Consider the following 55480-nt stretch of genomic DNA (forward strand, 5'->3'; position numbering starts at 1 on the left):
CCCGCCGGTGACATCCAACAAGGCCAGGCGCAGCCGCCACCGCTCGCCGGCATCCTTCACCACACCGACGCGGCGTTCGATCAGCGCGAGCTCGTCCAACGAGAACCCGCGGGCCTTCTGTACTGCCAGGGACTGCTTGCGGGTGAATTTCGTCGGCCCGTAGTACACCTTCTGCATCGCATCCCACGCGCGTGCCCGATCCGGCGCCATCCCGGCACCCAGGGCAACAGGCAGGTCGAAGTGCCGCAGCGTCTCCATGGATGCTGCGGCCATCGCCTGAATAAACGCGTCGAACGGGTTCATGCCACGAACACTAAAACAAGCGCAACCCCACCCCGCCCGGCTCTGTGGAATTTGCAACATCACCCCTGTGGATAACTGCCAAAACCGCAGGTAAATTCGCGCGAGAGTTGGGGTGGCGGAGCGATCGTCGATAGGCAAGTGCATAATTGTGCGCATGACTCGATTGTTCGGAACTGACGGTGTCCGCGGCCTGGCTAATGAGGCCCTCACCGCATCGCTTGCCCTCAAGCTCGGCGCCGCAGCTGCGACCGTGCTGACCAAGAACCGCGGCTCGGAGAAGCGCCGCCCGACAGCGCTGATCGGCCGGGACCCGCGCGTCTCCGGCGAGATGCTGGCTGCCGCGATGGCAGCCGGTATGGCGTCGAAAGGCGTGGACGTGCTGCGCGTCGGCGTCATCCCCACCCCGGGCCTGGCGTTTCTCACCGACGACTACGGCGCCGACATCGGTGTGATGATCTCCGCGTCCCACAACCCGATGCCGGACAACGGCATCAAGTTCTTCGCCGCCGGCGGCAAGAAGCTGCCGGACGACATCGAGGACGAGATCGAGCGCGCCATGGCCGTGCTGGAGGAAACGGGCCCGACCGGCACCGCCATCGGCCGCGTGATCGAGGAGGCGCCGGACGCGCAGGAGCGCTACCTCGCCCACCTCAAGGAGGCCGTCACCGAGCCGCTGAGCGGCATCAAGGTCGTGGTGGACTGCGCCAACGGCGCCGCCTCCGAGGTCGCCCCGAAGGCCTACGCCGCCGCCGGCGCCGAGGTCACCGCCATCCACAACACCCCGAACGCCTACAACATCAACGACGGCTCCGGCTCCACCCACATGGACCAGATTCAGGCGGCTGTGGTCGAGCACGGCGCGGACCTGGGCCTGGCGCACGACGGCGACGCCGACCGTTGCCTGGCCGTGGACGCGCAGGGCAACGTCGTCGACGGCGACCAGATCATGGCCATCCTCGCCACCGGAATGAAGGAGTCCAACAGCCTGAAGGACAACACGCTTGTGGCCACGGTGATGAGCAACCTGGGCCTGAAGCTGGCCATGGAGCGCGAGGGCATCTCGGTGCGCGCGACGAAGGTGGGCGACCGCTACGTGCTCGAGGAGCTGGGCCGCGGCGACTTCTCGCTCGGCGGCGAGCAGTCCGGCCACATCGTGGTCCCGGCGCACGCCACGACTGGCGACGGCGTCCTGTCCGGCCTCATGCTTATGGAGCGCATGGCGGAGACCGGCAAGACGCTCGCCGAGCTGGCGGAGGTCATGACGGTCCTGCCGCAGACCCTGATCAACGTGCCGGTGTCCAACAAGGCCCTGATCTTGGAGGACCAGTCCGTCAAGGACGCCATCGCCGAGGCGGAGGCTGAGCTGGGCGAAGCCGGCCGCGTGCTGCTGCGCCCGTCGGGCACGGAGGAGCTGTTCCGTGTCATGGTGGAGGCCGCTGAGGAGGAGCAGGCGCGTAAGGTTGCCGGTCGCCTCGCGGCGGTTGTCGCCGCGGTGTAGGTTTATCCGCGGTAAAAGTTTTTTGCCCCGGCAGGGAACCGCCGGGGCTTCGGGGGAGTCTAACTAAAGGTAAGACAGTTCAACTGCGAGCCTTTCGGGGGTGGGCATATGACACATGTTGGGGCGCTCGACATCGATATCGATGCGGTGCGCACGAAGTACACAGAGGCTATCGACGCGTACCGCGACGCCGCGCGCGAGCTCGACGCCGGGCGGCCGGTGGTTGCCGCGTCAGCGTTCGGCGCGGGTTTTGCGCGGGAGGGCCAGCGCATTGTGGATGCGTTGGAGGCGTTGCATGCCACGTCGCAACACTTCCTTGCGGCGCGCGGTGAGAATTGGGGGCAGGTGCTTTTGCTTAGCGACGCCACCGTTGCCGCCGACCAACTCTCTTCCGAGTATTTGGGGTCGATCGCGGGCGGGGTGGATAACGCATGATGGCTGCGGTGAAAGACGACGTCCAGGGGCTTGTGCGCGCGGTTGATGTCGCGCCAGAGGTGGGGCCGTCGCAGCGCGCGGCGGTCCACGGGCTGGCCGGCGAGTTGCTGGAGCAGGTGGCGCAGACCGAGGGGCTCGACCTCAGCGCGTTTCTTGCCGCGGGTCTGCGGTTGTCTACGGGTGGTCAGCGGCCGGACACGCCGGCGCGGACGTGTTCGTGCGATGAGAGCGCCTGGTTCGACGAGGTGGGCATTCGCGAGCGTGAGCTTTGCGACGAGGCACGCGAGACCGAGCATTTCGACCGCGCGAAAGCCGCAGGGGAGTCCATCGGGCAGTGCGGGGAGGCGATCAAAACGATCGTGGACACTGCGGAGTCGGCGGTGCGTGCCCTGCTGGAGCCGGCGCGGCGCATGCTGGACATCGTGCTGAACTGCGGGATTGTGCAGCTGATCCAGCCGGCGGTGGAGATGGTCATCGAGGCGCTGCGCACCGCGCGCGAGACGGCCAGCGACCGCAACGGTGTGATCAAGGAGTGCCTGGGCGAGGTTGCCACGCGCGTTGACACCGCGGCGGCCGAGCAGCCCGCCGCGCCGGTGGAGTTCGGGGAGAAGAGGCCTGCGCCTTGCGACGTCGCCACGCGCCCCGCCGCCAGCACCTCCGAGGCTTCGGCCGGCGCTTCGTCTAGCGCGGGTCTTGGGCTGGATCTGGATCTGAAGCTGGGGTTGACGTTGGACGCGAAACTAGAGGCGGCGCTCGGCGTCGACGAGACGGCGCCCGAGGACTGCCCGACGCAGCCCGCGGCGACGCCGGAATGCGAGCCCGAGCCCGAACCTGAGTGCGAGCCGGAGCCAGAACCGGAGCCTCCGCCTCCGCCCGCGCCAGCACCGGCGGATGACGGGGTTATCGCCCCGCCGCCGGAGCTGTCGCAGGTGGAGGAACCGGCGCCGCCGCCGAAGAAGCTGGAGAATCTGGAAACGCAGCCGGCGCAGGTGGGCGACACCAGCGGCGGCGGCAATGACGCTGACACCGGCGGGGTGGACGCTGATCCGTGGGCAATGAAGAAGTCAGGGGAGTGGTAGCGATGGATTTCGAGCAGTTTGTGGCCCAGTACCAAAAGCGCACCGCGAAGCGCATGGCGGACTTCGAGGCGTTGATGAAAGAAACGCAGCAGAAGATGGAGATGACCGCCAAGCACCACGCGCGGGCCCGGGAGACGATGCCTCGGCAGCCGGTGACGGTGCCGCGGGGGGATTACAGCATGCCGCGGAGTCGTCGTAACGCTTCGCAAAAGCAGCAGATCCAGGCGGTGCTGCGCGCGATTGGCCCGAACGGCGAAAACCCCGTCGTGTAAGCATGACGGGGAAGGGGGCTAGAACAGGGAGAATCCGGCGTTGTCGCGCGCCAGGCCGGCGGCCTTGGACAGCTTCTCGCCGGTCAGAGACTCCGCACCGGAGCCCTCGGCGTCCGGCTCGGAGTAGGAGGCGTAGCTCTTGTCCTCGTCGAGCTGGTGCAGAAGGTAGCCCACGAGCAGGCCGCGGATGGTTTCCTGCAGGCCGCGGTCGGACTTGCCCAGGCCGAGGATGCGCTTGACCAGGTTGTCCTCGGAGAAGGACTGCTGGTCGCCCTTCTTCGGCGCGCGGTAGACCACTTCGCCGGCCCAGTTGTAGGCCAGCTTGGCGGGGTTGCCGGGGTCGAACAGCGAGTCGCCGTCTTCGCCGGGGCCGACGACCATGCCGGGGACGAACAGGTTGCGCGCAGCTTCGACTGCGGACGGTGCCACGTTGGCCGGGTACACCGCCGCCACGGCCTTCGCCTTGGGGTTGTCCACCGCTGCGAGCACGGCTGCGCCGCCGCCCATGCCGTGGCCGACGATGCCGAGCTTGCCGGGGGAGATGGAGATGTTGCCGTTGCCCAGGCGCACGCCGCCGAGGATCTGCATGGCGGTTTCCAGGTCGGCGGCCAGGCCGACGTGGTCGGGTTTGAAGCCGGTTTCGGTGTCCGGCGCGGCCACGGCGATGCCCCAGCTGGCCAGGTGGCGCAGGGTGTCCTCGTAGGCGGCGACGTCCTTGAGCCAGTCGTGGCCGAACGCGACGCCGGGCAGGTTTTTGCCTTCGGCGGGGGTGTAGACCTTGCCGGGCAGGCCGGTGTAGCCCAGGTCGCCTTCCAGGACGCGGTGGGGGCCGCGCTTGGACAGGTCGGAGAGTTTCTTCAGCTTCGCAGACACGCGGGCAATCCTACTGCAAACCTGTCTCCGCTAGGGTGAGTCCGACAAACCCCACACACAGGAGGTCGGATGCTCGGTGCTTTGCAGCTGGCGTTCATTGATTCGGTGAATCTGCTCCTCATCGGCGTCATCGTCGCGGTCGGTATCGCCGCAAGGAAGAACTACGCCAAGACCACCGCGTTGCTGATCGCGGGCGATTGGTGCGGTGTGGCAGGCCTGGCGCTGATCATGCTGGTGATTTTCGACGGGCTGGGGCCGGTGGTGCAGCGTTTCGTCGAAGGCCCGGTGTTCGGCATTTTGCTTGTCGCCACCGGCATCCTCACGGCGATCTTGGCGCTGCGCGGCGGCGACAACCAGGCGCTGGTGCAGAAGATCATGCGCCCGCTGCACACCCCTGGTCCCGCCACGGTGGGAACCGGCGTGGTGCTCGGCCTGATCCAGTCGGCGACCTCGTTCCCGTTCTACGGCGGGCTGGCGCTGTTGTCGGCTGCGGGCATCGACGCGCAGGTGCGCTACGCCGCCATCCCGTTGTATGCCACGGTGGCGCTGTCGCTGCCCACGTTGGCGGCGTTGGCTGTCGGCTGGGTGCGCGCGAAGCCGGAAAGCGCCGCCGCGAAGGGCTTCGACTGGGCGCGCGCCCACCCCGACCAGGTCACGGCCGCCGCGACGTGGTCGGTGGCGGTGCTGCTCATCGTTTTGGGCGTGACCCACGTGGTGTAATAGGCCCGTGCTGAGAACAACGATCGATCTGGACGCTATCGCGCACAACACCCGCCGCCTGAAGGAGCAGACGTCGGCGGAGCTGATGTGCGTGGTCAAGGCGGACGCCTACAACCATGGCATCGAGCGCTGCGTGCCTGTGATGGAGGCGGGCGGCGCGGACGCGTTCGGCGTGGCCACGTTCGCGGAGGCGCGCCGGGTGCGTGAGCTGACGGCCAAGCCGGTGCTGGCGTGGCTGTGGGACCCAGAGGAGGAGTTGCCGGCTGGGGTTGATGTGGGGGTTCCGTCGTTTGCGCATTTGCATTCGCTTATCGACGCACCAACGGCGCCCACCGTCTACCTCAAGGTGGACACGGGGATGCACCGCTCCGGCATCGATGAGGTCCGCTGGCAGGAGGCCTTCGAGCTCGCCCTGGACGCGCAGCGAACAGGCAAGCTTGAGGTGGCGGGGTTGATGACGCATTTGAGCTGCGCCGACGACCCGGCGGACCCGTACACCGATGTGCAGGCAGCCGCGTTTCGCCGCGCGATCGCACAGGCCCGCCAGGTGGGCCTTCAGGTGCCGCGTAACCACGCGGCGAACTCGCCGGCGACGTGGACCCGCCCGGACCTGCACTTCGACATGGTGCGCCCGGGTGTGAGCTTGTACGGCCTGGAGCCGGTCGACGGACTCGACCACGGGCTCAAACCCGCGATGACCTGGTCGGCGCCGGTGATCGCGGTCAAGCCGATGCGCAAAGGCGAGGCCACCAGCTACGCGCGCACCTGGGAGGCGCCGGCGGACGGGTTCACGGCCGTCATCCCGGCGGGTTACGCGGACGGGGTGCAGCGCTTATGGCAGGGCGCGGTGGAGGTCGACATCGCGGGCCGGGCCTATCAACAGGTGGGCCGGGTGTCCATGGACCAGATCGTGGTCTGGCTCGGCGACAACGACGCTGGTGTCGCCGCGGGCGATGAGGCCGTAATCTTCGGCGACGCCACCGCGTTGGCCAAGCGCGCCGGCACCATCAACTACGAGGTGGTCTGCGCCCCGCGTGGTCGCACCACCCGCACGTACATCGGGGAAGGCAAGTAGATGAAGTCGAATTTTCCGGCGCAGGGCGAGCGGCTGTGCGAAGGTACTGCGGATACGCAAAAGCTCGGCGAGGAGCTGGGCGCGGCGCTCGAGGCGGGCGACCTCGTTGTGCTCGACGGCCCGCTCGGCGCGGGCAAGACCACCTTCACGCAGGGCATCGCGAGGGGGATGGGGGTCAAAGGCAGGGTGACAAGCCCGACGTTCGTGATTGCGCGAGAGCACTCGTCGATAGGCAATGGCCCCTCGTTGGTGCATGTCGACGCCTACCGGCTCGGCGACGACCCGCTGGGCGAGCTCGACGCTCTCGACCTGGACAGCGCCCTCGAGGAGGCCGTGGTGGTGGCCGAGTGGGGCGGCGGGCTGGTGGAGCAACTCGCGCAGCGCTACGTGCACGTCACGCTCGATCGGCGCACGCACGCTGAGACGGAAGCCCGCATCATCTCCTGGCGCGTCGAGGACGGGATGTAGGCTTACACGCATGCTCAACCTCACTAGCCAGTCCCGCCGCTGGGTCGTGCTCGCAGCCGTGCTGTGGCTCGTGCTCCTCGCCGGGATCATCTTCATCCCGCAGTCCCGGTCCAACGATCTCGCTCAGGTCGAGCCGACGAACTCGCTGTCGCGCTCGCTGCAGCAGACCCGCCCGGGCGGCGACGCCGTGGCCGCGCAGCTGGTGGACCCGGCGCGCATCTACGACCCGGAGCGCTACCTCGGCTACACCACCCTGTGCCCGGGCGAGCCGCAGGAGCTGGTGGACGCCAAGGTTGAGGCCTTCGGCATCAACGTCGACGACCTGGACCTCGGCGGCGACCTGGGCTACGTGCTGCTCATCCCTGGTGGCGAGGGTGAGGCCCCCATGGCGGACCCGGTGGAGCTGAACAAGGTGGACATCTGTACCGTCCCGCAGTCCGAGTCCTTCCCGCTGAACACGGCGATGCCGTTCCACATGAACCAGGGCCGCTGGACCCTCGGGTTGGGCCAGTAATGCTCGTTCTCGCCCTGGACACCGCCACGACTGACCTGGTCGCAGGCATCGTGGACGGGGAGCGTGTGCTCGCGGAGACGGCGGTTGCCACCCGCGCGCACAACGAGACGCTCATGCCGGAGATCACCCGGCTGCTGGGTGAGGCGGGCGTCGAGTTCGCGGATCTGGGCGCGGTCGTGGTCGGCTGCGGCCCGGGGCCGTTTACGGGCCTGCGCGTGGGCATGTCCACGGCGTCGGCGCTGGGGCAGGCGCTTTCCATTCCGGTGCATGGGGTGTGCACGCACGACGCGGTCGCCGCGTCGCTTGGCGGGGAGGCGCTGGTGGTCACCGACGCGCGCCGCCGCGAGGCGTACTGGGCACGCTACTCCGGCGGCAAGCGGGTGGCGGGCCCGGACGTGTGCAAGCCGGCGGACCTTACCTCGCCCGCGGTGGACGTGGTGAGCGTGCCGCCGTCGCTCGCGGAGCTTTTGCCTGTCGACGCCCAAAGGGTGACCTACCAACCCCCAACACCTGCCGGCCTCGTCGCAGCCGCCGACCTGGGCGCGCAGCCGGAGCCGCTGGTGCCGCTGTATCTGCGCCGTCCCGACGCGGTGCCGCCGAAGCAGGCCCCGAAGTCGCCGGCGCTGCCATGAGCGTGGTCTTCCGCGAGCTGACCGTCGCGGACGCTCCGGCGGCCGCCGCCATCGAGGCGGTGCTCTTCGCCGGCGACAGCCCGTGGTCCGAGGCGGCGTACCGCTCCGAGATCGCCGCGCGCCACACCTTCTACCTGGGCGCATTCGACGGCGAGACGATGGTCGGCTTTGCGGGCCTGGCCATGCTCGGGCCGAAGGACGACCCGGAGTTTGAGGTCCACACCATCGGCGTCGATCCCTCCCGGCAGGGCGAAGGCCTCGGCCGGGCGCTGATGGACCAGATGATGCACACCGTGGACCTTCTGGACGGGCCGTGCTTTTTGGAGGTGCGGGTGGACAACACCCCTGCGATCCGTCTGTACGAGAGCTTCGGGTTTTTCACCGCCGGTGTGCGCAAGAACTATTATCAGGCCTCCGGCATGGACGCGTACACCATGACGCGGCCGAAGAAGAGCGAAAGGCGGCACCAATGATTGTGTTGGGCATCGAGTCCTCGTGCGACGAAACCGGCGTGGGCATTGTCGAGCTGCACGAAGACGGCACGATGGACATCCTCGCCGATGTGGTCGCCTCCTCGATGGAGCAGCACGCCCGCTTCGGCGGGGTCGTGCCCGAGATCGCCTCGCGCGCCCACCTGGAGGCCATGCCCCAGGTGATGGAGAAGGCGCTGGCGGACGCCGGCATTGCCAAGCCGGACGCGGTGGCCGCCACCGTCGGGCCGGGCTTGGCCGGTGCGTTGCTGGTCGGCGCGTCGGCGGCCAAGGCGTACGCCGCGGCGTGGGGCGTGCCGTTTTACGGCGTGAACCACTTGGGCGGGCACGTCGCGGTGGCGAACTTGGACGGTGAGCCGCTGCCGCACGCGGTCGCGCTTTTGGTCTCCGGCGGGCACACGCAGCTGCTCGAGGTGGAGGCCGTGGGCAAGCCGATGCGGGAGTTGGGCACCACGCTTGACGACGCCGCCGGCGAGGCCTACGACAAAGTCGCCCGTCTGCTCGGCTTGGGCTACCCCGGCGGTCCGGTGGTGGACAAGCTGGCTGCCCAGGGCGACCCGGAGGCGGTGAAGTTCCCGCGGGCACTGTCGCGCGCCGAGGACCTGCGCGGCGAGCACCGATACAACTTCTCCTTCTCGGGGTTGAAAACGGCGGTGGCCCGCCACGTTGAGGCCGCCGAGCGCGACGGGCGAGTGATCTCGCTGGAGGACGTCTGCGCGTCGTTCCAGGAGGCGGTGTGCGACGTGCTCACCGCGAAAGCCGTGATGGCCTGCGAGGACACCGGCGCGAACACGCTGCTGCTCGGCGGCGGCGTGGCCGCTAACCGCAGGCTGCGGGAACTGGCGCAGCAGCGCTGTGAGGTGGCTGGTATCGAGCTACGGGTGCCGCGGTTCAACCTGTGCACGGACAACGGGGTGATGATCGCGGCGCTGGCCGCGCAGCTCATTCACGAGGGTGCAGCCCCGTCCGGTTTGGGCGTGGGTACGGACACGTCGCTGGAGGTCGAGGTCCCGCTGGTGTCGTCGTAAAGCGCGAAGCTCTGGTTGCGGATACGCTTGGGGCCTGCACGTCTTGTTCGACGAAAGGATTTCCCGTGTCCGCTGAATCTACCGAGCAGTTCGACCAGAGCCAGGCCGACCGTGAGCGGTTCGGGTTTCTGGTCAACCCGGATCTGACCTACCGCCGCATCGTGTTCGACGAGGACACTGTGCGCGCAACCCTCGGCGGCGTCACCGATGAGGTCGCAGACGTCGCCTTCGACCAGGACGGCAACCGCTTCCACGCGATCTTCCGCCCGGACGCGGCACAGCTGGGCCAGGAGCCGAACCCGGTGGCGTCGCTGGCGCGCAACACTGCGGAGACGGACAACCCGGAGTTCCTCACCGACCCGACCCGCGCGGTGTGCGGCCCCGTGATCTTTACCGCCAGCGACGGCGACAGCGTGAACGAGGACACCATCGCCGAAGTGCTGCAGGCCATCCGCGCGGTGGAGAATTACCGCGCCGACAACGCCGAAGAGTTCGAGCTTTGGCGAAACGCGGTGCTCAACCGCTAAATCACGCCACCGCACGGCCTGTGGTTGTTGGCTGGCACTCTCGGGGGTAGAGTGCCAAAGCAGGTTGTGTGAAGCACAGTTGTTCACCCGCGACGACGGCTGCGCCTCTTCAGACCTGAACTGTTGAATCATTCACCAATGAAAGGTTGCTGATCATGGCAAACGTCAACATCAAGCCGCTGGAGGACAAGGTCCTCGTCCAGATCGCTGAGGCTGAGACCACCACCGCGTCCGGCCTGGTTATTCCGGATTCCGCTGCGGAGAAGCCGCAGGAAGCCGTCGTCATCGCTGTCGGCCCGGGCCGTCTGGACGACAACGGCAACCGCGTTGCCGTTGACGTCAAGGAGGGTGACACCGTCATCTTCTCCAAGTACGGCGGCACCGAGCTGAAGTACGGCGGCGAGGAGTTCCTGCTGCTGTCCGCTCGTGACCTGCTGGCCGTCGTCGAGAAGTAAACGCCATGGCAAAACTCATCGCATTTGATCAGGAGGCCCGCGAGGGCATCCAGCGCGGCGTGGACACCCTCGCCGACGCGGTGAAGGTCACGCTCGGCCCGCGCGGCCGCAACGTCGTGCTGTCCAAGTCCTGGGGTGGGCCGACCGTCACCAACGACGGCGTGACTATCGCCCGCGACATCGACCTCGAGGACCCGTTTGAGAACCTCGGTGCCCAGCTGGTGAAGTCCGTCGCAGTGAAGACGAACGACATCGCCGGAGACGGCACCACCACCGCGACGCTTCTGGCCCAGGCGCTCGTCGCCGAGGGCCTGCGCAACGTCGCCGCTGGCGCGAACCCGATCGAGCTGAACAAGGGCATCAAGGCCGCTTCCGAGAAGGTCGTCGAGGAGCTCAAGGCCCGCGCGACCGAGGTGCAGTCTTCCGCCGAGATCGCGAACGTGGCTACCGTGTCCTCGCGCGACCCGGAGGTCGGCGAGATGGTCGCCGGCGCCATGGACAAGGTGGGCAAGGACGGTGTGCTCACCGTCGAGGAGTCCCAGTCCATCGACTCGTACGTGGACCTGACCGAGGGTATCTCCTTTGACAAGGGCTTCCTCTCGCCGTACTTCATGACGGATCCGGACGCCGGCCAGGCCGTGCTGGAAAATGCCCGCGTGCTGCTGGTGCGCGGCAAGATTTCCTCCCTGCCGGACTTCCTGCCGCTGCTTGAGCAGGCCGCCTCGGAGTCCGTGCCGCTGTTCGTGGTGGCAGAGGACATCGAGGGCGAGGCGCTGCAGGCGCTGGTGGTCAACTCCATCCGCAAGATCCTCAAGGTCGTCGCCGTGAAATCGCCGTACTTCGGCGAGCGCCGCAAGGCGTTTATGGACGACCTCGCGGTGGTCACCGCCGCGACCGTGATCGACCCGGAGGTCGGCGTCAACCTCAAGGACGCCACCCTGGAGCACCTCGGCTCCGCCCGCCGCGTGACGGTGACCAAGGACGACACCGTCATCGTCGACGGCGCCGGCACGGCCGAGGCCGTGGAGGACCGCCGCAACCAGATCCGCCGCGAGATCGAAACCACCGACTCGACCTGGGACAAGGAGAAGGCGGAAGAGCGCCTAGCCAAGTTGTCCGGCGGTGTGGCCGTGCTGCGCGTCGGCGCCGCCACCGAGACCGAGCAAAACGAGCGCAAGCTGCGCGTCGAGGACGCCATCAACGCCGCCCGCGCGGCGGCGGAAGAGGGCATCATCGCCGGCGGCGGCTCCGCGCTGGTGCAGATTGCCAAGCAGCTCGAGGCCTTCGCCGAGGGCTTCGAGGGCGAGCAGAAGACCGGCGTGCTGGCCGTGGCCCGCGCGCTGTCCAAGCCGGCGTTCTGGATCGCCGACAACGCGGGCCTCGACGGCGCCGTTGTAGTGTCCAAGGTCGCCGAAATGCCGAACGGCGAGGGCTTCAACGCCGCGACGCTCGAGTACGGCAACCTCATCGAGCAGGGCATCATCGACCCGGTGAAGGTCACCCACAACGCGGTGGTCAACGCCGCGTCTGTGGCCCGGATGGTGCTCACCACGGAAGCGTCTGTGGTGACCAAGCCCGCTGAGGAAGACGAGCACGAAGGCCACGTGCACTAGTCGCGCATCGGCCGAAGGTTCGTCGATAAGCAAAAACGCCCCGAAACCGGGGCGTTTTTCGTGTGCCGTGCTACTTGGCGGACGCGGCGGCGACCTTCATGCCGCCGGCGGTGCCGCGCAGGATGGCGGAGCGCTCGGATTCGCTCAGGCCGCCCCAGATGCCGTACGGCTCAGCGACGCGCAGCGCGTGCTCGCGGCACTGGGTAAGTACCGGGCACTCGAAGCAGATGGCCTTGGCGCGGTTTTCGCGCTGCGTGCGCGCCCGGCCGCGCTCCCCGTCGGGGTGGTAGAAGATTTCGGAGGCTTCCCCCCGGCACTTGCTGTGTAGCTGCCAATCCCAGAAGTCTGCGTTGGGTCCGGGAAGCTGGTGCGGCAAAGACATAATCGGGAGTGCTCCTTTGTGGAAGTACCTCAAACGTGTAACCGGCAACGAGTGTGGACTGCTCTGGTTAACGTTTGGTGTCGCCCCGGTTACGGACTGCTGTCGCGCAGTGGAACCGCGCGAAAATACCCCTGTCTTACTGCATCAACGCTGCTGGTTACGGGCAGGTGAATTCCTGGCAAAAGGTCGGTAGCGCAAAGGGAATGGCAAGTGCGCTTATTATGTACGGGTTACGCGAAACCGGAGCAGGCTGACAGACGTTGGGAGGAGATGCGCGTGGCTGCAGACGACGTAGATGCAGAACTCGCTGCCTTGGTCCCCGCTGCTGTGCAGGGAGACAGGCGGGCGCTGCAGCGCATCATCTCCATCATCCATCCGCGCGTGCTGCGCTACGCCAGGGCGCGCATCGGGGGAGGGCGGATGCCTACCCCCGAAGATGTGGCCCAGGAGATCTGCTTGGCGGTGGCGACGAGCATCGACCGCTACAACGACACGGGGCGGCCGTTCATGGCGTTCGTGTACGGCATTGCGTTTAACAAGGTCGCAGACGCGCACCGGGCCATGGCGCGCGACAAGCTCAGCCCGGTGGAGGAGGTTCCGGACACCGAAGTGGCGACAATCACCCCCGAGGATGCGGCGATGGTGAATGTGGGGAGTAACGCTGCGAGGGCGTTGCTCGATTCATTAAATGAGAAGGCCCGCGACATCGTTATCCTGCGAGTGTTTGTGGGCTTGTCCGCGGAGGAGACGGCTGAAGTCATGGGCAGCACACCAGGTGCAGTGCGTGTTGCCCAGCACCGTGCGCTGTCCAAACTGCGGAAGCAACTGGACGGAGGGCAAGCGGAGTTATGACACGTCAGGACGATCATTTTGAGGAGTTCGCGCACAGCGATGCGTTCATTGAGGCGCTCATGCTTGGCGACGATCCTTCGGACGGCACCGACCCCCTCGCCGCCGCCCTGTTGGAGTTGAAGGCCGATGTCGACCGCCCGATGCCGCCGGCGCCGCAGCTGGACGCGGACGGTGCCCAGCCGGCTGGGAATGTTGCTTCCTTGGACGACAAGCGCGCCGCGAAGGCGAAGCGCCACGTCAGCCCCTGGCTGTCCGGCTTGATCGGTGCCGCTGCGGCGACCGTGGTGTGCGTCGGCACCGGCGCCGCCCTGTTCGAGGACAGCGCTGCCGACGAGGACACCACTGTAGTTGAGCTGGCGACCACCCTCGACGAGCTTGAGGTGGCCAACGAAAGCGGCGATGCCGCTGCCGCCCGCGACCTGCTGGAGCAGGCGCGCGGCTTGGTGGCCACGATGAAGGAGCGCGAGCAGCGCGCAGCCAGGGAAGGGGCGGCCGCCACGGTGACCGAGACGGTCACGGAGGCGACAACGGTGTCGGCGGAGGAGGTCTCCACTGAGCGGCCGGAGCCGGAGCAGGCCCCGGCAGTGCCGGCACCGCCCGCGCAGCAGCCGACGCACACCCCGCAAGACCCGGCACAGCGCGGACCGGGCACCGGCACCGGCACCGGCTCCGGGCAGCCGACGCAGTCCACCCTGGGCACGCAGCCGACCCAGCTGGCACCGTCGAGCCCGCAGCCGAGCACGACCGCGGGCAGCGCGTCGCCGTCGCAGGGGCAGGGCACAACCGGTGAATCGTCGGCAGACGACTCTGCTGCGGAGCAGAGCCCGTCGCTGCGGGTCAACGACCCGGCGACGATGGTGAATCAGCCCGCCGAAAGCGGTCCGATCGCCCATCCGAGGATGGGTAGCAGCTCCTAGCGGCCCTCGAGGCCGTCCAGGTAGCCCATGGCGTAGTCCCAGGGCACGTACGCCTCAATGTTGGGGTTTGCGCTGGGCTCGTGCACCGGCGGCAGCTGGTTGTTCAGGGAAGCGATCATGTTTTGCTCCATGATCTCCCAGTCGTAGTAGTGGACCTGGTCGCAGTCCTCGCAGAGGAACGACACCCCGAGAATGCCGCGGGGCTTGAGCATGCGCCGCGCGTCGCGCACGTGCGAGAGATCCTGGATCACTGCGACGCGCTCTGCGGGCGACAGCGGCACGGCGTGCTCATCGTCCTCGATGAAGGATGCCGGGTCGTTGGGGTCGTCCGCGAACGGGTCCAGTGGCATCATGTCGTCGTAGTTCACCCGTCTCACCCTATACGGTGTGGCAAACCGGCTCGATCTCCTGCTCACTAAAGCGCTGAACTGGGTGGCACGGTCGGCATTTGCGCCGCGTTATATCATGGCGAAAAACATCTGCGCGGGAGAGGAGACTAAGCGATGGCGAACGAGCGTGTGTGGACTGGTGGGGACGACCCGGAAAAGGTGGCCCTGCGAGGGCTGACCTTCGACGATGTGCTGCTGCTGCCGGCGGAATCCCACATCGTTCCTTCTGAGGTGAGCACCGCCTCCCAGTTCACCAAGAGCATTCGGTTGGGCATGCCGATTGCTTCCGCCGCGATGGACACGGTCACCGAGTCCCGCATGGCGATCGCGATGGCGCGCCAGGGCGGCATCGGCGTGGTGCACCGCAACCTGAGCGCCCAGGACCAGGCGGAGCACGTCGACATCGTGAAGCGCTCCGAGTCCGGCATGGTGTCCAACCCGGTCACCGCTACCCCGGACATGACGCTTGAGGACGTGGACGCGCTCTGCGCCCGCTTCCGCATCTCCGGCCTGCCGGTGGTGGACGAGGGCGGCCGCCTGGTCGGCATCATCACCAACCGCGACATGCGCTTCGAGGCGGACTTCCAGCGCAAGGTCGCCGAGGTCATGACCCCGATGCCGCTCGTGGTGGCACCGGAGGGCGTCGATAAGCAAGAGGCTCTCGCGCTGCTGTCCTCGAACAAGGTGGAGAAGCTGCCGATCGTGGCTAAGGACGGCTCCCTTGCCGGCCTGATCACCGTGAAGGACTTTGTCAAGAGCGAGCAGTACCCGAACGCCTCCAAGGACGCGGACGGCCGCCTGCTCGTCGCCGCGGGTGTGGGCACGGGCGAGGACTCCTTCGACCGCGCGGGCCTGCTGGTGGAGGCTGGCGTGGACGCGCTCGTGGTGGACTCGGCGCACGCGCACAACAACCGTGTGCTCGAGATGGTCTCGCGCGTGAAGAAGGAATTCGGCGACCGCGTCGACGTCGTCGGCGGCAACCTGGCCACCCGCAGCGCGGCGAAGGCCATGATCGACGCTGGCGCCGACGCGATCAAGGTCGGCATCGGCCCGGGCTCCATCTGCACCACCCGCGTGGTGGCGGGCGTGGGTGCGCCGCAGATCACCTCGATCCTCGAGGCCTCGGTTCCGGCCAAGGCCGCGGGCGTGCCGATCATCGCCGACGGCGGCATGCAGTTCTCCGGCGACGTGGCCAAGGCGCTGGCCGCTGGTGCGTCGACAGTCATGCTTGGCTCCATGCTCGCCGGCACCGCAGAGGCCCCGGGCGAGATCGTGGTCGTGGGCGGCAAGCAGTACAAGCGCTACCGCGGCATGGGCTCCATGGGCGCGATGCAGGGTCGCGGCTTGACCGGCGAGAAGCGCTCCTTCTCCAAGGACCGCTACTTCCAGGCCGACGTGACCAGCGAGGACAAGCTGGTGCCGGAGGGCATCGAGGGCCGCGTGCCGTTCCGCGGCGAGCTGGACTCCATCACCCACCAGATCGTCGGCGGCCTGCGCGCCGCGATGGGCTACACGGGTGCGGCCTCCATTGAGGAGCTGCAGACGAAGCAGTTCGTCCAGATCACCGCCGCCGGCCTGCGCGAGTCGCACCCGCACGACATCACGCAGACCGTCGAAGCGCCGAACTACCGCCAGTAAGGGACACACATGCGCGACTACGTGGAAATCGGCCTCGGCCGCGAGGCCCGCAGGGCCTACGACCTGGGCGACCTTTCGATTGTGCCGAAGCGCCGCACCCGTTCTTCAAAGGACGTGGACACGAGCTGGCATATCGACGCCTACACGTTCGACATCCCGCTCGTCTCTCACCCCACCGACGCGCTGGCCAGCCCCGAGTTTGTCATCGAGATGGGCAAGCAGGGCGGCCTCGGCGTGATCGACGCTGAGGGGCTGTGGGGCCGGCACGCCGACTTCGATGCCGCGGTGAAGAAGGTCGTGGACTCGTGCGAGGACGCCTGGGGCATCGACTCGGAAGAGAAGTACCAGGAATACATCGACTCGGGCGAGCGCTCCGTGCGCACGCTGCAGGAGCTGCACGCAGCTGAACTCGACCGCGACCTGCTCACTGAACGCATCGCCCAGGTGCGCGACTCCGGCGTGACCGTGGCCGTGCGCGTGAGCCCGCAGAACGCGCGCGAGCTCGCACCGGTGGTCATCGCCGCGGGTGCGGAGATCCTGTTCATCCAGGGTTCTATTGTCTCCGCCGAGCACGTGCAGCAAGGCGGCGAGCCGCTGAACCTGAAGGAGTTCGTCGGCTCGCTCGACGTGCCGGTGATCGCGGGCGGCGTGTTCGATTACTCGACGGCGACGCACCTGATGCGCTCCGGCGTGGCCGGTGTGATTGTGGGCTCCGGGTCCTCCAGCACTGTGGTGAACGTCCCGGCGGCGACAGCGATCGCAGATGTGGCGGCAGCCCGCCGCGACTACCTGGACGAGACCGGTGGGCGCTACGTGCACGTGCTTGCGGATGTGCCCATGTGGGACGCTGACAGCATCGCCCTCGCTATCGCGTGCGGGGCGGACGCTGTCATGCTCGGCCGGAGTCTGGAACAGGCATCAGAGGCTGCGGCGAACGGGGTGTACTGGGAAGCGCAGGCCGCCCATCCCCGCTTCCCTCGCGGCGACGTGAGCAAGGATCCGATGGCCAGCACCTCCACCGCGTTAGAGACGGTGCTCTTCGGACCGTCGAGTGACCCGTATGGCGGGCTCAACATCGTCGGAGGTCTGAAGAGAATCATGGCCAAGTGTGGTTATACTGATGTGAAAGCTTTTCAGAAAGCCGATCTGGCAATCCGCAGTTAAGAAATTGGACGAGTACGCCTATGTCTAGCCGTGTAACCATTCTTCGCGACGCACCGGAGGGTGCCTCCCACGAAGTCGACGTCAACGACATCTTCTTCTCGGTCACCGACGCGAAGGGTGTGATGACGCATGTCAACGACGTGTTCATCAAGTACGCCCAGTACAACGCGGACGAGATGATCGGCAAGCCGCACAACCTCATCCGCAACGACGAGATGCCGGGCGGCGCCTTCAAGCTCATGTGGGACACCATTGAGGATGGTCGGCCCTTCGCGGCGTATGTGCGCAACCTTGCCAAGAGCGGCTCGGCGTACGACGTGCTCGCCACCGTGACCCCGCTGCCGAACGGCGGCTACCTGTCCGTGCGCACCCGCCCGATGACGGAGCACTTCGAGGCCGCGGGCCAGCTCTACCAAGAAGCGAACCTGGTCGAGCACGAGGCGAAAGCCAACGGCGTGGGCCGCCGCGAGCGCGCTGTCAAGGGCGCGGAGAAGATCGGCGAGCTGCTGCCGGACTACGACGCGTTCATCCGGGCCGCCCTGCCGGCCGAGGTGCAGGCGCTCGAGGACGCCGGATTCACGCTGCCGGAAGGCTCGGGCGAGATTTACGACGCGGCCCGCGCGCTGTACGGCGAGCTGGACCAGTTCATGTCCGTCCAGACCGCCATCCAGGACGCGGCCGATGAGCTGCGCAAGGCTTCCGCCACCCTGGTGGAGGAAAACGCCGTCACCAACAACGTGAAGGCGGAGATGGAAAACGTGGTCACCGAGGGCGCTTCGCGCACCCTGCTGCTCGCGCCGCTGCAGGTGTGGGCGACCATGCGCGGCATCATCGATGAAAACGCCGCCACCCTGGAAGAGGTGGCCGAGGAGCTCTACGCCAAGACCGCAAACGCGCGCATGGCGATTGCCCTGGCGCGTCTGCACACCGCGCAGACCGCGCAGTTCTCCACCGAGTCCGGGGTAGATGAATCCATGCGCCTGCTTGTGGACGCGCTCGAGGTCGACGTGCGCGAGATGGACGACGCGGTTTTCCTGCACTCGTCCTTCCGCCGCCGCGTGGAGCTGAAGGTCAACTCCATTTCCGAGCTGACCAAGATCCCGCTGGAAATGATCCGCCGCTGGTCCCAGAACACCAACGAGTCCACCATGGGCGCTGAAGTGATGCCGCTGGTGGAGCAGGTCAACAAGGCGATGGCCGCCGCTGACAACTCCATTGCCCAGCTGCAGCAGGCTTCCGAGAAGCTGGCGCAGGCGCCGTCCACCGACGAGGTCCGCGCCGCCCTGGAGCGCCTCAGCTCGGCTGTTCAGTAACGCTTTCTCCGCCCGCCGCGCGGGTGGTGCCCTTCCGGCGCCACCTGCGCGGCTTTCCTTCTTCCTCGACCACGCCGGCGCGGCTTGCCCTGCGCGCGGAGCGCCGCCCGCCGACGGTCTGATTCACCGACGCGAAGATCACCAACGCCACCGCGCCGAGCTTCAACGCGCTCGCGTCCTGGTGCAGCACCAGCCACCCGATCAGCACGGCGAAGGCCGGCTCAAATGAAATGAGGATGGAAAAGACGTGGGGCCGGAGACGTCGTAAGGCAATCAGCTCCAGCACCGCCGGGATGAGCGAGGCCATCACAGCGGTGCCCACCGCAATCAGCACAAGGCGCGGGGTGGAGACCACGGTGCCCACACCCTGCCAGCCAAACGGGAGGGTGATCAGGCCGCCGACCGTCAGGGCGACCGCGAGCCCGCCCTGGCCCGGGATGAGCGCGCCGGTGCGCTTGTTGGCCAGGATGTAGAGAGCCCAGAACGCGCCGGCGAGCAGGATCACGGCCACGCCGACCGGGTCGAGGGGCTCGCCGGTGTAGGAATCCAGCCCGAGCAGCAGCATGCCGGTGAGTGCGAGGAGGACGGACACGCCGTCGCGAAGCGAGCGCGACAGCACTGCCGCAAGCAGCAGCGGCCCCAAGAATTCGATGGTCACCGCGGCACCCAGCGGGACGGTGGCGATGCCGGCGTAGTAGAAGCCGTTCATACAGCCCAGCGAGAAGCCCAGTACGACCGCCGCGCCCCACTGCTCCGGAGTCCACCGCCACATCGCGGGCCGCGAGACCGCAAGCAGGATCGCACCCGCGATGACCAAACGCAGCGAGCTAGTCGCCCACGTGCCCGCATGCGGAAACAGCGAGGTAGCCAGCGCCGCGCCGAGCTGCAGGAACACACACGACGCGAGAATGCACGCGATGGCGATGCGGTCCGGCGCGGACTCGACGGGGGAGGGGGCACGCAAAGTCATGCTGGTCATTCTGGGGTTTTCCTCGACTCTGCACAAGCAGTTGGGTCTCGCGCGGGATCGACTACGATCTAGGCCTGTGAATACTCCGCAAGCCCGCCCAGTCCTTGTCCTCGATTTCGGCGCGCAGTACGCGCAGCTGATCGCCCGCCGTGTGCGCGAGGCGAACGTGTTCTCCGAGGTGGTTCCCTCCACCATCACCGCCGCTGAAGTCCGCGAGAAAAACCCGCAGGCGCTGATCCTCTCCGGCGGCCCGTCGTCGGTGTACGAAGAGGGCGCGCCGCAGCTCGACCAAGAGATCTTCGAGCTGGACCTGCCGATCTTCGGCATCTGCTACGGCTTCCAGATCATGACCCGCGCCCTCGGCGGCGAGGTGGCCGAGACCGGTGCGCGCGAGTACGGCCGCACGCAAATGCGTGTCGACGGCGGCGTGCTCCACGCAGGCCTCTCAGAGCACCCGGTGTGGATGTCCCACGGCGACTCCGTGACCCGCGCGCCGGAAGGCTTCGAGGTCACCGCGTCTACGCCGGGCGCGCCCGTCGCGGCGTTCGAGGACGTCTCCCGCAAACTCGCCGGTGTGCAGTACCACCCGGAGGTCATGCACTCCCCGCACGGACAGGAGGTGCTCACCCGCTTCCTCACCGAGATTGCAGGTCTGGAGCAGAACTGGACCGCGTCCAACATCGCCGAGCAGCTCATCGCGGACGTGCGCGAACAGGTCGGCGAGGGCCGCGCGATTTGCGGCTTGTCCGGCGGCGTGGACTCCGCCGTGGCGGCGGCGCTCGTGCAGCGCGCCATCGGCGACCGCCTCACCTGCGTGTTCGTGGACCACGGCCTGCTGCGCCAGGGTGAGCGCGAGCAGGTGGAGACCGACTTCGTAGCCGCCACCGGCGCGAAACTGGTCACCGTGGACGAGCGCAAGGCGTTTTTGGACAAGCTCGCCGGCGTGACCGAGCCGGAGGCGAAGCGCAAGGCCATCGGCGCCGAGTTCATCCGCTCCTTCGAGCGCGCCGTCGCCGGCGTGCTGGAGGGCCAGCAGGTGGACTACCTGGTCCAGGGCACCCTGTACCCGGACGTGGTGGAGTCCGGCGGCGGCACCGGCACCGCCAACATCAAGAGCCACCACAACGTCGGCGGCCTGCCGGATGATGTGGAGTTCGAGCTCGTCGAGCCGCTGCGCCTGCTGTTCAAGGACGAGGTCCGCGCCGTCGGCCGCGAGCTGGGCCTGCCCGAGGAAATCGTGAACCGCCAGCCGTTCCCGGGCCCGGGCCTGGGCATCCGCATCATCGGCGAGGTCACCGAGGAGCGCCTGGAGACCCTGCGCGCCGCCGACGCGATCGCCCGCGAAGAGCTGACCAAGGCCGGCCTGGACGAGCAGATCTGGCAGTGCCCGGTCGTGCTGCTCGCCGACGTGCGCTCCGTGGGCGTGCAAGGCGACGGCCGCACCTACGGCCACCCGATCGTGCTGCGCCCGGTCGCCTCCGAGGACGCGATGACCGCGGACTGGGTGCGCATCCCCTACGAGACCCTCGAGGTCATCTCCACCCGCATCACCAACGAGGTCGCCGACATCAACCGCGTGGTGCTGGACGTGACCTCCAAGCCGCCGGCCACCATCGAGTGGGAGTAAGTCACTCCGCGTAGTGCGCGGACACGGACCCGACGCGCTGTGTCACATTGATCGTGAGCAGCGCGCTGTCCTTGTCCGCGTTTTGTATTTCTTCGGGGCAAGCGGTCTCGCCGATAGTGACTTCGCAGTTGACGTCGACTGGGACGTTGTCGGGCAGGATGATGTCGGTGCGGCCAATGGGGTTTTCGAGGGTGATCGTTCTCGGCTCGCTCAGCGGCTCGAGATCGGTGAGGTCGAGGTATGTGTCGCCGACGAAGCCGTTGGGGCGCATGATGTCCGACAGTGCGGCTTCGTATTCCACGGTGATGTGCGCGCTGCCGAACCTGCTGTAGTTGCCAAGCCGCATTTCGCTGACGATCCCCAGCGCGAACATCGTCGCCGCTGTGAGCACGACCGTGACGGGGATCCAGAGCCACAGCGGGCGCATCGTGGCCGTCGCCGGACGCTCCGGCTCAGGCGGGTGCCATCGGTCGGAGCCGGGGGCCAATTCCGCGGGCGGCTCCGGCTGGCGCCGGTGGGCGAAGTACCACCCAGCCCCGAAGAGCACGAATGTCACCAGCACCGCGCGCAGGTCGCCGGTGGAGGCCAGCGGGAAGAAGAGGAACAGTCCCAGCAGCAGGAGCCAGCCGGTGTCGCGGTCTTTCTTTTCTGCCTTGGTCAGCTGCTCTTTCGGGGTGATGATTGCAGACCACGGGCTGCGGGTGAGCCCGAGGCGGGGCATGTTGATCCAGCAAAGCAGGTAGATGAAGACACCGCCGCCGAAGGCGAGCGACAGTACGACGAACAGGACGCGGATGAAGGTCGGGTCGATTTGGTAGCGCGCGCCGATGCCTTCGCAGACGCCGCCGATGACGGCTTTGCCGCCCTGGTCGTCCGGAATGCGGGGCGGGCGGGTCGACCACATTTGCTTCCACGTGGTGGGTTCCATGCCGTCAGTCTGACAGGAAACCACCGTTTACGCGAGGACTCGCCTAGAGCACGCCTGCCTGGGTGAGCAGCGAACGCGCCGTCTTGTCCGTCTCCTGCAGCATGAGCGGGTCGGTGCCGGGCATGGGGGAGATGGTGGTGTCCGCCCACTGCTTGCCGGTGGGGATGCCAACGATGTGCAGGCGCTCATCCAGCTCGCCGTCGGGGTGGACCGTGCGGCGGGTGTCATCGTCGGTCTCCGGGGAGGCGGTTTCCACACCACCCGGTGCGAACGGGCGCACGCGGCCGGTATCGCGCAGCGACACGGTCAGCGCGTCGGGGGAGGTGCGGATGTCGGGGCCGGGCAGGAAGGCGTCGGCAAGCGCGGCGGCGCGCACGGTGCGCGAGTGGCTCGCGGCTGTGTACTCGCCGTCGGCGACCTGAACCACGGGGGAGGGGCCGAGGAAGGTGACCAGGTCGGCGTCGAAAAGCGCGAGCAGCTCGCGGGTGCGGAACAGCGGCGGGCCGGAGCCGACCATCTGGCCGAACGCCATGTACTGCGACAGCGCCGCCTCGCGCGGGCCGCGGCCGTTCTGCGTGGCGATCGCGCTGGGCTTGCGGCCCGCGGAGATCGCCCAAAGGCCGGCCTTGAGCGGGGAGTCCCAGGCGGACACGGCCTCGGCAATGTCGGCCTCCATGGCCTCGGCGACGCGGCGGTTCAGCTCCTCCAGGTCCAGCTCCTCGGTTCCGGCGAGCGGGTCCACCCAGGCGGCCATGTCGAACGGCTCGCTGCTCATCCCGTCGAGCGCCTTGGCCAGCGCGTTGGCGACCGGCAGGATGTCGTCCGGGGAAGCAACCGCTGCGAGGTCGGCGGCGTCGATGGCCGTCAGGACCTCGTCGAGCGGCACGCTGAGCGCTTCTGGACGCACACGGGCAAGCACGCGGTAGTACTCGGCGTACGCGTCGCGGGCTAGCGCCGGCCACAGCTCAAGGCCAAACGACACAGGTGCTGTGGATGCGTCGATGGCCGCGCGCAGGCGCGACAGGTCAGCCTTCGGCGGCAGGGAGTGGTACTCGGACTTAGGCAGGTAGGGGTAGCCGCGGCCGGAGGTGACCACGAAGTGCGGCTCTTTGCCGGTGGCCTCGTAGCGCAGGCCGGAGCGGGCGGAGGCGTCCTCGACGAAGCGGCCGCCCCGGTCGATGGTGGTCAGCGCCATGAGGTCGAAAAAGCCCATGCCCATGCCGCGCACGAGCACGCACTCGCCGGCCGGCAGCTTTGCAACGTCCTGTTCCACCGGGTTGCCCGGCGGGATGTAGGTCAGGCCCGAGTCGGCGAACGCCTGCTGCGCCGGTGTGGGGGCGGGCAGCACCCAGCCGGAGGCGATGACGGTGGCGTCGGCGTACACCACGGAGCCGTCGGCAAGCGTGATGGCGTCCTGCGAGCCCTCGGACGATAGCGACACCGCGCGGGAGTGGTGCTCGACCACCTCGACTGCGTCCGGCAGCTGCGCGAGCGCGACCTTCCATGCCCAGCGCAGGTACTCGCCGTACAGCGCGCGGGAGGGGTTGGACTCGGGGCGGGTGGCGCGCAGCTCCTCGTTGTAGTGCTCGGGGAGGGAGGCACCGGAGGCGTCGATAAGCGGGTGGCTTTTCTCCCCGCGCAGCGCCTGGATCCACTCGTACATGGTGGGGCCTTCGAGCACGGGGGCGGAGACGGTCGCGCCGGGCTCGGTGAACAGGGTGACTGCGCCGGCGAGGGTGTTCATGCACAGCGTGCGGGTCTGATCCGTGTCCCAGATGCGGCCGGCGCCGAGTTGGGCGTCGTCGATGATGTGCAGGGTGAGCCCCTCGCTGCGGTCGCCCAGGTAGGCGGCGATGCGTTCGGTGATGGAGATGCCGCGGGGTCCTGCTCCGACGATTGCGATGGATGCTGCCACGGTGAAAAACCTCCACGATTTCAGTGAACTAATGATCGTATGTAGACTGCCTAGTCTATTGCGTAAGAACCGGATTGTCTAACAGTGGTAATGTGCACTGCGCAACCGAAGAAAGAGGGGCGATAACGTGCCTAAAACAAAGGTAGCCGCAACGCTTGCGCTCGGCGCGGCAGCCAGCCTGCTCGCCGGGTGCGCGGCGGCGGCAGGCGGCGACGACGGTGACGTGCTCACCTACCTGGAGTCCAACTGGTTTAACAGCCTCTACCCGCCGGCCGCCGGGTTCTACCCCAACGGCGGCGTGGTCAACCAACTGACGGACCGGCTGCTCTACCAGGACCCGGAGACGCTGGAGCTTGAGCCCTGGATTGCCACGGACCTGCCGGAGATCAACGACGACGCCACGGTGTTCACCTTCGACATCCGCACCGACGTGACCTACTCCGACGGCACGCCCATGACCGCGCAGAACATCGTGGACAACTTCGACCTGTTCGGCCTGGGCGACAAGGACCGGCTGCTCAACGTCTCGGAGCAAATCTCCAACTACGAGCGCGGAGAGGTTGTCGACGAGGACACGGTGCGCTTTTACTTCTCCGAGCCCTCGCCCGGTTTCGCGCAGGCGACGTCCACCTACAACGCGGGGCTGTTGGCCGATTCCTCGCTCAAACTGCGCAACGAGGACTTCGGCCCCGGCAACGCAGAAAACGTCATCGGCTCCGGCCCGTTCGTGGTGGACAGCGAGACCCTGGGCACCGACCTAGTGCTCAAGGCCCGCGAGGACTACGACTGGGCGCCGCCGTCGCTCGAGCACCAGGGGCGCGCGCGTATCGACGGCATCCACTACACCCTGGCCGCGGAAGAGGCCATGCGCTCCGGCGCGCTGCTGTCCGGCCAGGCCGACGCCGCGCGCACGATCTCCCCGCCGGTGGAGCGCCACCTGAAGGACCAGGGCGTGCAGGTGGTCGCCGCCACCGCCAACGGCATGAACAACCAGTTCGCGCTGCGTTTCAACCACCCGCTTTTGCAGGACATCCGCGTCCGCCAAGCGATCATCCACGGGATCAACCGCGAGGAGATCATCCGCATCCTGCTGTCGGATTCCTACCCGCTGGCTACCTCGTCCATGACCTCGAAGGCCCTGGGCTACGCGGAGCAGCCGGGCGCCTACACCTTCGACCCGGATCAATCGCGCACGCTTCTCGACGACGCCGGCTGGGTCTCCGGGCCGGACGGCATCCGTGAAAAGGACGGCCAACGCTTGAGCTTGTGGGTCAACCACGCCCTGCCGCAGCCGCGCTCGAAGGAGATCGTCACCATGATCCAGTCCGACCTGCGCGAGCTGGGCATCGAACTGAACATGGTCGCCGGCGACCGCGCAACGCAGAACGCGGCGCAAAAGGACATCAACCGCGTCCAGCTCATGCACACCATGGTGGGGCGTGCGGATTACGACGTGATCGAATCGCACCTGTCCGTGGACCGCCGAGATTCGCTGCTGAACAACGCCGGCGACGGCACGCCGATCGACGCGGAGCTGCAGGCGCTGCTGGACAAGGTGGTCTCCACCCCGGACGACGCCGGCCGCGCCGCCGCCTCCAAGGCGGTGCAGGACCATCTGACCGAAAACGCCTACACGCTGCCACTGTTTGAAGAGCCGCAGGTCTACGCGCTCGCGCCGCACGTGAAGGGCTTCGACACCGAGGCGGTGGCGCGCCCAAGCTTCTACTCGGTGTACTTCGACCGCGAGGAGGACAAGTAGATGGGCAAGTACGTTCTCAAGCGCATCGGCCAGGCGCTCATCGTGCTCCTTCTGGCCTACACCCTGGCGTTTTTCCTGCTGTCCGCGCTGCCTTCCGACGGCGTGGCCGCCCGCTACGCGGACCCGGCCTTGGGCCTGTCCCAGGCGGAGATCGAGCAGATCCGCGAGCAGATGGGCGTGGACAAGCCGCTGATCCAGCAGTACTTCGCCACCCTGGGCGGGTTGTTCACCGGCGATCTGGGCTACTCGGTGGCATCCGGCACGCCCGTGTTCGACCTGATCACGGACGCCGCGCCGCACACGTTCGCGCTCGCCGCAACATCCGTGGGCCTAGCCATCGTGGTGGCGCTGGCCACCGCGTACGTGGCCACCCTGCCCGGCGCCGGCGCGCTGCGCAGCGCCGTGCGCGCCCTGCCGTCGTTCATGGTCTCGCTGCCGGGCTTCTGGATCGCCATTCTTTTGCTGCAGTTCTTCTCCTTCCGCCTGGGCTGGGTCAACGTGGTTGACCCGACCCCGCTGGAGGGGCTGATCCTGCCCACGCTCACCCTCGCCGTGCCCATGGCCGCGCCGCTGATGCAGGTGCTGATCCGCTCCATCGACGAGGTCCGCGCCCAGCCGTTCGTGCAGGTCGTGCGCGCCCGCGGCGCGAGCGAGGCCCGCATCTTCTGGCGTGACGTGCTGCGCAACTCGCTGCTGCCCGCGATCACCATGGCTGGCCTGCTGTTCGGCGAGCTGGTCGGCGGCGCCGTAGTCACCGAGACCGTCTTCGGTCGCGCCGGGCTGGGCTCGCTGACCGTCAACGCCGTGTCCAGCCGCGACATGCCGGTGCTGCTGGGCGTGGTGCTCATCGCCGCCACCGCGTACGTGGTGATCAACCTGATCGTGGATCTGCTCTACCCGGTGCTGGACGTGCGTCTGCGCGACCAGGCCGTGGCGCAGACCGCCACCACCCCTGCGGCCCCTGATGAGCAGACCGCCGCACACACCCCGGCTACGACCGCAAAGGAGGCCGTCCGATGAGCACGACCAACCTGGTGCACAACCAGCGCGCGCCGCAGAAGGACCACCGGCCGCGCAAGGCCCGCAAGCACCGCCGCTGGAGCTCGCCGGCGACCATCCTGTCGCTGATCGTGCTGGCCATCGCCGCGCTGTGGGCGATCGTGCCGGGCATCTTCGCGCCGCACGACCCGTACAACGGTGTCGACGTGGCACTGCTTTCCCCCAACGGCGAGTACATCTTTGGCACCGACGCGGTGGGCCGCGACCTGTTCTCGCGCGTGGTGTATGGCGCGCGCCAGTCGCTGCTGGGTGCCCTGATCGCCGTGGCCGTCGGCCTGGTGCTGGGCACCCTGATCGGCCTGATCGCCGGCACGCAGCGCGGTTGGGTGGACACGGTGCTGATGCGCCTGGTGGATGTGCTGCTGGCCATCCCCGGCATCCTGCTGTCGCTGTCCATCATCATCGTCACCGGCTTCGGCTCGCTGCAGGCGGCGTTCGCCGTCGGCATGACGTCGGTGGCCACGTTCGCGCGCCTGGCGCGCTCGCAGGTGATCCAGATTGCGGGCGCGGACTTCGTCGAGGCCGCCTACGGCTCCGGCGCAACGCAGGCCCAGGTGCTGTTCCGCCACGTGCTGCCGAACTCGCTGACCCCGGTGCTGGCGCTGGCGGCGCTGCAGTTCGGCACCGCCATCTTGCAGCTGTCCATCCTGGGCTTTTTGGGCTACGGCGCGCCGCCGCCGACCCCGGAGTGGGGCCTGCTCATCGCGGAAGGCCGCGACTTCATGGCAACCGCCTGGTGGCTGATCCTGCTGCCCGGCCTGGCCATCGTGGCCACCGTGATGTCCGCCAACCACCTGTCTCAGGTGATCCAACAGGAAGGTGATGTGAAGTGACCACGCCTCTGCTTGAAGTCAGCGGCCTGACCGTCGCGTACGGCGACGCGGACCCGGTGGTGCGCGACATCTCGTTTTCCGTCGAGGCCGGGAACATGACCGCCATTGTGGGCGAGTCCGGCTCCGGCAAGACCACTTCCGCCATGGCGGCGCTGGACCTGCTGGGTCCTTCCGGCAACGTGCTTTCCGGCAGCATCCGGTTCAAGGGCGAAGAGCTCGCCGGGCTCAGCAACGCCGAGTGGCGCAAGTTGCGCGGCACGAAGATCGGGTTGGTGCCCCAGGATCCGAACAACTCGCTCAACCCGTTGAAGACCATCGGCGCCTCGGTGGAGGATGGCCTGGAGATTCATGGGGTGGGGGATGCGGCGGAGCGCCGTCGCAAAGCAATTGCTCTGCTGGAGCGCGTGGGCATCGACGACCCGGAGCGCCGCTACAACCAGTACCCGCACGAGCTGTCCGGCGGCATGAAGCAGCGCGTGCTCATCGCGGCCGCGGTGGCGCTCGAGCCCGAGGTGCTGATTGCGGACGAGCCGACGTCCGCGCTCGATGTCACAGTGCAGAAGACCATCCTGGACCTGTTGGACGAGATGCGCGCTGAGCTGGGCCTTGGCATCGTCTTCATCACCCACGACCTCGCTGTTGCGGGCGACCGGGCGGACGACGTGGTGATCATGGAGCGCGGCGAAGTGGTCGAGCACGGGCCGGTGGGCCAGGTGCTGACCAGCCCGCAACAGGACTACTCGAAGCGCCTGCTGGCCAACGTGCCCTCGCTTGCGGTCGCAGATGCCTATCGACGTCCTCCGGTTGCCCCAGAGACCCTCCTTTCCGTCAGCGGTCTGACCAAGCGCTACGGCGACTTCACGGCGGTCGAGGACATCTCCTTCGACGTGGCGCGCGGCTCCACCCACGCGCTGGTGGGCGGCTCCGGCTCCGGCAAGACCACCACCGGGCGCGCGATTTCTATGTTCAACCAGCCCACCTCGGGACGCATCACCCTAGACGGCACGGAGCTGACGGGGCTGACACCGAAGCAGCAGCGGGCCCTTCGCGGCCGGGTGCAGATGGTGTACCAGAACCCGTACTCCTCGCTGGACCCGAAGATGCGCGTCGGCGAGATCGTCGCCGAGCCGCTGCGCAACCTCGCCGGTGCATCCAAGCGTGAGGCGCTGAAACGTGCCGACGAGTTCCTGGCGCGCGTGGCGCTGGACCCGGCGACGTTCGCCTCCCGCACCCCGGCGCAGCTGTCCGGCGGGCAGCGCCAGCGCGTCGCCATCGCCCGTGCACTGATTGTGGAGCCGGAGCTGGTGGTGCTGGACGAGGCCGTCTCCGCACTCGATGTGACCGTGCAGGCCCAGATCCTGGAGCTTTTGGAGGACCTGCAGCGCGAGCTCGGCCTGACCTACGTGTTTATCTCCCACGACCTGGCGGTGGTGCGCCAGATTTCGGATACCGTGAGCGTGTTCAGCAGCGGCCGCCAGGTGGAATACGGGGCGACCAACGACGTGTTTGCACACCCGAAGCACGATGTCACCCGCGAGCTCATCAACGCCATCCCCGGCACCGTGTTCCGCGCCCGACAGTTAGGAGAGTTTGTTGTCTAACCACACCGACATCATTGACGCCCTCGCCGAAACCCCGGCCGAGCTGGCCGAGCTGCGACGCCGCCGTCCCGAGGCCGTGGACAACGCGCAGCGCAGCTTCGAGGCGCTGTTCGAGCCCACCGACGACGCGCTGATTCGGGCGCTGCCGGTGTCCACCCGCTACGCCGTCGCCGCGTTCATCGCCGGCGTCTCCGGCGCGAAGCGCGCCGCGGCGTTCTACACCGACCTGCTCGCGGACGAGGACGAGTCGCTGGTCGCCGTGGTCGAAAACGCCGTGCGTGCAGGCGTGTCCGCCGGCCCCTACGCCGGCGGCGACTTCGTGACCTTCGGCGAGGGGGCTTTGGCCGCCGCGTTCGACTTCGCCCACCTGCTCACCTTCCACCCCAAGGACGCATCCCCCGCGGCGATCGGGCACCTGCAGGAGGCGGGCTACAACGAAAACGCGATCGTCTCGCTCGGCCAGCTCATCGCCTTTGTGGCGTTCCAGCTGCGTGTCGTGCACGGCGTGCGTGTGCTGGCGGGTGGCGGCGAGGTGCCGGAGGGCGTCGATAGGCGAGCCGGCGTTGCGGATCCCGGCTGGGCGCCCGCGGAGGCCACCCTGCAGCCCGAGGTGGTCGCGCCTGAGAAGTTTGTGGCGCACCCGCTGGGCTGGAAGCCGTGGGTGGCGCCGCTGGAAAAGGACGAGCTGACCGACGAGCACATCGACGCGCTGATTAAGCCCGAGCGCGCCGACATGGAGTACTTCCGCCTGCTCGCGCGCGACCCGCAGGCGCTCAAGGCCCGCACACTGACGGACCTGGACATCTTCTACAACACCGAAGGCGGGCTGGGCCGCGCCGAGCGCGAACTCGCCGCCACCGTGGCCTCGCGCCTGAACGGCTGCGAGTACTGCGCCTCGGTGCACCAGGGCCGTTCCAAGGAGGAAGGCGGCGACGCGGAGGCCATTGACACGCTTCTTAGCGAAGGCGTCACCGCCGACCTTAAATCCGAGCTGTGGAACGCCATCCGCGACGCCGCAGTGGCGCTGACCCGCACCCCCTACGAGTTCGGTGCGCCACACGTGGACGCGCTGCGGGCCGCGGGCCTGGACGACCTGGCGGTGCTGGACGTGGTGAACTCATCCGCGTTCTTCAACTGGGCGAACCGGCTGATGCTCACGCTCGGTGAGCCGGACGTGCCGAAGCGCTACCGCTAGTTGGTTTTGCTGGTTAGCGCCAGACCAGGTCGTCGTTGCTGTTGGGGCCTGCCGGCGGCTCCGGCTGGCGCGCGTAGGTGAAGAACCAGACAAAGAAGAACGCGGCGAAGCTGATCAGGGTGCCGCGCACATCCCCCGCCTGGCCTGCCGCGGGCAGGAACACAATCAGGCCGATGAGCAGCCACCACCCGGGCTTGCGCTCCTCGATCTCGTGCGGGGTGAGCTCGCTTTTCGGCGTGATGATGGCCTTGGCCGGGGTGATGTTCATGCCCACGCGCGGCATGAACATCCAGCACAGCAGGTAGGCGAAGAGGCCGCCGCCGAATACGAGGCTGAGGATGACAAACGCGATGCGCACAGCCACCGGGTCGACCTTGTAGCGCTCGCCGAAACCGGCGCAGACACCGGCGATGACGGCGCGTCCGCCCTCGTCCTTCGGGATGCGGCGCGGACGCGTGTCCCACATGTGCTTGAGCGAGTTTGAAGATCCTTGAGCCATGCGCGCCATTATCCGTGCGTTTGCCGGACTTCGCAGCCGGGGTTTTGGCGCGGCGGGGCTGGGGCGGGGCTGTCTTGCCGTGGCGATTGCGCCGTGCCACCCACAGACCCCCAGTGACAGACCCCGAGTATGCGCCGATTTCGGCCTTAATAGGGCTTTGCTACTAGGGGTCTGTGCGAAGGGGTGCTCCCGGGGAGCTCGAAAGCTACTCAAAAGGGAATGTTTCTAGGTTGAGCTGCGAAAACTCGTCTACTAGAAAGCCTTTCGAGTAGATCCTTTCGAGCAGCTCTATGCGTACGCGAGGCGCCGCGACCCGTCCACATGCGGGTACAGCACCCACGCCGCCGCGGCCGCCAGCACGCCCGTAACCCACGCGCCCACCGCGGGCCAACCGGCCAGTGGCGCGAGCATGAGCAGCAGCCACCACAGCATCAGGGGGAGCACCATGCCTATCGACGGCACCCTGGCCACGTTCTTCTCCTCCGCAAACGCGCGGAGCTGTTTGCGGTAGGGGTGCAGCAGCGTGACGGCGACGGCGGCAACGACGCACAGGATCGCCACGGCCGCTTTTACCCCCAGCGGCGCCTGCGAGACCATCACGCCGACGGACCCGCCCACGCCGAAAGAGCCCAGTGCCCGCACGACGGTCGGGGTGGGGATCGGCGTGACGCGGTTGCGGACCTCTGCTGCGCTGATGGGGATCACGAAAGGCGACGTTACCAGGGCGATGGTGAGGCGATCGCCGCGCCCGTCGTGGGGTGCTTGCTTAGTAGGTCAGCGCCCAGCGGTTTGCCGTCCCGCTGCTCCGCCGAGAGATACTCTGCCTGGGTTCGTGAGGCGTGTGGCGGGGGATCTGAGGCGAGTTTCTCGTTAAGTTGACGCAGACATAAGCGAATAGGCTTTGAGATGATTTAAGGTTCAAACAGGGGGTGTCTGGATCTTCCTTGCAAAGTAAAGTCCTGTACCGCATCAGTGCGGTACAGGACTTTCACGAAGGAATGCGATGAAATCGGAACTTTACGCGCGCGCTTTGTCGTCATCCTTCGCTCGATAAAAGAAGAAAGCGGAGACAGGAAAGGCCGCAGCAGCGATACCCCAACCAGCAATGGCGGCTCCTGCTACAGGGATTGTTACTCCAAGAAGAGGTGCTGCCCCGCCGATCGCGAGTGCAACGAACCCACGCGACCGATTTTCACTCGATCTCATAATCCACTCCAATTCTGGCCTGCGCAGCACCCGCTGTACCGCCTGATCAGTTGGCCCACTCTTCGTGCCGCTTGGTTCCGGGGAGGTCACCCTGATAGGCGACTCACATGCGAAGTGTACACAGACACCGCAAGGAATGTGTTCTGTAGCACACTAAATTTAAGCATTGCCACCATCTGGGGTACTTCACGCCCTGCACCTGCTGCATAGGATCTTTGCCTCGGTGCGGCTTGATGTGGCAATCGTGGATGAGGTGGCCCCATGGGCCAGGTTCTCATGAAGATGAAGTAGAAAACATGTTCGACCAGGAGCGTTGCCTGCGTCGGCCCCGGGGTGCATACTGTCTGGCGTGAGTGGAACACCTATTCGAGCTGCGTCGGCAGCGGCGGCGAACCTGGCGGTTGTGGATGAACCGTCAGGTCAACCCTCGCGCGCCGACCAGATCGCCGAGCTGCGCGCCCGTATGGCCGCTATCGGCGGAGAGGTTCCGCAGCAGGTCGTCGAGGATGCGGAGACCCTGATGGTGGCGGGCGGGCTTTCGCTCGTGCTGCCGAACGGTGGCCTGCCGCGCCGGGCGGTCACGCACGTCAGCGACACCCCGGCGCTGATCGTGGAGCTCATCAGCCAGGTGGTTCAGACCGGCGGGCGCGCAGGCGTGGTGGGGTGGCCGGAGCTGTCCTACGCCGGCATCGGTACAGGCGACGACGCAGACGCGATGGAGCGGGTGGTGGCGGTGCCGGACGCGGGCCTCGACGACTTGAGCGTCGCGGGCGTGCTCGCTGAGGGGCTCGACCTGGTGGTGCTGCGCACCCGCAGCCCGTTCCAGCTCACCCCGGTTCGCGCACGCCCCCTGCTCGCCCGGATCCGTAAAGGCCAGGCAGCGCTGGTGTGCGTGAACGTGGAAGTGCCCTCGCCAGCGCTGACCATCACGGGCCAGCTCGCGCAATTCCACGGCATCGGCCGGGGGACGGGACGCATTACCGGCATCGATTTCGACGTCCGCGCGCAGGCCAAGGGCTACCGTCCCGCGAGTGCGCGGGTGACGTTGGGCACCGGAGGCGTCGAGAGGCGAAGGCTCCAGGCCGTCACATGAGGGCCGCGGCGCTGTGGTTCCCGGACTGGCCGGTGCAGGCCGCGCGGCTGGAATCGGGCGATGAGCTGGCGGAACCGATCGCGATCGCGGCGCAGCACCGGATAAAGGTGTGCTCGCACGCCGCGCGCCAGGTGGGCATCCGCCGCGGGATGCGGGTGCGCAACGCGCAGGCGGTCGCGCCCGAACTGACGGTGATAGAGGACAACCCGGACCGCGACGGGCGCATGTTCGCCTCGCTGGCCGCCAGCTTCGACGAGGTCGCAGCCAGCGTGGAGGTCCTGCGCCCCGGGCTCGTGGTGGTGGACGTGGACGCAGCGGGCCGCTTCCACGGGGCCGAGGGCAAAGCGCTCGAGATGCTTATCGACGCTGCCTCGCGCCGCGGCATCGACACCCAGGCAGGCGCCGCCGACGAGATCGCCACCGCGCTCATCGCTGCGCGCGCCTCCCAGGTGGTCCCGCCAGGTGGCTCGGCCGAATTCCTGGCCGCGCAGCCGCTGGGCGTGCTGGTGGCGGAAGAATCGCTCGCCGCGGACATGGACACCGTCAAAGCGCTCGGCCAGCTGGGCATTTCCACCCTCGGCGAGCTGGCGAAGCTGCCGCCGAATGCGGTGACCACCCGCTTCGGCACCAAAGGCATGCGCATCCACCGCATCGCCTCCGCCGCGCCGGACCGCCGCGTCGCCCCGGAGCTGCCCGTGGAAGACCTCGCCGTGGCCATCACGCCCGAGGATCCGATCGAGCGCGTCGACGCCGCCGCGTTCGCCGCCCGCGCCCTGGCCGCCAGCCTGCACGAACGGCTCAAAGACGCCGGCCGCAACTGCCTGCGCCTGAAAGTCGTCGCCGAGCTCCACGACGGCACCCGCGTCGAACGCGTCTGGCGCACCCGCGAACCACTCACCGAAGCTGCCACCGCGGATCGCGTGCGCTGGCAACTCGACGGCTGGCTGACCAACGGCGGCTCCGGCGCAATCACCAGCCTCATCCTCGAGCCGCTCGAGTTCGCCGCGCCCGAACCAGTCGGCGAGCTGTGGGCCGACGGCGCCTCCATCGACACCGCGCGCCGGGTGGTCGAGCGCGTCCAGTCCCAACTCGGCATCGACGCCGTGCTCCAACCGCGCCTTGTCGGCGGGCGCGGGGTGGCCGAGCGCGTGGCGATGGTGCCGTTCGGGGAGGAACCGGAGGACGTCGATAGGCAATCGTGGCCCGGGGCGATCCCACAACCCCTGCCCGCGCGCCTCGGCGGCGGCATCGACCACCCGGCCTCGCGCATCATGCTTGTCGACGCCTCCGGTGCCCCCGTCATCGTCACCGCCGAAGCCTTGCTGAGCAGCGAACCGTACGGGCTGGCCTGGGGTGAGAAGCGCTACCTGGTCACCGGATGGGCGGGCCCGTGGCCCGTGGACGCGGACTGGTGGACGCAAACCGACCTGCCCGCAGGCCGCGTCGCACGCATGCAGGTTGTGGGCCGTGAAGGCGGGGAAGAGGGCGCCGTGACCGGCTGGCTTCTGGTGTGGAGCCGGCGCAGCTGGCGCGTGGAGGCTGTGTATTAGGGGTTACTTCTGCACGATATCCACGACGATGCGCGTGGGGTGCTCCAGCACCTGCACCGAGTACGGCAGCTCGGAGCGCAGGCCCACCACGACCTGGCTGCGGCCCTCGTACGTGCCGGCGCTGATCACGTCGATGACGTTGCCGGTGTCACCCGCCATGGTGACGGGGACGTTGTTGTCCTTGCCCAGCTCAAAGGGGTACACGGTGCCGTCGACGTTGATGTTGAGGAAAGAGTTGCCCGCCACCTGCAGCGGCTGGCCCACCGTTTCCTGCATCGGGGTGGAGGTGTAGTCCACGAACCAGCCCGGGTCGCCGTCGCCCTCAAGATCCACCACCACGCGGTCGAAGCCCTCGTGCGCGCCGACGCGGACGCCGACCACGGCCAGGCGCGACGGCACCGACGGGCGCTGCGTCTTCGGCGACGGGTCCGCCGTGCCCAGCGGCTGCAGCTGCGTGGTGGGGGAGGCGACGCTGCCCGCCAGCGTTTTCCCGGCGTCATCGTCGACAACGCTGCAGGCGCCGCACGCGACGGAAACCGCCACGCACAGGCCCGCGAGCGCCGCGCGGGAAAGACCGGAGAATGTAAACACCCAGTCACCGTAGCCAGCGGCCGGGTGAGAACAAAAAGAAAAAGGGCGAAATCGCAGAAGGTTACCCAACCGTTATAACTTGGAGTGGTGTCCAAGAGGTGGTCTCGGAAGTGAATTCGCCCAGTTGGCTATGGTGGTGCCATGCAACAACTGCCCTGCTCTGATGTAGAGGTTGAACCGCTGCCGGGAACCGCCAAGCCCGGCTCGGTGTACGTGCTTTTCGAATGGCCGGAGGCCTGGCCCCGCGACGTCATGGGCGACGCCGCCCTCGGCGAGGAGCTCACCGCCAAGCTCGCCCCGATGCTCGAGGAGCACAATGCGACGCTGCTTCTGATCCGCCACCCAACGCGCGAGGGGCGCAACATCAGCGACCATCACCTGTACCTCGTCTTCGCCGATGAGGCCGTCACCGAGGTTAAGCACGTCGACGGCCCCGGCGAGCTGCTGGATCTGGACCTCTCCGGCCCGGGCCGCAACGGCGCCGAACGTCGCGAGCGTCCGCTGCTGCTCATCTGCACCCACGCCAAGCGCGACCGCTGCTGCGCGGTGAAGGGCCGCCCAATGGTCAACGAGCTGCACGCGCGCCACCCGTTCGGCCCCGGCAACGACGTCGTGTGGGAGACCTCCCACATCAAGGGCCACCGCTTCGCGCCGACAATGCTGCTCATGCCGTGGGCATACAGCTTCGGCCGCATGAACATCGAGGCCACAGACGCCATGCTTGCCGACGCATCCGCGGGCCTCTACTTCGTCCCAGGCAACCGTGGCCGCGGCACCCTCGGCCCGGCCGAGCAGGTTGCCGAGCTCGCCGTCGCCGCCGAAGTGCCCGGCGCACACTACGGCCAGTTCGAAGTCGCCGCGTCTGATGGGGGATCCGCCCTGGTCACCGACACCGCGTCCGGCCAGGTCTACGAGGTGCAGCTGGAGCAACGCCCGGTGTCTGGCGTGGTCGACTCGTGCGGGAAGCCGCCGAAGGAGAGCACGGCCTGGGTCGCAGCGTCGGTGACCCCGCGCGGTTAGCTTCCTGGTCTGTTTCTGCCTCGCGGAGTTAGCTGGCGGCTCACTCCGCACCACAACCTGCGGATCTGCTAGTTGACCAATTCAGCTTTCGCGGCGCTCCTAGCAGATCAGGTTGGTGCTGAAACTCGTGTTCAACATCACCTGGGCAAACGCAAAGTTGGACACGTGATCTGCTAGTTGCGGATCGGGGTGGTCGGCGACGAACTAGCAGATCTGGTTTTGCGGGCGCGCGGGCCGCTACATGTACTCGCCCAGGACCTCCGACACGGAGCCGATGACGCGGTCCGTGGCGGCGCGCACCTCTGCAGGGGAGTGGTGGAAGCTGTGGGAGACATCCGCTATGGCGTGCATGGGCAGGTCGTTCCAGGAGTCGCCGAATGTGTAGAGCTGGAGGGATTCGCGGGGGAGGCGGAGCTCGTCGAGAAGCTGCAGGATGCCTGAGCCTTTAGAACGGCCCGGGGCCATGAGATCGATGTAATCCTGGTTCTGCGCGACCTCGACTTCGCCGAGCGCGGACGCCCATTCGACGACCTCCGCGCGCAGGTCCGCGTTACCCGGCACCCAGATGGGCACGACGGCGAACCGGTGGGCGGGGATGTCCGCGGAAGTCATCTGCTGGAAATGCGCGGTGAAGGCGTGGGTGACACCGGTGTTGTTGGCGAACACCCCGTCGACGCTGCCCAGTGTGGTGCCGAAGATGGCCAGGCCGTCGCGGGAACCGAAGGCGTCCAGAGTCGCCTGCAGCACGGAGCCTGCAACCTCGTGGCCGAAGATGAGCTCGCGGTTCGCCCCGTCCGTGGCGGAGCCGCCGTTGGACAGCACCTGGTAGTCGAAGTGCAACCCACTGCCGCGCATCCCGTACGCCAGGGCGGTGCGGGAGCGGCCGGTGGCAGAAATGGCAAGATGCCCGGCTTCACGCCAGGCATCTATCGCGGCGATGTCCTCCTCGCGGAACCCGTGGGGAGGGTGGTGGAGAGTGCCATCGAAGTCGAACGCCGCAACCTTCATGGCACCCAAACTTACCGGCGCATGACCTTCTTGGACAGCCAGTTGCCCAGGAACTGCGCCAGCTGCACGATGACCACGATCACCAGCACCGCAGCCCAGGTGACCTGAGGCTCGAACGCGCGGTAGCCGTACACGATGGCGAAGTCGCCCACGCCGCCGCCGCCGATGTAGCCAGCCATGGCGGACATGTCGATCACCGCGATGAAGATGAAGGTGTAGCCCAGGATCAGCGGGCCGAGCGCCTCCGGGAGGATCACCGAGGTGATGATCTTCCACGGGCTCGCGCCCATGGAACGGGCCGCCTCGATCACGCCCGGGTCAATGGCCACCAGGTTCTGCTCCACAATGCGGGCGACGGTGAACGTGGCGGAAAAACACATCACAAACGTCGCCGCGGCGCGGCCGATGGTGGTGCCCACCACCTGCAAGGTCAGCGGGTAGAGCATCGCGATCATGATGATGAACGGGATGGGGCGGAAGAAGTTCACCGCCACGTTGATGATGGTGTACACCGCCTTGTTCTGCAGGATGCCGCCCGGTCGGGTGGTGTACAAAAACAGGCCCAGAAGCAGGCCGAAGAAGCCGCCGACGACCATGGTGATGGCCACCATCCACAGGGTGTCGCCGATGGCTTCGAGGAAGGTGGGGCCGAGGGTGTCCCAGTTCGGCTCGGCGAGGATGTACTCGGTTACGCCAGTGCTTGACGGGTTCATCGGGTGATCTCCTCAATCTCGGTGCTTTGCTGCAGGGTGGCCAAAAACTCGTTGATGGCGGCGTCGTCGCCGTTGAGGCGCACAGTCATCTTGCCGAAGGAGCGCTCCTGCAAGGTGGTGATGCCGGCGTGCACCGGCTCCACCGACACGCCGCGCTCGCGAGCGGCTTCCGCCGCGCCGAAGAACCCGGAATCCTCCGTCAGATCCACGGTGAACAGGCGGCCCGGCTTGGCCAGAAGCTCGCGTGCCTCCACCTCGTCGGGACGGTTGCGGAGGCTAGTGGCGGCGAAGCGCTGCGCCACAGATGTCTGCGGGTTGGCGAACACGTCGTAGACGCTGCCGTACTCCACCACCTGGCCGTCCTCCATGACGGCGACCTTGTCGGCGATGGCGCGGATGACGTCCATCTCGTGGGTGATCACCACGATGGTGATGCCGAGCTCCTCGTTGACCCGGCGCAGCACGCCGAGCACCTCGTGGGTGGTTTCGGGGTCCAGGGCGGACGTGGCTTCGTCGGCAAGCAACAGCGACGGGTTGGTCGCCAGCGCACGGGCGATGCCCACGCGCTGCTTCTGGCCGCCGGAGAGCTGCTCCGGGTAGTTCTCGCCGCGCTCGGACAGGCCGACGAAGTCGAGCAGCTCGGCGACGCGGCGCTTGCGCTCCTGTTTGTCCACACCGGCCAGCTTCAGCGGGTACTCGATGTTGCCGGCGGCGGTGCGGGAGGAAAAGAGGTTGAACTGCTGGAAGATCATGCCGACGTTGCGGCGGATCTCGCGCAGCTTGCGTTCGGGCATGCCGACGACGTCGGTGCCGTCGAGAAGCAGTTGCCCCGAGGTCGGCATGTCCAGGCCGTTGATGAGGCGGACAAGCGTGGACTTGCCGGCACCCGAATAGCCGATCACGCCGAGGATCTCGCCCGGCTCGACGGTCAGGGTGACGTCGTCGACGGCTGTGACCTCGCGGTCTTTGGTTTTGAAGACCTTGGATACGTTCCGGAACTCAATCCGGGTGCCGGTGTTTGTCATCTACTTGTACTCCTCCACAAGGCGGTCGAGGATCTCGTTGAGTTCCTCCTTGGGGCGCTGGACCTGCACGGCCGTGCCGTTGGAGTCCTCGTTGAGCGCCGCGGTGACTTCCTCGGACTGCCAGACGTCCACGATCTTTTCGTAGGTCTCGTTGTCCAGGTCGTCGCCGGAGACGGTGAAGACGTTGATGTACGGCTCCGCCAGCTCCGAGTTCGGGTCGTCCGCGGCCACCGAGGAGGCCGGGTCGATGCCCGCGCGCGCCAGCCAGTTGTTGTTGATGACCGCCGGGCGGCCCTCGTTGTAGGCGTTCGGCGTCTGGGAAGCGTCCACGGCGACGACCTTGACCTTGGAGGCGTCCTTGTCAATGTCCGCCGGGGTCGGGGTCAGCTTCGGTGCCCCGTCGCGCAGGGTGACCAGGCCAGCCTGGACCAGCACGTTGATCGCGCGGCCCTGGTTGGACGGGTCGTTCGGGATCGCGACCTCTTCGCCCTCGATGCCGTCGAGGGAGTCGTGGTCCTTCCAGTACAGGCCCAGGATGTTGATCTCGCCGGAGCCGATGATGCGCAGGTCCTCGCCAGCGGTGGCGTTGTACTGGGCCTGGTAGTTGATGGTCTGGAACTTCGAGATCTCAATCTGGCCCTCGACCTGCGCCGGGTTGACCTGCGGGTACTCGGTGAACCGCATGATGTCCAGGTCGATGCCGGCCTTCTGCGCCTCGTCGGCGAAGACACTCCAGGCCTTCTGGTCGGCGTCGGTGGTGCCGATCTTCACGGTGACCTTGTCGCCGTCGCCATTGCTTGTCGACGACTCCGTCTCCGACGAGCAGGCCACCAGCCCGGTGGCCGCGATGAGTGAGGCCGCGGCAGCGGCGATTACGCGCTCGGTACGCATTGCGTGCTCCTTTCGCTTAGTTGGGTGTTTGTGGAGACTTACTTGTTCTGGAGGCGGTCCAGGATCTCGTTGAGTTCAGCCTGCTCGCGGTAGACCGGCACGGAGGTGCCCTTGGAGTCCTTGGCCGCGGCCTCGGCGACCTCCGGGGTCTGCCACAGCTCGACCAGCTTGTTCAGGGTCTCGTCGTCGATGTTGTCGGCCTGGGCGGCGAAGACGTTGATGTACGGCTCAGCCTCCTTGGACTCCGGGTCGTCCTCGAAGATGGCCAGGCCCGGCTCGATGCCGGCACGGTCCAGCCAGGTGTTGTTGATGATGGCCGGCTTGCCCTCGTTGTACGCGGACGGGGTCTGGGATGCGTCGACCGGGGTGACGGTGACCTTGGAGGCAGCCTTGTCGATGTCGGCCGGGGTCGGGGCGAGCTCATCTGCGACGGTGTCGCTCAGGGTGAGCAGGCCCGCCTGGACCAGCACGTTGATCGCGCGGCCCTGGTTGGACGGGTCGTTCGGGATGGCGACGGACTCGCCCTCGATGCCGTCGATGGAGTCGTGGTCCTTCCAGAACAGCGCCAGCGGCACGATCTCGGTGGAGCCGACGACGCGCAAGTCGTTGTTGGAGGCCTTGTTGTACTCGGCGAGGTACTTGATGTGCTGGAACTTGTTCACGTCCAGCTCGCCCTGCGCGAGTGCCTCGTTGACCGGGGAGTAGTCGGAGAAGGAGACGATGTCCAGGGTGATGCCGTTGTCCTTGGCCAGGTCCTTGAACACGCGCCATGCTTCCTGGTCGGCCTCGGTGGTGCCGATTTTGACGGTGACGTTGTCGCCGTCCTTGGCGGCGGTGTCAGCGGTGTCGTCGGACTCGTTGGAGCAGGCGACCAAGCCCGTGGTGGCGAGGGCAGCCGCGGCAACGGTTGCAAGGGTGCGCTTGATACGCATTGGGGTCTCCTTGGGTAGGGAATCTATGACGGGTCAGAATCTAGCACCCTATGTACCGCTTAGTCTATTTTTGGGCGAATTCCTTTACCGAGCTGTCTGTCGGGGGCGTGGGTGGGACGGTTTTGTGGCCTTTTTGCGGATCCAGCTAGTAGGGCCCAGCTATCCGGGTCCTGGGGGCGAAAAATGAGGTGCAACTAGCTGGATCCAGGGCCCGAACGGCGGCGACGGTGGTGACGGTGGCGGCGATGGGCGCGGGCGGGGTACCGTGCGGACTAGCACACAGTTTCGATCAGTGGTAGCGTCCCCTCCATGAGGTTCAACGGGGGAGCGCCGCTGTCGTGGTCGCGGCTCGAACGCATCCTCTCCGGCCGCCCGGACCCAGAGCCGGTGCCGGTCGGGCACACCGGCACGCCCGCAGGCGCCGCGTACGGCAAGGCGGAACCGGCGCCCCCTCCGCAAAAACAATGCCTATCGACGACACCGTTCGCCGAGCTGCACACCGTCAGCTCGTACAGCTTCCTCGGTGGGGCGAGCGAGCCGGAGGACTTGGTGGTCCGGGCCGTTGAGCTGGGCCTGAGCGCGGTGGGTTTGCTGGACCGGGACGGGTTTTACGGCGCGGTGAAGTTCGCGGAGGCGGCCGCCGCGGCCGGGCTGGACACCGTCTTCGGGGCGGAGCTGACGCTCGGCGACACCGTCCTGCCCGTGATCGCCCGCGGCCCGGAGGGGTACAAACGCCTCTCCCACCTGATGGCCGATGCGCACATGGCCACCCGCGAGAAAGACAAAGTGGCCTACCCGCCGCTGGAGCTCATCGGCGACCAGCTGGGCGACACCTGCGTCGTCCTTGCTAGCTGGCGGTGGGCGGAGGAAATCGACCACCTGGTCGACGTCTTCGGCGCGGACAATGTGGTGCTGGAGTACGAGGTGTCCATGACGCCCGAGGACGCGGACCGGCACGCAGCACTAGACCGGGCGCGAAACGCGCACGCGGAAAAACACGCACGCGAACTCTCCGCCATCGTCACCGCGGCACCGGCCGCAGCCACGCGCGATCAGGCCCGGCTGGCCCAGGCGAAGCGGGCGCTGGCCAGGCGCGAGTCGCTGGCCCAGGCGCACGGGGACTTACACCCGATGGGGGCGAACTGGCTGCGCTCCGGCGACCAGCTCCAACGCATGTATCCGGGGTGCGAGGACAAGCTCGCCTACAGCGTCGAGCTGGCCAAACGCTGCGCTTTCACGCTCGACCTGGTTGCGCCGGAGCTGCCGCGCTATCCCACGCCGGACGGCCGCAGCGAGATGGACCACCTGCGGGGACTCACGCTGGCGAGTGCGCAGTTTCGCTATGCGTCGCGGGGGCCGGAGGTGCGTCGAAAAGCAATGGCCCAAATCCGCTACGAGCTGGAGGTGATTGAGGAGCTGAATTTTCCCGGCTATTTCCTCATCGTGTACAACCTGGTGGATTTCTGCGCGAGGCAGAACATCATGTGCCAGGGGCGCGGGAGTGCGGCGAACTCGGCGGTGTGTTTCGTGCTCGGCATCACCAATGTGGAGCCGATCGAGGCGGGGCTGCTGTTCGAGCGGTTCCTCTCCCCGGACCGCGACGGCCCGCCGGACATCGACTTGGACATCGAGTCGGGCCGGCGCGAGGAGGTGATCCAGTACGTCTACGACACCTACGGGCGCGACAACGCGGCGCAGGTGGCCAACGTGATCACGTACCGGACCAAGGGCGCGGTGCGCGACGCCGCGCGTGCTTTGGGGTTCGCGCAGGGCGCGGCTGATAGTTGGGCGAAGGGGATGGCGGAGGTGCCGGAGGGCGTCGAGAAGCTGGCGGTGCAATTCAAAGGCCAGCCGCGCCACCTGGGCATCCACTCCGGCGGCATGGTGATTTGCGACCGCCCGATTGCGGACGTGGTGCCCGTGGAGTGGGCGCGGATGGAAAACCGCTCGGTGGTGCAGTGGGACAAGGACGACTGCGCCTCGGCCGGCCTGGTCAAGTTCGACCTGCTGGGCCTGGGCATGCTGGAGGCGCTGCACCACATGGTGGATCTGGTGGAGGAAACGACCGGCCGCACGGTGCGCTTGTGGGAGCTTCCGCTTGACGACGCCCACGTGTACGACATGCTCTGCCGCGCCGATTCCGTCGGCGTGTTCCAGGTGGAATCGCGCGCGCAGATGGGCACCCTGCCCCGGCTGAAGCCGCGGCAGTTTTTCGACCTGGTGGTGGAGGTGGCGCTGATCCGCCCAGGCCCGATCCAGGGCGGGTCGGTGCACCCGTATCTGCGGCGGCGCGACGGGCTGGAGCCGGTGGAGTACGACCACCCGGTGCTCGAGCGCGCCCTGGGCAAGACGCTGGGCATCCCGTTGTTTCAGGAGCAGCTCATGCAGATCTGCGTGGATGCGGCAGGCTTTTCCGGCCGCGAGGCGGATGCGCTGCGGCGGGCCATGGGGTCGAAGCGTTCGCCGGCTCGCATGGCGGCGTTGAAGTCGCGGTTTTTTGAGGGGTGCTGGCGCACCAACGAGATTGGCTCCGAGGTCGCCGAGCGGCTGTGGCAGAAGATCGTCGCCTTCGCCGCCTACGGATTCCCGGAGTCGCACTCGCAGTCGTTCGCCTCGCTGGTGTACTTCTCCGCCTGGTTCAAGCGGCACTACCCGGCGGAGTTCTGCGTGGGGCTTTTGCGCGCGCAGCCGATGGGGTTCTACTCCCCTCAGTCGTTGATCCAGGACGCCCGCCGCCACGGGGTGGAGGTGCTGCCGGTGTGCGTGAACAACTCCGGTTGCGAGGCGCTGTGCGTGGACTCGTCGACGATCCGGGTGGGGTTGGGGTTAGTGCGGGGCTTGGGCGCGGACGCGGCTTTGCGGATTGAACAGGCCGCGCCTTTCGACGGGATCGCGGACCTGGCGCGCCGGGCCGACCTGTCCGTGGAGCACGTCGAGGCGCTGGCCCGGGCGGGGGCGCTGGACTGCTTCGGGGGCACGCGCAGGCAGGCGCTGTGGCAGGCGGGCGTGGCGGCCACGGAGCGCGAGGGCATGCTGCCCGGGTTGTCGTCGGTGGTGGCGCCGTCGCTGCCCGGCATGAACCCGTTCGAGCTGATGGCCGCCGACGTTGCGGCCACCGGTGTCACACCGGGGGTCATGCCGGTGGAGATGGTGCGCGCAGCGCTGTCCGCGCAGGGCGTGGTGCCGGCCGCGGAGCTTCTGCACGGCGTGGAAGACGGCACCCGCGTGCGCGTCGCCGGCGTGATCACGCACCGCCAGCACCCGGCCACCGCAGGTGGGGTGACCTTTCTCGGCATGGAGGACGAGACCGGGCTGATCAACGTGGTCATCTCCGTCGGTCTGTGGAACAAGCAGCGGGTGTTGGCCCGTACCGCCAAGGCGCTGGTCGTGCGCGGGATCGTGCAAAACGCCTCCGGGGCCGTGTCCGTGGTGGCGGACCGGCTCGAGCCGCTGGCGATGGGGGAGCTGCTCTCGCGCGGGTCCCGGGATTTCCGGTGATGGGGTACAAGTGGAGAAGAGGGGGGGGAAGATGAAAATTTCGACCAATCCGGTGACAAAAACCTCGGCGGAGATCATTCTGGGCTCGCTACCTGAAGCGAGACGACAAAGGTACATGGATCTCGCCGGGCAAAAAGGGCCTTTGGTTGCTGCTCAGATTTATCTCTGGAACTCCTATGTTGCTGCAGCGATTCTCCGAACCACAGGGTTTGCAGAGGTGCAGCTGAGAACAGTCATCGACGAAAGTTTTGCGGAGTGGAATATCCAACACGGCGGAACTCGGGAGTGGATTACCGACCCAGTTGATTTGCTCGCGACAGTGGTGGCACAGCCGAAAAGGCCGCTGAGGTCATTCGCCGATTTGAAAACTGCTGGGCCGAACCCTACCCATAATGATTATGTGGCTGGATTAAGTTTTGGATCGTGGACCCAGCTGTTGCCGACGTCTCACTACCAAAACGACAGAAATCCTCGGCACGTGCTGTGGGTCGAAGCGATCCGCCCACGGTTAACTCACGCGGACGAGACGAACTTTTCTTCTCGAGCAAATAATTTGCGGACCATCCGAAACCGAGCTTCGCATCACAGGCCGATTATTTCAGAGGAGAATGCAGTGAGACAGGCGCACCAAGACAGCGTGGAACTCTGCAAAATGATTAATCCGAAACTTGGTGAGTGGCTTCGGCGTGAACGCTGGATTTTAGAAGCGCTTAACCAGTCACCACTGAAATGAGGACAGCCCCCACAACTGAGGTGGGGGCCGTTGCCTATTCGCCGGAAAACCCGGCTCTGTGGGAGAAATCGTACAGTGCGAAACAGGAGGTCGCAACTGTTTGGCACGCGAGGCGGCCCGATGCTCTAGCGTGTCGTCGTTGCCGTAAAACTGCGCTGGGCGGATACCGAACAGTGCGTCGACGGCACCGAAGCAGCAGGAGAACTTGTCGTAGTCCGCACTGGTCGCGCGTTTTCCGGTGATGGGTGTGCACCCGGGTCGGGTGTGCCGGGGGTTGGCTCTGGATGCTTACTTCAGGATGCTTACCGCCCGAGGATGCTTACTTCTAAACGCTTACTTATCGAGATACCAAGGGCAGTTCGGGGCGCCGCACTCGATGGATAAGCATCCTGGAGTAAGCATCTACGTCGAGTAAGCATCCTGGAGTAAGCATCTACGCCGGAACGACCCCACCATCCCGGGCTGGTAGCGTGAGCGCCATGTCAGACGCACCGCTGCAGCCTTTGCCCACCTCGGTGGAGACGATGCACAAGGTCTCCCCGAAGCTGATGTGGCCGAAGCTGGTCAGCAACGCCATTTGGATGTTCTTCGTCTGCGGCGGGCTCTACCTCTGCTACCGCGAGTGGGGCTGGGGTTTTCTCATCCCGCTGGGGCTGTTCGCCGTCTTTTTCATCTGGCGGTTCTTCCTCATCCCGTTCCAGGTGCGCAACATGGGCTGGCTGGAAACGGACAATGAGCTGGTCTTGAGCAAGGGCAAGATGTTCCACACCATCACGGTGATCCCGTACGGGCGCATCCAGTTCGTGGATGTGGAGTCCGGCCCGATCTCCCGCTCCCTCGGTCTGAAGGAGCTGAAGGTGCACACGGCGTCGAGCTCGTCGGATTCAGATCTTCCGGGCCTGCTCGCCGAGGACGCCGACGCGCTGCGCGACCGTCTCGCCGTCAAAGCCCGCGAGCGGATGAGCGGCCTGTGAGCACTGAGCACACCACGCCCGGCATGGAGGGCTACCGACGCATCCACCGCCTCACCCCGCTGCTGCGCGTGTGGGCGTTCGTGCTGGCCCTAGCCACGATCGCGTTGTTCAACTTCACCATGCCCATCTACCACTGGGCGCAGCGCGAAAACGTCGGCGCGCGCGAGATCGCGTGGGCGGCGGCGGGTGCCGTCGCGGCACTCGCGGTGATTTTCGCGGTCTCCCAGATCTGGTGGCGCCGCAGCGGCTTCAAAATCGGCGAGGAGGAGGTGGAGGTGCGCCGCGGCGTGCTGACCAACCAGGTCCGCGCCGCGCGCTACGACCGCATCCAGGCCGTCGACGTCATCGAATCCTTCGCGCCGCGCATCTTCGGCCTCGCGTCGGTGCGCATCGAGGCCGCCGGCAACGCGCAATCCGCCATCGACATCACCTACCTGCCGCGCGATGAAGCGGAGGAGGTGCGCGCGCAACTGCTGCGCCGCATCGGGGGGCCGCAGAAGCAGTTGCCTATCGACGCCTCCGGCCCGAACCTCGTCCCCCCAATCCCGATCCGCAGGTCGCTCATCGGCACCGCGTTCCAGATGTCCACGCTGTTCACAATCGCGTGGGCGTTCGTGCCGATTTGGACGGACCTGACCGCCGCAGCGATCATCCCGGTACTGGTGGGTTTCTTGCCAAGGATTTGGCGCACCATCGACCAGTCCTGGCGGTTCACCTGCGTCAAGGAGGGGGAGATGTTCCACCTCACGTACGGGCTGGCCAACCGCCGTCGCCAGGCTGTGCCTCGCTCGCGCATCCACGCGGTGCAGCTGCGCCAACCGATGTTCTGGCGGCTGTTCGGCTGGTGGACCGTCTCCGTTGTGGTGGCGGGCTACGGCTCGGAGCGCAATAAGCAAACCGGCACCTCGAAACTTTTGCCGGTGGGCACGTGGGAGCAGGCGAAGGCGATGGTGGACGCCATCGGGCCGATGACAGGCAGCGACCTGACGGACCTCGCCGGCGCCGACTACCGTTCGCCGCGCAGCGCCCGGTGGGTCTCGCCGATCGACTGGAGGCGCCAGACCGTCACCATCCGCGACGGCGCCGTCGCCGCGACGGCCGGCAGGCTGGGCCGCTGGTACCAGATGGTGGAGACCCCGCACATCCAGGAGCTGGCGTTCGAGCAGGGGCCGCTGCAGCGCGCCCTCGGCCTGGCCAACGTGGATCTGGACATGGTGCCCGGCCCGTTCAGTGTTTCTCTGCGCGATGTGGGGGAGGCGCAGGCACGTGAAATCGTCGATAAGCTGCGGGCCCGCGAGCTCCCGCCGATGCAGGTCACGGACCCCTTGTCAGATGCCGCCGAGGAACCCGAGCTGGCGCCACGCCTCGTAGACGGCGACTGACGCGGAGTTGGTCAGGTTCATGCTTCGCCGCGCCGGCAGCATCGGGATGCGCACCTCGCGCGTGATCCGCGGGTGGGCCAGGTGCTCAACGGGGATGCCGTTGGCTTCGTTGCCGAACAGCAGCGCGTCGCCGTCGCGGTAGGACACCTCGTGGTAGTGGTGCTCGGTGTGCGCGGTGAACGCGAAGATGCGCGAATCGGGGATGGTGTCGAAGCAGGCGTCGATGTCCGGGTGGATGATCACGTCCGCCAGGTCGTGGTAGTCCAGGCCGGCGCGTTTGAGGTGCTTGTCGTCGAAGTTGAAGCCGAGCGGCTCGACGAAGTGCAGCTGCGCCCCGGTGTTGGCGGCGAGGCGGATGGCGGCGCCGGCGTTGCCGCCGATGGCCGGGTTGTCGTAGATCAGGTGGAGCACGCCTGACAGTCTAGGATTGGGGCCGTGACTGCGATCAAACTGGACGGAAAACTCTACCGCGAGGAGATTTTCGCGGATTTGAAGGAGCGCGTGGCTCGTCTCAAGGCTGAGCACGGCGTCACCCCGGGCCTGGCCACGGTGCTAGTGGGGGAGGACCCGGCGAGCCAGAACTACGTGCGCATGAAGCACAAGGACTGCGAGGAGCTGGGGATCGCGTCCATCATGAAGGAGCTGCCGGGCGACTGCACTCAGGAGGAGCTGGAGACGCTTATCGACGAGCTGAACCACGACCCGGCCGTCACCGGCTACATTGTCCAACTGCCGTTGCCGAAGCACCTGGACGAAAACCGCATCCTGGAGCTGATCGATCCGGCGAAGGATGCCGACGGGCTGCACCCGGTGAACCTGGGCAAGCTCGTGCTCAACGAGCCCGCGCCGCTGCCGTGCACCCCGAACGGCTCCATCAAACTGCTGGAGCGCTTCGGCGTGGATCTGAACGGTGCGATCGTGTGCGTGATCGGCCGCGGCGTGACGGTGGGCCGCCCGATTTCGCTGATGCTCACCGCCCGCGACGTCAACGCCACCACCGTGCTGTGCCACACCGGCACCAAGGACCTGGCCGCGGAGACGCGCCGCGCGGATGTGATCATCGCCGCCGCCGGCAAGCCGCACATGATCACCGCGGACATGATCAAGGAAGGCGCCGCGCTTCTCGACGTCGGCGTGTCCCGCGTCGACGGCAAAACCGTCGGCGACCTGCACCCGGACGTGTGGGAGAAGGCCGGCTGGGTCTCCCCGAACCCGGGCGGCGTGGGCCCGATGACGCGCACGTTCTTGGTGCGCAACATCGTGGAAAACGCCGAACGCCAGGCCGGCATCGGCCAGGACGCCAGCTAGGGCGTGAGCCGGTTTGGCAAGTAGCAAGATCCAGCTGCCTGGGACGGAGCTTCCGGACGGGCTGACGCTGGACAACCCCCACGACCGCGGCGCCGCCGCCTCCCCGCTGCCCGTTATGGTGCAGCGGGCGATGGCCGCGCTGTTCGTGGTGGGGTTCGTGCTCTCGGGCCTCTACGCGGCCACGGAGCACTGGCGCCGCGCCACGTTCACCCTTGGCGCGGCCATGCTGTGGCTCACCGTGATGCGTCTGACCTGCGATTCCAGGGTGATTGGCCTGGTGGCGGTGCGCTCGAAGCGTTTTGACGCGCTGTTTACCACCGCCCTTGGCGCGGCCATGCTGTGGCTGTCCTGGTCGGTGGACTCATTAGGGTCGTAGCTCACCGACGCAGGACCACCAAACTTTCACCAGGTGTTCACTTTGGCGTCGGCTAGACGTCTGCAGGCGGCAACCTTGCGTCCCTAATGTGCCACGGGTGAATTTTCGTAACAGTGCTCAGGTCTCCTTACAGGGAGTCCGGCGTGAGTTTGCGGACGGCACTGGGCTCCACGAGACGTCCCTGGACATCGCGAAAGGCGAGTTCGTCTCCATCCTCGGCCCCTCCGGCTGCGGCAAGTCCACGCTGCTGCGCTGCATCGCCGGGCTTGAAACTCCCGATGCGGGCGTGATCGAGTTCGCCGGCCGCGAGGTGTTCGGCCCGAACACCAATGTGCCGGTGAACAAGCGCAACCTGTCCATGGTGTTCCAGGACCTCGCGCTGTGGCCACACATGACCGTGGCAAAAAACGTCGAGTTCCCGTTGACCACTGGCAAGCAGAAGGTGTCCAAGACGGAGCGCGAGGAGCGTGTGGCCCGCGCGATGGACATGGTGGGCATCGGTGCGAAGGCCGAGCAGCGCCCGAACGAGCTCTCCGGCGGCCAGCAGCAGCGCGTCGCCATTGCGCGTGCGCTCGTCTCCGACCCGGAGCTTTTGCTTATGGACGAGCCCCTGTCCGCCCTCGACGCAGCCCTGCGCACCCAGATCCGCTCCGAGCTGACCCGCCTGGCATACGAGCTGAACCTCACCGTCATTTACGTTACGCACGACCAGTCGGAGGCGCTGGCCATGTCCGACCGCGTGGCGGTGATGAACGCCGGCAACGTCGCGCAGTTCGCGGACCCGGTGGAGCTGTACGACCACCCGGCGGACGACTTCGTCGCCGGCTTCGTCGGCGTGACCAACACCCACGAGACCTTGCCGTCGAACCGGCCGGAGGACCTCGAGGTCACCCCGCTGCATGGAAAGCGACCGGATGTGCTTCCGGCGAACTCCATCGTCGGCGAGGTGGTGGAAAGCCAGTACACCGGCGGGCGCTACGAAATCCGCAGTGTCGTGCCGGGTGCGCCGGAGCCGTGGCTGGCCTACACCAGGCACCGCCTGGGCCGCGGCGACGACGTGCTGCTCACGCTCACCCCGCGTTCCTAATCCCGTTTCCCCTTTTACAGGAGATTTCCCAACATGAAGAAGTTCATCGCCGCCCTTGCGGGCGCATCCGCCGCGTTCGGCCTGGTTGCCTGCGGCTCCGTCGAGTCCAACGACACCGCTGAGTCCACCGGCGCAAACGAGACCAACGAGACCGCCGCCGCCGACGAGTGGAAGGCCCCGGAGGGCCTGTCCGGCTCCATCGACTACTACTCCGCAAACCCGCAGGGCCTGACCGACGCGCTGGTCGAGGCCTTCCAGGAGAAGACTGGCGTGACCGTCAACGTGTTCGCCGGCACCACCGGCGAGGTCACTGCCAAGATCAAGGCAGAGGAGGCCAACCCGCAGGCCGACGTGGTCTACCTGGCATCCTGGAGCGCCGCGAGCAAGCAGGCTGAGACCGGTGCGCTGGAGTCCTACAAGCCGGAGAACATCGACAACGCCAACGCTGATTGGAACGCCGCGGACGACACCTTCCACGGCCGCGACGGCTCCGCGCTCGCCCTGGTGGCAAACACTGACGTGGTCTCCGACATCCCGACCGACTGGGAGGACCTGGCAGACCCGAAGTACGCCGACCAGGTGATCATGCCGGATCCGCGCGAGTCCGGCACCGCCGCCGACCTGCTCACCGCCATGATCGCCGAGTGGGGCGAGGACAAGACCTGGGAGCTGTTTGACAAGCTCTTCGACAACGGCATGATCGTCCAGGGCGCCAACGGCCCGGCGCTTGACCAGGTCACCTCCGGCTCCAAGGGCATCGTCTTCGGCGGCGTGGACTACTCCGCCTACTCCGCTCAGGGCAAGGGCGAGCCGCTCGAGGTTGTCATCCCGTCCTCCGGCACCACCGTCACCCCGCGCCCGGTGATGATCATGAAGTCCACCGACAACATGGACGCCGCGAAGGCCTTCGTGGACTTCATGTTCTCCGAGGAAGCGCAGCAGATCTCCGCTTCCAAGAACATGATCCCGTCCAACAAGAACGTGGAGCCGAAGAACGGCCCGAAGCTCGAGGACATCACGCAGATTTCCGACGACTGGGCCGCCATCTCCAAGGACTCCAAGAACGTCCGTGAGCAGTTCGCTGACCGTTACTTGAAGTAAAAGGCACCAATGACGGCGAAGACGAAAACCAACCCCGGGGTCTACCCGGTCCTTCTCATCCTGCTGGTCCTGGTGGCGGCGCCGCTGGTGTCCGTCCTGTTCACGGCGGTGACCGGCTACCGCGGCGAGGACTCTGCCCTGCAGAGCCTGCTGCGCCCGGAGATGCTGCGGGTGATCCGCAACACGGTCTGGCTTTCCGTCCTCGTCGTCTTCTTCGCCACACTGTTCGCGGCACCGCTGGCCTTCTTCCGCGCCTGGACGCCCATGCGGCGCGCCGGGTGGGTGGAAGTGCTGGTCATGGTGCCGTTTATGACCCCGCCGTTCGCCGCAGCGATGGCGTGGATGGACTTCACCCGCCTGCGCGGCGTGGCGGACATGCTGCTGGGGCCCACGCTTGGCGACGCCGTCCGGTCCGCCATCAACTCAGTGTGGGGCATGGGCTTCATCATGGCCGCCGAACTCTTCCCGTTCCTCTACCTGATCCTGCGCAACGCGTTCGCGTCGATCCCGGCCTCGCAGCTGGAGATGGCGCAGGTGGCGGGCGCGAGCCGGTGGCAGCAGTTCAGCCGCGTGGTCGTGCCGGCGGTGGTCGGGCCGTACTCGCTCGGCGCGCTGATCGTATTCATTAAGGCCGCCGGCGAGTTCGGCACCCCGGTCACCCTCGGCAACGCGATCGGCTACGAGGTGCTCGTCTCCTCGATCTACCAGGACGTGACCATCGACCCGTTGAACTTCTCCAAGGCGGCGGCGTCCTCCAGCGTGCTGTTCACGCTCGGTGTGATGGCGTGGGCGATCCAGCAGTGGGCGGGCAGGGGAGTGCTCGCCACGGGCGGCAGGGTTGCTCGCGCGGTCAACCTTCGGCCGTCGAAAAGCATGATGGCTCTCGCCTGGCTGTACACCGCGGTGGTGTTCACGCTGAGCGTGTTCATCCCGTACATCTCCATCATCCTGGCGGCGATGACCATCCTGCGCTCCAAGCCGCCGACACTGGACAACCTCACGTTCGACTACTTCCACATCGTGCTAACCATGCCGTCCGGGCAGGAGGCGCTGACCCGCTCCATCGTGCTCGGCGCCATCGGCGCGACCACCGCGGTGATCCTGGCGCTGGCCGTGACGGTGTTCACGATGCGCAGCCGCCGCTGGCCCGCGCGCGTTTCCGACTTCTTGGCCGTGGCGCCGGACACCGTGCCCGGCATCGTGCTGGCGATCGGTTTCATCCTGCTGTGGAACTCGCCGAAGCTGCCGTTTACCCCGTACGGATCGCAGTTGATCCTGGTCATGGCGTTTACGGTGCTGTTCGTGCCGATGGCGGTGCAGAACATCAAAACCTCCGCGGCCGCCATGTCGCCGACGCTGTCGGAGGCCTCCGCCGTCGCCGGCGCGACGTCCTGGCAGACGTTCACCCGCGTCCCCCTGCCGATGCTCGCGCCCGGCATTTTCGCTGGCTGGCTGCTCGCGTTCTTCGTGGGCATCCGCGAGCTGGTCATGTCCTCGCTGATCCGCCCGACGCGCATCAACCTGCTCGCGCCGTGGATCATGAACCAGTTTGAGCAGGGCCACCGCGCCGAAGCCATGGCGATGACGCTCATCGGCGTGGGCACCTCCACCGCCGTGCTCGTGCTGATCCGCTGGTGGCAGGGCAGAAGTAGCGCACACGTTCGGTAAATCCGCGCTGCGTGTCGGCGGGCTTCGTAGGGTTGAAGTTGTCGTTTCCCTAGGAGGTCCCGCATGACAGATTCCCACTCGAGTTATTTCACATTCACCACCGATTTACCCGGCACCAAGATTGAGGTGACCGTGATGGTGGACTCGCTGTTTCACGACTCCACGTCGCCCCGGCAGAATGCATTCGCCCGCGAGTTGGCAGCGACGCTGTCCGCAGCGGCGTCCGAATACACGCCGACGGAGCCGTGGCGCAACGAGTCTTTGGACGCCTACGTCGTGCTGGCCAACACCCACCAGCTGCTGGACCTCGCGCGCAACTCCGTGGATGCCGCCCCGTCCCAGGCGCGCCGCTACTTCGCGGAGGCCGCCGACAACCTCGAGGTCCTCAAGGAGTGGAACCCTCGCTTCACCAACGCCTACTACCAGGCTAGGAAGTGCGAGCAGGCGGCCGGCAACTTCCTCATGGATGACCTCGAGGAGTTTCACGAATGCTTAGAGACGTGGCTGCCAGCGCGGTTGTTAAGCGACAGCCCCACAGAGCGAGTCGTGGTTGTGGACGACCACCAGACGCAGGAAAGCTTCGCCGCCACGCTCACCCCGGACCACGAGGCGGTGAGCGTGAACATGCTGGACGCGGACGAGTTGGATAGCTATACCGCTGTGGGCCGCACCGTCTACCCGGTGCCGATGTACCCGGACGGGACCATCATGTCGCGACTTGCCACGTCCGTTTACGTCGACGGCATGCGTTTGACCTACATCGTCGACACGGAAGATGAGGCGTTCCCGCTGCTGAAGAAACTTGGCGAGGCCGCCGAGGAGTTTTGCGCAGTCACCTGCGGCTACACCCCGGTGGAGTACTACACCGAACTCGCCTGCGCGAAGCAACTGGACAATCTGGCCTACTCCCCGCGCTTTGCCGAGGACGGGGTATATCGCCGCAACCTGCTGGAGATGTACGCGTACTCGCTGTCCGTGCTGAACAAATTCGATGCCATGTTTGAAGTGCCCCGGGACCTGGCCCGCAGCGCAGCCGACCTCAACGAGGAGATGCGCAGCGACGCGGCGGTTGAGCTGACCCGCACGATTGGGCACTGGCTACCGCGCGACATTGCGGACGTCATTCCCCGCGGCTGGACCGACGCGAGCAACGACGAATTCGCGATGGAACTTGAGGACGGGCTGAACATGCTGCCGGGGCGCCGCTTCATCGTGGTGCTGGACCACCAGTCACCCGAAGAGTACGAGCAGACGCGCCTGCCGAACCGGGAGAAGCTGTACCCGATGGTGTACGGGGAAGTCGCGGACGTGGACATCTTCGACCTGCGCCACAACCAGATTTTCCTGGGCGACGTGTAGCCCACGGACTCCGCATTGCGGACAACTCCGGCACCACCAATAATTGGTTTGCACCAAGATTTTGTAGAAGTCGGCGTGTCGGCCGGTTTGGGCCCGCAAACTCCCAGGTCGGAACTTTGAGTGGACGAGTTTTTCAAAACTGCGGCCGGGCCCGCGGCTATCCTTTTCCCATGCCCAACCACGCAGCCGCCCCCATCCTCGTTGTCGCCGACATCCACTTGGGCCGCAAGCAGCACGGCGACAAGAAGACCGGCCCCGGCATCGACTGGGCTCTGGACACCTTGCAACGCGGCGCGGAGGCAGGCGCACGGCACCTGGTCATGCTGGGCGACGTCATCGACCGCAAGCGGTTCACCGAAGCGACATACGGCGAGGTCACCCGGTTTTTCGCCCGCGGGCTCGAGCTGTTCGACACCGTTGTGTTCATCGCGGGCAACCACGATGTGCACCACGATCTCACGGCAGTGATTCCGGAGGGCGTGATCGTCGCAAAGCAAGAGCCCCAGACCATCCGCACGGGCGGGTGGGCGCTGCATACCGCCGCGGTGGAGGTGGACCGGGACCCGCGTGAGCTCGTCGCAAGGTTCCCCACGCCAATCGAAAAAGTGCCGAACCTGGGGCTGTTGCACACCTCCGTGACCGGCGAGTTCTCCAACAACCCGTGCCTGCCGTGCACCCAAGAAGAGCTCGCCGCGTTGGGGTACGGTGCGTGGTTGCTCGGGCATGTGCACGAGCGCATCACGCTTGCCGACGCCCCGTTTGCCGGCTGGGTCGGCATGGGCCGGGCCTACCTCGCCGCCGCGGACGGCACCGCGGTGCAGGTCGCAGACCTCTAGATGTCGTAGGCGCCGCGCTCCGCGGCGACCTCGCGTGCGGACGGCGTTTCGTGCGTCAGTGAGATGAAGTTGCGCAGGATGCGGTCCATCTGGCGGGCCTCCACA

General features: G+C 67.0%; 55 protein-coding genes and 1 pseudogene (1 of these 56 only partly in view). 39 read left to right on the top strand and 17 right to left on the bottom strand.

Annotated features, from left to right (window positions below; translation table 11 throughout):
- A pseudogene (locus HMPREF2791_RS12080) lies at positions 1-303 on the bottom strand (hypothetical protein); the annotation flags it as partial.
- Between the two features lie 154 nt (positions 304-457).
- On the opposite strand from HMPREF2791_RS12080, the gene glmM reads away from it, so the two are divergent.
- The 4 genes from glmM (at position 458) to HMPREF2791_RS08150 (ending at position 3587) form a co-directional block, all read left to right on the top strand.
- A complete protein-coding gene (gene glmM / locus HMPREF2791_RS08135) occupies positions 458-1801 on the top strand; it encodes a phosphoglucosamine mutase (protein WP_070845035.1) in 1344 nt (447 codons plus the stop codon).
- A gap of 108 nt (positions 1802-1909) precedes the next feature.
- The gene (locus HMPREF2791_RS08140) at positions 1910-2236 is read left to right on the top strand and encodes a hypothetical protein (RefSeq protein ID WP_070473331.1); all 327 of its coding nucleotides are present in this window, start codon (positions 1910-1912) and stop codon (positions 2234-2236) included.
- On the top strand, positions 2236-3315 hold the full coding sequence (locus HMPREF2791_RS12180; RefSeq protein ID WP_070473333.1) for a hypothetical protein: 1080 nt from the start codon (positions 2236-2238) through the stop codon (positions 3313-3315). The genes HMPREF2791_RS08140 and HMPREF2791_RS12180 overlap by 1 nt, the downstream gene beginning before the upstream one ends.
- 2 nt (positions 3316-3317) lie before the next feature.
- Positions 3318-3587: a hypothetical protein gene (locus HMPREF2791_RS08150; RefSeq protein ID WP_070473335.1), complete on the top strand. Its 270-nt coding sequence runs from the start codon at positions 3318-3320 to the stop codon at positions 3585-3587.
- Between the two features lie 18 nt (positions 3588-3605).
- Here the strand turns inward: HMPREF2791_RS08150 and HMPREF2791_RS08155 are convergent, their stop codons facing one another.
- Positions 3606-4460, bottom strand: a complete 855-nt coding sequence (locus HMPREF2791_RS08155) for a dienelactone hydrolase family protein (protein ID WP_070473337.1) — start codon at positions 4458-4460, stop codon at positions 3606-3608.
- 69 nt (positions 4461-4529) lie between these two features.
- On the opposite strand from HMPREF2791_RS08155, the gene HMPREF2791_RS08160 reads away from it, so the two are divergent.
- From HMPREF2791_RS08160 to groL, 10 genes are all read left to right on the top strand, one after another.
- Positions 4530-5180, top strand: coding sequence for a GAP family protein (locus HMPREF2791_RS08160; RefSeq protein ID WP_070844976.1), 651 nt, complete (start codon positions 4530-4532; stop codon positions 5178-5180).
- A 7-nt stretch (positions 5181-5187) separates the two neighbouring features.
- Positions 5188-6255 carry an alanine racemase gene (alr, locus tag HMPREF2791_RS08165; RefSeq protein WP_070844977.1) on the top strand — a complete coding sequence of 356 codons (1068 nt, stop codon included), beginning with the start codon at positions 5188-5190 and terminating at the stop codon, positions 6253-6255.
- The gene (tsaE, locus tag HMPREF2791_RS08170; RefSeq protein WP_070844978.1) at positions 6256-6723 is read left to right on the top strand and encodes a tRNA (adenosine(37)-N6)-threonylcarbamoyltransferase complex ATPase subunit type 1 TsaE; all 468 of its coding nucleotides are present in this window, start codon (positions 6256-6258) and stop codon (positions 6721-6723) included.
- 10 nt (positions 6724-6733) lie between these two features.
- Positions 6734-7237, top strand: a complete 504-nt coding sequence (locus HMPREF2791_RS08175; RefSeq protein ID WP_070844979.1) for a hypothetical protein — start codon at positions 6734-6736, stop codon at positions 7235-7237.
- Entirely contained in the window at positions 7237-7869 is a 633-nt protein-coding gene (gene tsaB, locus HMPREF2791_RS08180) for a tRNA (adenosine(37)-N6)-threonylcarbamoyltransferase complex dimerization subunit type 1 TsaB (protein WP_070844980.1), read from the top strand. Before HMPREF2791_RS08175 ends, tsaB begins: the two co-directional genes overlap by 1 nt.
- A complete protein-coding gene (gene rimI, locus HMPREF2791_RS08185) occupies positions 7866-8342 on the top strand; it encodes a ribosomal protein S18-alanine N-acetyltransferase (protein WP_070844981.1) in 477 nt (158 codons plus the stop codon). The genes tsaB and rimI overlap by 4 nt, the downstream gene beginning before the upstream one ends.
- Complete coding sequence (gene tsaD, locus HMPREF2791_RS08190) at positions 8339-9388, top strand: tRNA (adenosine(37)-N6)-threonylcarbamoyltransferase complex transferase subunit TsaD (RefSeq protein WP_070473351.1); 1050 nt, start codon at positions 8339-8341, stop codon at positions 9386-9388. The genes rimI and tsaD overlap by 4 nt, the downstream gene beginning before the upstream one ends.
- Before the next feature lie 65 nt (positions 9389-9453).
- Entirely contained in the window at positions 9454-9915 is a 462-nt protein-coding gene (locus HMPREF2791_RS08195) for a hypothetical protein (protein ID WP_070844982.1), read from the top strand.
- A gap of 155 nt (positions 9916-10070) precedes the next feature.
- Positions 10071-10370 (top strand): co-chaperone GroES, encoded by a 300-nt coding sequence (gene groES / locus HMPREF2791_RS08200; RefSeq protein ID WP_034997874.1) that lies wholly within the window; start codon positions 10071-10073, stop codon positions 10368-10370.
- Between the two features lie 5 nt (positions 10371-10375).
- Positions 10376-11983 (top strand): chaperonin GroEL, encoded by a 1608-nt coding sequence (gene groL / locus HMPREF2791_RS08205; RefSeq protein WP_070844983.1) that lies wholly within the window; start codon positions 10376-10378, stop codon positions 11981-11983.
- Between the two features lie 70 nt (positions 11984-12053).
- Here groL and HMPREF2791_RS08210 read toward each other — a convergent pair whose 3' ends face one another.
- On the bottom strand, positions 12054-12365 hold the full coding sequence (locus HMPREF2791_RS08210; protein WP_070844984.1) for a WhiB family transcriptional regulator: 312 nt from the start codon (positions 12363-12365) through the stop codon (positions 12054-12056).
- Positions 12366-12641: 276 nt separating this feature from the next.
- Here HMPREF2791_RS08210 and HMPREF2791_RS08215 point away from each other — a divergent pair, with 276 nt between their 5' ends.
- Both HMPREF2791_RS08215 and HMPREF2791_RS08220 read left to right on the top strand, forming a co-directional pair.
- Positions 12642-13217 (top strand): sigma-70 family RNA polymerase sigma factor, encoded by a 576-nt coding sequence (locus HMPREF2791_RS08215; protein ID WP_246815185.1) that lies wholly within the window; start codon positions 12642-12644, stop codon positions 13215-13217.
- A complete protein-coding gene (locus HMPREF2791_RS08220) occupies positions 13214-14134 on the top strand; it encodes a hypothetical protein (protein ID WP_070844985.1) in 921 nt (306 codons plus the stop codon). The genes HMPREF2791_RS08215 and HMPREF2791_RS08220 overlap by 4 nt, the downstream gene beginning before the upstream one ends.
- On the opposite strand, the gene HMPREF2791_RS08225 is transcribed toward HMPREF2791_RS08220, so the two are convergent.
- Entirely contained in the window at positions 14131-14511 is a 381-nt protein-coding gene (locus tag HMPREF2791_RS08225; protein ID WP_210383708.1) for a DUF5319 domain-containing protein, read from the bottom strand. The two genes, HMPREF2791_RS08220 and HMPREF2791_RS08225, sit on opposite strands and share 4 nt — an antisense overlap.
- A 126-nt stretch (positions 14512-14637) precedes the next feature.
- Here HMPREF2791_RS08225 and guaB point away from each other — a divergent pair, with 126 nt between their 5' ends.
- Genes guaB through HMPREF2791_RS08240 form a run of 3 tightly spaced genes read left to right on the top strand, consistent with a single transcriptional unit; the run spans position 14638 to position 18638 of the window.
- Positions 14638-16161 (top strand): IMP dehydrogenase, encoded by a 1524-nt coding sequence (guaB, locus tag HMPREF2791_RS08230; RefSeq protein WP_070844986.1) that lies wholly within the window; start codon positions 14638-14640, stop codon positions 16159-16161.
- 9 nt (positions 16162-16170) lie between these two features.
- Entirely contained in the window at positions 16171-17325 is a 1155-nt protein-coding gene (locus tag HMPREF2791_RS08235) for a GuaB3 family IMP dehydrogenase-related protein (RefSeq protein WP_070473372.1), read from the top strand.
- A 20-nt stretch (positions 17326-17345) separates the two neighbouring features.
- Positions 17346-18638 carry a PAS domain-containing protein gene (locus HMPREF2791_RS08240; RefSeq protein ID WP_070844987.1) on the top strand — a complete coding sequence of 431 codons (1293 nt, stop codon included), beginning with the start codon at positions 17346-17348 and terminating at the stop codon, positions 18636-18638.
- Here HMPREF2791_RS08240 and HMPREF2791_RS08245 read toward each other — a convergent pair.
- A complete protein-coding gene (locus HMPREF2791_RS08245) occupies positions 18619-19608 on the bottom strand; it encodes an EamA family transporter (protein WP_070844988.1) in 990 nt (329 codons plus the stop codon). The two genes, HMPREF2791_RS08240 and HMPREF2791_RS08245, sit on opposite strands and share 20 nt — an antisense overlap.
- Before the next feature lie 76 nt (positions 19609-19684).
- Here HMPREF2791_RS08245 and guaA point away from each other — a divergent pair, with 76 nt between their 5' ends.
- On the top strand, positions 19685-21235 hold the full coding sequence (gene guaA, locus HMPREF2791_RS08250; RefSeq protein ID WP_246825488.1) for a glutamine-hydrolyzing GMP synthase: 1551 nt from the start codon (positions 19685-19687) through the stop codon (positions 21233-21235).
- A gap of 1 nt (position 21236) precedes the next feature.
- Here the strand turns inward: guaA and HMPREF2791_RS08255 are convergent, their stop codons facing one another.
- Together HMPREF2791_RS08255 and HMPREF2791_RS08260 are read right to left on the bottom strand one after the other, a co-directional pair.
- Positions 21237-22163, bottom strand: coding sequence for a PspC domain-containing protein (locus tag HMPREF2791_RS08255; protein WP_070844989.1), 927 nt, complete (start codon positions 22161-22163; stop codon positions 21237-21239).
- Positions 22164-22206: 43 nt separating this feature from the next.
- Complete coding sequence (locus HMPREF2791_RS08260) at positions 22207-24078, bottom strand: FAD/NAD(P)-binding protein (protein ID WP_070844990.1); 1872 nt, start codon at positions 24076-24078, stop codon at positions 22207-22209.
- Between the two features lie 127 nt (positions 24079-24205).
- Here HMPREF2791_RS08260 and HMPREF2791_RS08265 point away from each other — a divergent pair, with 127 nt between their 5' ends.
- Genes HMPREF2791_RS08265 through HMPREF2791_RS08285 form a run of 5 tightly spaced genes read left to right on the top strand, consistent with a single transcriptional unit; the run spans position 24206 to position 30525 of the window.
- Entirely contained in the window at positions 24206-25837 is a 1632-nt protein-coding gene (locus HMPREF2791_RS08265) for a TIGR04028 family ABC transporter substrate-binding protein (RefSeq protein ID WP_070844991.1), read from the top strand.
- Positions 25838-26857, top strand: a complete 1020-nt coding sequence (locus HMPREF2791_RS08270) for an ABC transporter permease (RefSeq protein ID WP_070844992.1) — start codon at positions 25838-25840, stop codon at positions 26855-26857.
- Positions 26854-27729, top strand: coding sequence for an ABC transporter permease (locus HMPREF2791_RS08275; protein WP_083290152.1), 876 nt, complete (start codon positions 26854-26856; stop codon positions 27727-27729). Before HMPREF2791_RS08270 ends, HMPREF2791_RS08275 begins: the two co-directional genes overlap by 4 nt.
- On the top strand, positions 27726-29330 hold the full coding sequence (locus HMPREF2791_RS08280) for a dipeptide ABC transporter ATP-binding protein (RefSeq protein WP_070844993.1): 1605 nt from the start codon (positions 27726-27728) through the stop codon (positions 29328-29330). Before HMPREF2791_RS08275 ends, HMPREF2791_RS08280 begins: the two co-directional genes overlap by 4 nt.
- A complete protein-coding gene (locus HMPREF2791_RS08285) occupies positions 29323-30525 on the top strand; it encodes an alkylhydroperoxidase domain protein (RefSeq protein ID WP_070844994.1) in 1203 nt (400 codons plus the stop codon). Before HMPREF2791_RS08280 ends, HMPREF2791_RS08285 begins: the two co-directional genes overlap by 8 nt.
- Before the next feature lie 13 nt (positions 30526-30538).
- On the opposite strand, the gene HMPREF2791_RS08290 is transcribed toward HMPREF2791_RS08285, so the two are convergent.
- Both HMPREF2791_RS08290 and HMPREF2791_RS08295 read right to left on the bottom strand, forming a co-directional pair.
- Positions 30539-31024 carry a PspC domain-containing protein gene (locus tag HMPREF2791_RS08290; protein WP_168168298.1) on the bottom strand — a complete coding sequence of 162 codons (486 nt, stop codon included), beginning with the start codon at positions 31022-31024 and terminating at the stop codon, positions 30539-30541.
- A 288-nt stretch (positions 31025-31312) separates the two neighbouring features.
- Entirely contained in the window at positions 31313-31729 is a 417-nt protein-coding gene (locus tag HMPREF2791_RS08295) for a hypothetical protein (protein ID WP_070844996.1), read from the bottom strand.
- 850 nt (positions 31730-32579) lie between these two features.
- Between HMPREF2791_RS08295 and HMPREF2791_RS08300 the strand changes: the two genes are divergently transcribed.
- Positions 32580-33323, top strand: coding sequence for a hypothetical protein (locus HMPREF2791_RS08300; RefSeq protein ID WP_246825489.1), 744 nt, complete (start codon positions 32580-32582; stop codon positions 33321-33323).
- A complete protein-coding gene (locus HMPREF2791_RS08305; protein ID WP_070844997.1) occupies positions 33320-34873 on the top strand; it encodes a Y-family DNA polymerase in 1554 nt (517 codons plus the stop codon). Before HMPREF2791_RS08300 ends, HMPREF2791_RS08305 begins: the two co-directional genes overlap by 4 nt.
- 3 nt (positions 34874-34876) lie before the next feature.
- Here HMPREF2791_RS08305 and HMPREF2791_RS08310 read toward each other — a convergent pair whose 3' ends face one another.
- Positions 34877-35464: an AMIN-like domain-containing (lipo)protein gene (locus tag HMPREF2791_RS08310; RefSeq protein ID WP_070844998.1), complete on the bottom strand. Its 588-nt coding sequence runs from the start codon at positions 35462-35464 to the stop codon at positions 34877-34879.
- Positions 35465-35605: 141 nt separating this feature from the next.
- On the opposite strand from HMPREF2791_RS08310, the gene HMPREF2791_RS08315 reads away from it, so the two are divergent.
- Positions 35606-36484, top strand: a complete 879-nt coding sequence (locus tag HMPREF2791_RS08315; RefSeq protein WP_070844999.1) for a sucrase ferredoxin — start codon at positions 35606-35608, stop codon at positions 36482-36484.
- Between the two features lie 237 nt (positions 36485-36721).
- Here the strand turns inward: HMPREF2791_RS08315 and HMPREF2791_RS08320 are convergent, their stop codons facing one another.
- From HMPREF2791_RS08320 to HMPREF2791_RS08340, 5 genes are read right to left on the bottom strand one after another with little or no spacing between them, the layout of a single operon-like run.
- The gene (locus HMPREF2791_RS08320; RefSeq protein ID WP_083327945.1) at positions 36722-37492 is read right to left on the bottom strand and encodes an HAD family hydrolase; all 771 of its coding nucleotides are present in this window, start codon (positions 37490-37492) and stop codon (positions 36722-36724) included.
- Positions 37493-37503: 11 nt separating this feature from the next.
- Entirely contained in the window at positions 37504-38205 is a 702-nt protein-coding gene (locus HMPREF2791_RS08325; RefSeq protein ID WP_070845001.1) for a methionine ABC transporter permease, read from the bottom strand.
- Positions 38202-39230, bottom strand: a complete 1029-nt coding sequence (locus HMPREF2791_RS08330; protein WP_070475945.1) for a methionine ABC transporter ATP-binding protein — start codon at positions 39228-39230, stop codon at positions 38202-38204. Before HMPREF2791_RS08330 ends, HMPREF2791_RS08325 begins: the two co-directional genes overlap by 4 nt.
- A complete protein-coding gene (locus HMPREF2791_RS08335; protein WP_070475948.1) occupies positions 39231-40121 on the bottom strand; it encodes a MetQ/NlpA family ABC transporter substrate-binding protein in 891 nt (296 codons plus the stop codon).
- Positions 40122-40159: 38 nt separating this feature from the next.
- Positions 40160-41053, bottom strand: coding sequence for a MetQ/NlpA family ABC transporter substrate-binding protein (locus HMPREF2791_RS08340; protein WP_070475952.1), 894 nt, complete (start codon positions 41051-41053; stop codon positions 40160-40162).
- A 309-nt stretch (positions 41054-41362) separates the two neighbouring features.
- Here HMPREF2791_RS08340 and HMPREF2791_RS08345 point away from each other — a divergent pair, with 309 nt between their 5' ends.
- The 4 genes from HMPREF2791_RS08345 to HMPREF2791_RS08355 all read left to right on the top strand — a co-directional run bounded on the left by HMPREF2791_RS08345 (position 41363) and on the right by HMPREF2791_RS08355 (position 47640).
- A complete protein-coding gene (locus tag HMPREF2791_RS08345) occupies positions 41363-44551 on the top strand; it encodes an error-prone DNA polymerase (RefSeq protein ID WP_070845002.1) in 3189 nt (1062 codons plus the stop codon).
- A 31-nt stretch (positions 44552-44582) separates the two neighbouring features.
- Positions 44583-45284: a hypothetical protein gene (locus tag HMPREF2791_RS11895; RefSeq protein ID WP_141741407.1), complete on the top strand. Its 702-nt coding sequence runs from the start codon at positions 44583-44585 to the stop codon at positions 45282-45284.
- A 479-nt stretch (positions 45285-45763) separates the two neighbouring features.
- Positions 45764-46258 (top strand): PH domain-containing protein, encoded by a 495-nt coding sequence (locus HMPREF2791_RS08350; RefSeq protein ID WP_246815270.1) that lies wholly within the window; start codon positions 45764-45766, stop codon positions 46256-46258.
- Complete coding sequence (locus tag HMPREF2791_RS08355; RefSeq protein WP_246825490.1) at positions 46255-47640, top strand: PH domain-containing protein; 1386 nt, start codon at positions 46255-46257, stop codon at positions 47638-47640. The genes HMPREF2791_RS08350 and HMPREF2791_RS08355 overlap by 4 nt, the downstream gene beginning before the upstream one ends.
- Here the strand turns inward: HMPREF2791_RS08355 and HMPREF2791_RS08360 are convergent.
- Positions 47587-48060 carry a tRNA (cytidine(34)-2'-O)-methyltransferase gene (locus HMPREF2791_RS08360; protein ID WP_083327951.1) on the bottom strand — a complete coding sequence of 158 codons (474 nt, stop codon included), beginning with the start codon at positions 48058-48060 and terminating at the stop codon, positions 47587-47589. The genes HMPREF2791_RS08355 and HMPREF2791_RS08360 overlap by 54 nt on opposite strands.
- Positions 48061-48075: 15 nt before the next feature.
- Between HMPREF2791_RS08360 and HMPREF2791_RS08365 the strand changes: the two genes are divergently transcribed.
- From HMPREF2791_RS08365 to HMPREF2791_RS08395, 7 genes are all read left to right on the top strand, one after another.
- Positions 48076-48948 (top strand): bifunctional methylenetetrahydrofolate dehydrogenase/methenyltetrahydrofolate cyclohydrolase, encoded by an 873-nt coding sequence (locus HMPREF2791_RS08365; RefSeq protein WP_070475962.1) that lies wholly within the window; start codon positions 48076-48078, stop codon positions 48946-48948.
- A gap of 115 nt (positions 48949-49063) precedes the next feature.
- Positions 49064-49324: a DUF3017 domain-containing protein gene (locus tag HMPREF2791_RS08370; RefSeq protein WP_141741415.1), complete on the top strand. Its 261-nt coding sequence runs from the start codon at positions 49064-49066 to the stop codon at positions 49322-49324.
- Between the two features lie 97 nt (positions 49325-49421).
- Complete coding sequence (locus HMPREF2791_RS08375; RefSeq protein ID WP_070475964.1) at positions 49422-50411, top strand: ABC transporter ATP-binding protein; 990 nt, start codon at positions 49422-49424, stop codon at positions 50409-50411.
- Positions 50412-50444: 33 nt separating this feature from the next.
- Positions 50445-51512, top strand: coding sequence for an ABC transporter substrate-binding protein (locus HMPREF2791_RS08380; RefSeq protein WP_070845004.1), 1068 nt, complete (start codon positions 50445-50447; stop codon positions 51510-51512).
- Between the two features lie 9 nt (positions 51513-51521).
- The gene (locus tag HMPREF2791_RS08385; protein ID WP_070845005.1) at positions 51522-53180 is read left to right on the top strand and encodes an ABC transporter permease; all 1659 of its coding nucleotides are present in this window, start codon (positions 51522-51524) and stop codon (positions 53178-53180) included.
- A gap of 63 nt (positions 53181-53243) precedes the next feature.
- Positions 53244-54539, top strand: a complete 1296-nt coding sequence (locus HMPREF2791_RS08390) for a hypothetical protein (RefSeq protein WP_070845006.1) — start codon at positions 53244-53246, stop codon at positions 54537-54539.
- Positions 54540-54709: 170 nt separating this feature from the next.
- On the top strand, positions 54710-55375 hold the full coding sequence (locus HMPREF2791_RS08395) for a metallophosphoesterase family protein (RefSeq protein WP_070845007.1): 666 nt from the start codon (positions 54710-54712) through the stop codon (positions 55373-55375).
- On the opposite strand, the gene HMPREF2791_RS12185 is transcribed toward HMPREF2791_RS08395, so the two are convergent.
- Positions 55372-55480: the 3' end of a homoserine O-acetyltransferase MetX gene (locus HMPREF2791_RS12185; RefSeq protein ID WP_070845008.1), read on the bottom strand. 1028 nt of this gene lie beyond the right edge of the window; the window shows 109 of its 1137 coding nt (coding positions 1029-1137); its start codon lies off the right edge, out of view; its stop codon occupies positions 55372-55374. The two genes, HMPREF2791_RS08395 and HMPREF2791_RS12185, sit on opposite strands and share 4 nt — an antisense overlap.

It is taken from the genome of Corynebacterium sp. HMSC034A01 (genome assembly GCF_001838175.1).
GTDB lineage: Bacteria > Actinomycetota > Actinomycetes > Mycobacteriales > Mycobacteriaceae > Corynebacterium.

What these genes read in the sequence shown, in the direction of transcription:
- HMPREF2791_RS08315 (WP_070844999.1), top strand. Translation starts at nt 35,606, where the DNA reads ATGCAACAACTGCCCTGCTCTGATGTAGAGGTTGAACCGCTGCCGGGA.
- HMPREF2791_RS08345 (WP_070845002.1), top strand. Translation starts at nt 41,363, where the DNA reads ATGAGGTTCAACGGGGGAGCGCCGCTGTCGTGGTCGCGGCTCGAACGC.
- HMPREF2791_RS08245 (WP_070844988.1), bottom strand. Translation starts at nt 19,608, where the DNA reads ATGACTTTGCGTGCCCCCTCCCCCGTCGAGTCCGCGCCGGACCGCATC.
- rimI (WP_070844981.1), top strand. Translation starts at nt 7,866, where the DNA reads ATGAGCGTGGTCTTCCGCGAGCTGACCGTCGCGGACGCTCCGGCGGCC.
- groL (WP_070844983.1), top strand. Translation starts at nt 10,376, where the DNA reads ATGGCAAAACTCATCGCATTTGATCAGGAGGCCCGCGAGGGCATCCAG.
- HMPREF2791_RS08140 (WP_070473331.1), top strand. Translation starts at nt 1,910, where the DNA reads ATGACACATGTTGGGGCGCTCGACATCGATATCGATGCGGTGCGCACG.
- HMPREF2791_RS08255 (WP_070844989.1), bottom strand. Translation starts at nt 22,163, where the DNA reads ATGGAACCCACCACGTGGAAGCAAATGTGGTCGACCCGCCCGCCCCGC.
- HMPREF2791_RS08325 (WP_070845001.1), bottom strand. Translation starts at nt 38,205, where the DNA reads ATGAACCCGTCAAGCACTGGCGTAACCGAGTACATCCTCGCCGAGCCG.
- HMPREF2791_RS08330 (WP_070475945.1), bottom strand. Translation starts at nt 39,230, where the DNA reads ATGACAAACACCGGCACCCGGATTGAGTTCCGGAACGTATCCAAGGTC.
- HMPREF2791_RS08270 (WP_070844992.1), top strand. Translation starts at nt 25,838, where the DNA reads ATGGGCAAGTACGTTCTCAAGCGCATCGGCCAGGCGCTCATCGTGCTC.
- tsaD (WP_070473351.1), top strand. Translation starts at nt 8,339, where the DNA reads ATGATTGTGTTGGGCATCGAGTCCTCGTGCGACGAAACCGGCGTGGGC.
- HMPREF2791_RS08275 (WP_083290152.1), top strand. Translation starts at nt 26,854, where the DNA reads ATGAGCACGACCAACCTGGTGCACAACCAGCGCGCGCCGCAGAAGGAC.
- HMPREF2791_RS08175 (WP_070844979.1), top strand. Translation starts at nt 6,734, where the DNA reads ATGCTCAACCTCACTAGCCAGTCCCGCCGCTGGGTCGTGCTCGCAGCC.
- HMPREF2791_RS08290 (WP_168168298.1), bottom strand. Translation starts at nt 31,024, where the DNA reads ATGGCTCAAGGATCTTCAAACTCGCTCAAGCACATGTGGGACACGCGT.
- HMPREF2791_RS11895 (WP_141741407.1), top strand. Translation starts at nt 44,583, where the DNA reads ATGAAAATTTCGACCAATCCGGTGACAAAAACCTCGGCGGAGATCATT.
- HMPREF2791_RS08335 (WP_070475948.1), bottom strand. Translation starts at nt 40,121, where the DNA reads ATGCGTACCGAGCGCGTAATCGCCGCTGCCGCGGCCTCACTCATCGCG.
- HMPREF2791_RS12180 (WP_070473333.1), top strand. Translation starts at nt 2,236, where the DNA reads ATGGCTGCGGTGAAAGACGACGTCCAGGGGCTTGTGCGCGCGGTTGAT.
- tsaB (WP_070844980.1), top strand. Translation starts at nt 7,237, where the DNA reads ATGCTCGTTCTCGCCCTGGACACCGCCACGACTGACCTGGTCGCAGGC.
- HMPREF2791_RS08210 (WP_070844984.1), bottom strand. Translation starts at nt 12,365, where the DNA reads ATGTCTTTGCCGCACCAGCTTCCCGGACCCAACGCAGACTTCTGGGAT.
- tsaE (WP_070844978.1), top strand. Translation starts at nt 6,256, where the DNA reads ATGAAGTCGAATTTTCCGGCGCAGGGCGAGCGGCTGTGCGAAGGTACT.
- HMPREF2791_RS08340 (WP_070475952.1), bottom strand. Translation starts at nt 41,053, where the DNA reads ATGCGTATCAAGCGCACCCTTGCAACCGTTGCCGCGGCTGCCCTCGCC.
- HMPREF2791_RS08395 (WP_070845007.1), top strand. Translation starts at nt 54,710, where the DNA reads ATGCCCAACCACGCAGCCGCCCCCATCCTCGTTGTCGCCGACATCCAC.
- HMPREF2791_RS08390 (WP_070845006.1), top strand. Translation starts at nt 53,244, where the DNA reads ATGACAGATTCCCACTCGAGTTATTTCACATTCACCACCGATTTACCC.
- HMPREF2791_RS08370 (WP_141741415.1), top strand. Translation starts at nt 49,064, where the DNA reads ATGGTGCAGCGGGCGATGGCCGCGCTGTTCGTGGTGGGGTTCGTGCTC.
- glmM (WP_070845035.1), top strand. Translation starts at nt 458, where the DNA reads ATGACTCGATTGTTCGGAACTGACGGTGTCCGCGGCCTGGCTAATGAG.
- HMPREF2791_RS08160 (WP_070844976.1), top strand. Translation starts at nt 4,530, where the DNA reads ATGCTCGGTGCTTTGCAGCTGGCGTTCATTGATTCGGTGAATCTGCTC.
- HMPREF2791_RS08235 (WP_070473372.1), top strand. Translation starts at nt 16,171, where the DNA reads ATGCGCGACTACGTGGAAATCGGCCTCGGCCGCGAGGCCCGCAGGGCC.
- HMPREF2791_RS08220 (WP_070844985.1), top strand. Translation starts at nt 13,214, where the DNA reads ATGACACGTCAGGACGATCATTTTGAGGAGTTCGCGCACAGCGATGCG.
- groES (WP_034997874.1), top strand. Translation starts at nt 10,071, where the DNA reads ATGGCAAACGTCAACATCAAGCCGCTGGAGGACAAGGTCCTCGTCCAG.
- HMPREF2791_RS08240 (WP_070844987.1), top strand. Translation starts at nt 17,346, where the DNA reads ATGTCTAGCCGTGTAACCATTCTTCGCGACGCACCGGAGGGTGCCTCC.
- HMPREF2791_RS08150 (WP_070473335.1), top strand. Translation starts at nt 3,318, where the DNA reads ATGGATTTCGAGCAGTTTGTGGCCCAGTACCAAAAGCGCACCGCGAAG.
- HMPREF2791_RS08385 (WP_070845005.1), top strand. Translation starts at nt 51,522, where the DNA reads ATGACGGCGAAGACGAAAACCAACCCCGGGGTCTACCCGGTCCTTCTC.
- HMPREF2791_RS08320 (WP_083327945.1), bottom strand. Translation starts at nt 37,492, where the DNA reads ATGAAGGTTGCGGCGTTCGACTTCGATGGCACTCTCCACCACCCTCCC.
- HMPREF2791_RS08350 (WP_246815270.1), top strand. Translation starts at nt 45,764, where the DNA reads ATGTCAGACGCACCGCTGCAGCCTTTGCCCACCTCGGTGGAGACGATG.
- HMPREF2791_RS08305 (WP_070844997.1), top strand. Translation starts at nt 33,320, where the DNA reads ATGAGGGCCGCGGCGCTGTGGTTCCCGGACTGGCCGGTGCAGGCCGCG.
- HMPREF2791_RS08380 (WP_070845004.1), top strand. Translation starts at nt 50,445, where the DNA reads ATGAAGAAGTTCATCGCCGCCCTTGCGGGCGCATCCGCCGCGTTCGGC.
- guaB (WP_070844986.1), top strand. Translation starts at nt 14,638, where the DNA reads ATGGCGAACGAGCGTGTGTGGACTGGTGGGGACGACCCGGAAAAGGTG.